The organism is Enterobacter sp. SA197 (assembly GCF_054131575.1).
Map to the genome: position 1 here is coordinate 1960834 of NZ_CP096393.1, position 57671 is coordinate 2018504.

57 protein-coding genes (2 of these 57 only partly in view) are annotated in these 57671 nt (G+C 53.6%); 43 read left to right on the forward strand and 14 right to left on the reverse strand.

The window, feature by feature from the left end; translation table 11 throughout:
• From M1D91_RS08960 to mdtH, 3 genes are all read right to left on the reverse strand, one after another.
• On the reverse strand, positions 1-393 hold the 5' portion of the coding sequence (locus M1D91_RS08960; RefSeq protein WP_437430258.1) for a lipoprotein. It extends 168 nt beyond the left edge of the window; only the first 393 of its 561 coding nucleotides appear in the window; it begins with the start codon at positions 391-393; its stop codon lies beyond the left edge, outside the window.
• Positions 394-506: 113 nt separating this feature from the next.
• Positions 507-1154, reverse strand: coding sequence for a glutaredoxin 2 (gene grxB / locus M1D91_RS08965; RefSeq protein WP_437430259.1), 648 nt, complete (start codon positions 1152-1154; stop codon positions 507-509).
• A gap of 64 nt (positions 1155-1218) precedes the next feature.
• Positions 1219-2427, reverse strand: a complete 1209-nt coding sequence (gene mdtH, locus M1D91_RS08970) for a multidrug efflux MFS transporter MdtH (RefSeq protein ID WP_437430260.1) — start codon at positions 2425-2427, stop codon at positions 1219-1221.
• Positions 2428-2661: 234 nt separating this feature from the next.
• Between mdtH and rimJ the strand changes: the two genes are divergently transcribed.
• The 4 genes from rimJ to murJ all read left to right on the forward strand — a co-directional run bounded on the left by rimJ (position 2662) and on the right by murJ (position 6470).
• On the forward strand, positions 2662-3246 hold the full coding sequence (gene rimJ, locus M1D91_RS08975; protein ID WP_437430261.1) for a ribosomal protein S5-alanine N-acetyltransferase: 585 nt from the start codon (positions 2662-2664) through the stop codon (positions 3244-3246).
• 9 nt (positions 3247-3255) lie between these two features.
• Positions 3256-3903, forward strand: coding sequence for a YceH family protein (locus tag M1D91_RS08980; protein ID WP_437430262.1), 648 nt, complete (start codon positions 3256-3258; stop codon positions 3901-3903).
• 2 nt (positions 3904-3905) lie between these two features.
• Positions 3906-4829, forward strand: a complete 924-nt coding sequence (locus M1D91_RS08985) for a Gfo/Idh/MocA family protein (RefSeq protein WP_437430263.1) — start codon at positions 3906-3908, stop codon at positions 4827-4829.
• Between the two features lie 105 nt (positions 4830-4934).
• Positions 4935-6470, forward strand: a complete 1536-nt coding sequence (gene murJ, locus M1D91_RS08990; protein WP_437430264.1) for a murein biosynthesis integral membrane protein MurJ — start codon at positions 4935-4937, stop codon at positions 6468-6470.
• A gap of 62 nt (positions 6471-6532) precedes the next feature.
• On the opposite strand, the gene flgN is transcribed toward murJ, so the two are convergent.
• The 3 genes from flgN to flgA all read right to left on the reverse strand — a co-directional run bounded on the left by flgN (position 6533) and on the right by flgA (position 8007).
• The gene (gene flgN, locus M1D91_RS08995) at positions 6533-6955 is read right to left on the reverse strand and encodes a flagella biosynthesis chaperone FlgN (RefSeq protein WP_437430265.1); all 423 of its coding nucleotides are present in this window, start codon (positions 6953-6955) and stop codon (positions 6533-6535) included.
• A 4-nt stretch (positions 6956-6959) separates the two neighbouring features.
• Entirely contained in the window at positions 6960-7253 is a 294-nt protein-coding gene (flgM, locus tag M1D91_RS09000; RefSeq protein WP_437430266.1) for a flagellar biosynthesis anti-sigma factor FlgM, read from the reverse strand.
• 94 nt (positions 7254-7347) lie between these two features.
• Entirely contained in the window at positions 7348-8007 is a 660-nt protein-coding gene (gene flgA, locus M1D91_RS09005) for a flagellar basal body P-ring formation chaperone FlgA (protein ID WP_437430267.1), read from the reverse strand.
• Between the two features lie 158 nt (positions 8008-8165).
• On the opposite strand from flgA, the gene flgB reads away from it, so the two are divergent.
• The 11 genes from flgB to flgL all read left to right on the forward strand — a co-directional run bounded on the left by flgB (position 8166) and on the right by flgL (position 18062).
• A complete protein-coding gene (gene flgB, locus M1D91_RS09010) occupies positions 8166-8579 on the forward strand; it encodes a flagellar basal body rod protein FlgB (RefSeq protein WP_437430268.1) in 414 nt (137 codons plus the stop codon).
• Positions 8580-8582: 3 nt separating this feature from the next.
• Positions 8583-8987: a flagellar basal body rod protein FlgC gene (flgC, locus tag M1D91_RS09015; protein WP_437430269.1), complete on the forward strand. Its 405-nt coding sequence runs from the start codon at positions 8583-8585 to the stop codon at positions 8985-8987.
• An 11-nt stretch (positions 8988-8998) separates the two neighbouring features.
• On the forward strand, positions 8999-9685 hold the full coding sequence (flgD, locus tag M1D91_RS09020) for a flagellar hook assembly protein FlgD (RefSeq protein WP_437430270.1): 687 nt from the start codon (positions 8999-9001) through the stop codon (positions 9683-9685).
• A 26-nt stretch (positions 9686-9711) separates the two neighbouring features.
• Positions 9712-10983: a flagellar hook protein FlgE gene (gene flgE, locus M1D91_RS09025; RefSeq protein WP_437430271.1), complete on the forward strand. Its 1272-nt coding sequence runs from the start codon at positions 9712-9714 to the stop codon at positions 10981-10983.
• 20 nt (positions 10984-11003) lie between these two features.
• Complete coding sequence (locus M1D91_RS09030; protein ID WP_437430272.1) at positions 11004-11759, forward strand: flagellar basal body rod protein FlgF; 756 nt, start codon at positions 11004-11006, stop codon at positions 11757-11759.
• Positions 11760-11774: 15 nt separating this feature from the next.
• Positions 11775-12557, forward strand: coding sequence for a flagellar basal-body rod protein FlgG (flgG, locus tag M1D91_RS09035; protein WP_437430273.1), 783 nt, complete (start codon positions 11775-11777; stop codon positions 12555-12557).
• 61 nt (positions 12558-12618) lie between these two features.
• On the forward strand, positions 12619-13317 hold the full coding sequence (locus M1D91_RS09040; RefSeq protein ID WP_437430274.1) for a flagellar basal body L-ring protein FlgH: 699 nt from the start codon (positions 12619-12621) through the stop codon (positions 13315-13317).
• 12 nt (positions 13318-13329) lie between these two features.
• Positions 13330-14424: a flagellar basal body P-ring protein FlgI gene (locus tag M1D91_RS09045; RefSeq protein ID WP_437430275.1), complete on the forward strand. Its 1095-nt coding sequence runs from the start codon at positions 13330-13332 to the stop codon at positions 14422-14424.
• Complete coding sequence (gene flgJ, locus M1D91_RS09050) at positions 14424-15380, forward strand: flagellar assembly peptidoglycan hydrolase FlgJ (RefSeq protein WP_437430276.1); 957 nt, start codon at positions 14424-14426, stop codon at positions 15378-15380. The genes M1D91_RS09045 and flgJ overlap by 1 nt, the downstream gene beginning before the upstream one ends.
• Positions 15381-15456: 76 nt before the next feature.
• Positions 15457-17094 carry a flagellar hook-associated protein FlgK gene (flgK, locus tag M1D91_RS09055; RefSeq protein WP_437430277.1) on the forward strand — a complete coding sequence of 546 codons (1638 nt, stop codon included), beginning with the start codon at positions 15457-15459 and terminating at the stop codon, positions 17092-17094.
• A 14-nt stretch (positions 17095-17108) separates the two neighbouring features.
• Positions 17109-18062, forward strand: coding sequence for a flagellar hook-associated protein FlgL (flgL, locus tag M1D91_RS09060; RefSeq protein WP_437430278.1), 954 nt, complete (start codon positions 17109-17111; stop codon positions 18060-18062).
• Positions 18063-18134: 72 nt separating this feature from the next.
• Here the strand turns inward: flgL and M1D91_RS09065 are convergent, their stop codons facing one another.
• A complete protein-coding gene (locus M1D91_RS09065) occupies positions 18135-19349 on the reverse strand; it encodes an MFS transporter (protein WP_437430279.1) in 1215 nt (404 codons plus the stop codon).
• A gap of 113 nt (positions 19350-19462) precedes the next feature.
• Between M1D91_RS09065 and M1D91_RS09070 the strand changes: the two genes are divergently transcribed.
• Entirely contained in the window at positions 19463-20398 is a 936-nt protein-coding gene (locus tag M1D91_RS09070; protein ID WP_437430280.1) for a LysR family transcriptional regulator, read from the forward strand.
• A gap of 42 nt (positions 20399-20440) precedes the next feature.
• On the opposite strand, the gene rne is transcribed toward M1D91_RS09070, so the two are convergent.
• The gene (rne, locus tag M1D91_RS09075) at positions 20441-23662 is read right to left on the reverse strand and encodes a ribonuclease E (RefSeq protein ID WP_437430281.1); all 3222 of its coding nucleotides are present in this window, start codon (positions 23660-23662) and stop codon (positions 20441-20443) included.
• Between the two features lie 572 nt (positions 23663-24234).
• On the opposite strand from rne, the gene rluC reads away from it, so the two are divergent.
• On the forward strand, positions 24235-25188 hold the full coding sequence (rluC, locus tag M1D91_RS09080) for a 23S rRNA pseudouridine(955/2504/2580) synthase RluC (protein WP_437430282.1): 954 nt from the start codon (positions 24235-24237) through the stop codon (positions 25186-25188).
• A gap of 53 nt (positions 25189-25241) precedes the next feature.
• On the opposite strand, the gene M1D91_RS09085 is transcribed toward rluC, so the two are convergent.
• Entirely contained in the window at positions 25242-25826 is a 585-nt protein-coding gene (locus M1D91_RS09085; protein ID WP_437430283.1) for a Maf family protein, read from the reverse strand.
• A gap of 141 nt (positions 25827-25967) precedes the next feature.
• Between M1D91_RS09085 and yceD the strand changes: the two genes are divergently transcribed.
• The 14 genes from yceD to ptsG all read left to right on the forward strand — a co-directional run bounded on the left by yceD (position 25968) and on the right by ptsG (position 38310).
• Positions 25968-26489: a 23S rRNA accumulation protein YceD gene (gene yceD / locus M1D91_RS09090; protein WP_437430284.1), complete on the forward strand. Its 522-nt coding sequence runs from the start codon at positions 25968-25970 to the stop codon at positions 26487-26489.
• A 50-nt stretch (positions 26490-26539) separates the two neighbouring features.
• Positions 26540-26713, forward strand: coding sequence for a 50S ribosomal protein L32 (rpmF, locus tag M1D91_RS09095; RefSeq protein ID WP_003857964.1), 174 nt, complete (start codon positions 26540-26542; stop codon positions 26711-26713).
• Positions 26714-26777: 64 nt separating this feature from the next.
• The gene (gene plsX / locus M1D91_RS09100) at positions 26778-27812 is read left to right on the forward strand and encodes a phosphate acyltransferase PlsX (RefSeq protein ID WP_437430285.1); all 1035 of its coding nucleotides are present in this window, start codon (positions 26778-26780) and stop codon (positions 27810-27812) included.
• Between the two features lie 6 nt (positions 27813-27818).
• Complete coding sequence (locus M1D91_RS09105) at positions 27819-28772, forward strand: beta-ketoacyl-ACP synthase III (RefSeq protein WP_437430286.1); 954 nt, start codon at positions 27819-27821, stop codon at positions 28770-28772.
• 16 nt (positions 28773-28788) lie between these two features.
• A complete protein-coding gene (fabD, locus tag M1D91_RS09110) occupies positions 28789-29718 on the forward strand; it encodes an ACP S-malonyltransferase (protein ID WP_437430287.1) in 930 nt (309 codons plus the stop codon).
• A gap of 12 nt (positions 29719-29730) precedes the next feature.
• Entirely contained in the window at positions 29731-30465 is a 735-nt protein-coding gene (gene fabG, locus M1D91_RS09115; RefSeq protein WP_437430288.1) for a 3-oxoacyl-ACP reductase FabG, read from the forward strand.
• 154 nt (positions 30466-30619) lie between these two features.
• On the forward strand, positions 30620-30856 hold the full coding sequence (gene acpP, locus M1D91_RS09120; RefSeq protein WP_000103754.1) for an acyl carrier protein: 237 nt from the start codon (positions 30620-30622) through the stop codon (positions 30854-30856).
• An 85-nt stretch (positions 30857-30941) separates the two neighbouring features.
• A complete protein-coding gene (gene fabF / locus M1D91_RS09125) occupies positions 30942-32183 on the forward strand; it encodes a beta-ketoacyl-ACP synthase II (RefSeq protein ID WP_437430289.1) in 1242 nt (413 codons plus the stop codon).
• 121 nt (positions 32184-32304) lie between these two features.
• Positions 32305-33120, forward strand: a complete 816-nt coding sequence (gene pabC / locus M1D91_RS09130) for an aminodeoxychorismate lyase (RefSeq protein ID WP_437430290.1) — start codon at positions 32305-32307, stop codon at positions 33118-33120.
• Positions 33117-34139 (forward strand): cell division protein YceG, encoded by a 1023-nt coding sequence (yceG, locus tag M1D91_RS09135; RefSeq protein WP_437430291.1) that lies wholly within the window; start codon positions 33117-33119, stop codon positions 34137-34139. The genes pabC and yceG overlap by 4 nt, the downstream gene beginning before the upstream one ends.
• On the forward strand, positions 34129-34770 hold the full coding sequence (gene tmk, locus M1D91_RS09140; protein WP_437430292.1) for a dTMP kinase: 642 nt from the start codon (positions 34129-34131) through the stop codon (positions 34768-34770). The genes yceG and tmk overlap by 11 nt, the downstream gene beginning before the upstream one ends.
• Positions 34767-35771: a DNA polymerase III subunit delta' gene (gene holB / locus M1D91_RS09145; protein WP_437430293.1), complete on the forward strand. Its 1005-nt coding sequence runs from the start codon at positions 34767-34769 to the stop codon at positions 35769-35771. The genes tmk and holB overlap by 4 nt, the downstream gene beginning before the upstream one ends.
• Before the next feature lie 11 nt (positions 35772-35782).
• Entirely contained in the window at positions 35783-36577 is a 795-nt protein-coding gene (locus M1D91_RS09150; protein WP_437430294.1) for a metal-dependent hydrolase, read from the forward strand.
• Positions 36578-36876: 299 nt separating this feature from the next.
• Positions 36877-38310: a PTS glucose transporter subunit IIBC gene (ptsG, locus tag M1D91_RS09155; RefSeq protein ID WP_437430295.1), complete on the forward strand. Its 1434-nt coding sequence runs from the start codon at positions 36877-36879 to the stop codon at positions 38308-38310.
• 213 nt (positions 38311-38523) lie between these two features.
• Here ptsG and fhuE read toward each other — a convergent pair whose 3' ends face one another.
• Positions 38524-40728, reverse strand: a complete 2205-nt coding sequence (gene fhuE, locus M1D91_RS09160) for a ferric-rhodotorulic acid/ferric-coprogen receptor FhuE (RefSeq protein WP_437430296.1) — start codon at positions 40726-40728, stop codon at positions 38524-38526.
• A gap of 344 nt (positions 40729-41072) precedes the next feature.
• Between fhuE and hinT the strand changes: the two genes are divergently transcribed.
• The 8 genes from hinT to M1D91_RS09200 all read left to right on the forward strand — a co-directional run bounded on the left by hinT (position 41073) and on the right by M1D91_RS09200 (position 47191).
• The gene (hinT, locus tag M1D91_RS09165) at positions 41073-41432 is read left to right on the forward strand and encodes a purine nucleoside phosphoramidase (RefSeq protein ID WP_437430297.1); all 360 of its coding nucleotides are present in this window, start codon (positions 41073-41075) and stop codon (positions 41430-41432) included.
• A 1-nt stretch (position 41433) separates the two neighbouring features.
• On the forward strand, positions 41434-41808 hold the full coding sequence (locus M1D91_RS09170; protein WP_437430298.1) for a YcfL family protein: 375 nt from the start codon (positions 41434-41436) through the stop codon (positions 41806-41808).
• Between the two features lie 76 nt (positions 41809-41884).
• Positions 41885-42475: a penicillin-binding protein activator LpoB gene (lpoB, locus tag M1D91_RS09175; RefSeq protein ID WP_437430545.1), complete on the forward strand. Its 591-nt coding sequence runs from the start codon at positions 41885-41887 to the stop codon at positions 42473-42475.
• A gap of 16 nt (positions 42476-42491) precedes the next feature.
• The gene (gene thiK / locus M1D91_RS09180; RefSeq protein WP_437430546.1) at positions 42492-43280 is read left to right on the forward strand and encodes a thiamine kinase; all 789 of its coding nucleotides are present in this window, start codon (positions 42492-42494) and stop codon (positions 43278-43280) included.
• A gap of 2 nt (positions 43281-43282) precedes the next feature.
• A complete protein-coding gene (gene nagZ, locus M1D91_RS09185) occupies positions 43283-44308 on the forward strand; it encodes a beta-N-acetylhexosaminidase (RefSeq protein ID WP_437430547.1) in 1026 nt (341 codons plus the stop codon).
• A 39-nt stretch (positions 44309-44347) separates the two neighbouring features.
• Entirely contained in the window at positions 44348-44890 is a 543-nt protein-coding gene (gene ycfP, locus M1D91_RS09190; protein WP_437430299.1) for an alpha/beta hydrolase YcfP, read from the forward strand.
• A 261-nt stretch (positions 44891-45151) separates the two neighbouring features.
• On the forward strand, positions 45152-46456 hold the full coding sequence (locus M1D91_RS09195) for an NAD(P)/FAD-dependent oxidoreductase (RefSeq protein WP_437430300.1): 1305 nt from the start codon (positions 45152-45154) through the stop codon (positions 46454-46456).
• Positions 46457-46651: 195 nt separating this feature from the next.
• On the forward strand, positions 46652-47191 hold the full coding sequence (locus M1D91_RS09200) for a glycine zipper 2TM domain-containing protein (protein ID WP_437430301.1): 540 nt from the start codon (positions 46652-46654) through the stop codon (positions 47189-47191).
• 487 nt (positions 47192-47678) lie between these two features.
• Here the strand turns inward: M1D91_RS09200 and M1D91_RS09205 are convergent, their stop codons facing one another.
• Positions 47679-48314, reverse strand: a complete 636-nt coding sequence (locus M1D91_RS09205) for a TetR/AcrR family transcriptional regulator (protein ID WP_437430302.1) — start codon at positions 48312-48314, stop codon at positions 47679-47681.
• A gap of 245 nt (positions 48315-48559) precedes the next feature.
• On the opposite strand from M1D91_RS09205, the gene bhsA reads away from it, so the two are divergent.
• Positions 48560-48817, forward strand: coding sequence for a multiple stress resistance protein BhsA (gene bhsA, locus M1D91_RS09210; protein WP_437430303.1), 258 nt, complete (start codon positions 48560-48562; stop codon positions 48815-48817).
• A 65-nt stretch (positions 48818-48882) separates the two neighbouring features.
• Here bhsA and ldtC read toward each other — a convergent pair whose 3' ends face one another.
• The 3 genes from ldtC to M1D91_RS09225 all read right to left on the reverse strand — a co-directional run bounded on the left by ldtC (position 48883) and on the right by M1D91_RS09225 (position 54627).
• Complete coding sequence (gene ldtC / locus M1D91_RS09215; protein WP_437430548.1) at positions 48883-49839, reverse strand: L,D-transpeptidase LdtC; 957 nt, start codon at positions 49837-49839, stop codon at positions 48883-48885.
• A gap of 154 nt (positions 49840-49993) precedes the next feature.
• On the reverse strand, positions 49994-53440 hold the full coding sequence (gene mfd, locus M1D91_RS09220; protein ID WP_437430304.1) for a transcription-repair coupling factor: 3447 nt from the start codon (positions 53438-53440) through the stop codon (positions 49994-49996).
• Between the two features lie 113 nt (positions 53441-53553).
• Complete coding sequence (locus M1D91_RS09225) at positions 53554-54627, reverse strand: acyltransferase family protein (RefSeq protein WP_437430549.1); 1074 nt, start codon at positions 54625-54627, stop codon at positions 53554-53556.
• A gap of 288 nt (positions 54628-54915) precedes the next feature.
• Between M1D91_RS09225 and lolC the strand changes: the two genes are divergently transcribed.
• The 3 genes in view from lolC to lolE are tightly spaced (each overlapping or abutting the next) and all read left to right on the forward strand, a layout consistent with a single transcriptional unit that may run on beyond the window.
• A complete protein-coding gene (gene lolC / locus M1D91_RS09230; RefSeq protein WP_437430305.1) occupies positions 54916-56115 on the forward strand; it encodes a lipoprotein-releasing ABC transporter permease subunit LolC in 1200 nt (399 codons plus the stop codon).
• A complete protein-coding gene (lolD, locus tag M1D91_RS09235) occupies positions 56108-56809 on the forward strand; it encodes a lipoprotein-releasing ABC transporter ATP-binding protein LolD (protein ID WP_437430306.1) in 702 nt (233 codons plus the stop codon). The genes lolC and lolD overlap by 8 nt, the downstream gene beginning before the upstream one ends.
• Positions 56809-57671, forward strand: the 5' portion of a protein-coding gene (gene lolE, locus M1D91_RS09240; protein ID WP_437430307.1) for a lipoprotein-releasing ABC transporter permease subunit LolE. Its footprint extends 379 nt past the window's final position; only the first 863 of its 1242 coding nucleotides appear in the window; the start codon lies at positions 56809-56811; its stop codon lies off the right edge, out of view. The genes lolD and lolE overlap by 1 nt, the downstream gene beginning before the upstream one ends.

Sequence of the window (57671 nt, forward strand, 5' to 3'; positions counted from 1 at the left end):
AATAGACTGCATTTTCTGCGGTTCTACGGTGGCATCAACCACCTCCATCTCATGAAGATAAATGGCACCCTTTTCTTTATCGAAAACCGGCAGTGCCTTCATTTTCAGTTTCATGGTGGCTTTTTGACTGCCAAACAGTGAATTCATATCGAGACTGGCATCACCGGTTAAGGTGATTTTATTCGGCTCTTCGCGACCAATCTCACTGGCCAGATTGCGCAACACAATGTGTGCATCAGCCACGCCCGGCAGACCGACATCCTTTGCAAAATCATTACGTTTTTGCAGTGCCTGGTTGATCTCCTGTTCGCTGATGCTGTACTGGGTAAGCTGATTGCATCCCACCAGGACGCCGCTCAAAATCAGTGCGGCGGCAAAAATGACTTTCTTCATTGCGTTCCTCAAATGACACCGGGTTTTCATCCCTGCCCGTAGCATTGAACCAAAGCTCAGGATACTCCAGCAGATAAAACTGAAAGCGGAAGCCGTAGCTTCCGCGGGTGGGATTATATCGCCATTGATGAGAGCAGGTTAATTTGTGTCTGTTTCGCCATGTTATCGCGGTAATCGGCAACGCGTGTCGGCCAGACGATACCCGCGACCAGTGTCAAATTACGCAGCAGCGGAAAAAGATGAATATCATCTTCAGAGAGTTCACCGTTTACCGCGTTCGGCTTAACGATGAGTTTATCCAGTGCGCGTAAGTCATCACTGATGTTTTTAACAAGGCCGGCGGAGTGAGCCATATGCTCGTCAAAGCTGCCAAGCGTTGCTTCTTTCTTATTAACGAAGTACGTCCTGGCTTGCGGAGTGGCAAATTCATCGAAACGGGAACGGGCAAAACGGGGGATAAGCAAGCGATTTGCATAACCGTTAACTTTACGTAGCCAGGTTTCCAGGGCCGGATTTGTCGCCCCGGTGAGCAGCGGCTTGCCATCAAGATTATCGACATAATGCACGATATCCATGCTTTCCGGCATATAGCGGCTGTCATCTTTTTGCAGGATGGGCGCCATTTTCTGCCCAATCATCCGCGTGGGTGTGGCTTCGTCATCGCTGAGTAACACATTGAGTTCGACAGGGATGTTCTTGAGGCCGAAAATCATGCGGGCTTTGATGCAGTACGGGCAGTGATCGTAAATGTAGAGTTTCACGCTTCTCCTCCATAGTGGTGGGTCATCACCAAAAAGTATGGAGGAGAATAAAAGTGCTGGCAAATCAGGCTTCGCGTTCCAGTACTGGCGGGTGCATTCGGCGAGAGCCAAACTGCCAGAGCAGGGCAAAGAAGGTCATAAGCCCGATAAGCGCAAGCATGACCCAGGGCAGCTCTGGCTGGTTAGCGGCTTTTCCGGCATCGAAAAGCCAGCCACCGCCGGCATAACCGAGCGCACCACCCAGCGCCAGACCCAGGCGGCTAAAGCCCATATAGCTGCCACGGGCACGGGCATCAGCAAGAGCCGCGCTGAGTGTTTCACGCGCCGGTTCCGCAATGATTGAACCGACATAGAACGTACAAATGAGGGTAAACAACTGTTGCAGGTTGCTGACCATACCAACCGGCAATAAGCTGAAGGTCATCAGCAGCAGCCCGGCCATCAGACGGTGTTCAAGTCGAAAGCGTTTTTCACTCCAGCGCGCAACAGGATAAAGCAACGTCAGAGAAAGGCAGGCCTCAATGGCATACATCCATTTTACCGGGGCAGGGGAGCCGGCAATATCATTCACCATGATGGGCAGCATCAGCATCACCTGCACGGCCAGCATGTAATAGCCCGTGAGCGTCAAAACATATGTGACGAAGTGCTTATCCCGCCACACACGCCCTAAACCCTCACGCATCGGGATTTTTGTGGTTGATAATTTCCAGGCCGGTAGCCACCAGGCGTTAAACGCCGCGCAGAGTACGAAGACGGCTGCGCCGACGGCGCAGACCAGGCGAAAATCATATTGCAGCAACCAGCTGCCGAGCAGTGCCCCGATAACCGCACCGGCGCTGTCCTGCATCATTAATAGCGAAAAGAAGCGCCCGCGCTGGGAAGGGCGGATAAGTTTCACCACCAGCGCCGACCGCGGCGGGTCGAACAGCGTGCCGCCAAGGCCAGAGAGAATACAGGAACACCATAAAACCCAGGGGTCCTGAGCGACACCCATGGTAGCGAACCCTGCCGCACGCATCAGCATACCGGTCACAATCAGCGGCCGGGCACCAAAGCGATCGGCGATCGCGCCGCCAAATACGCCGAGCCCTTGCTGAATAAACTGGCGCAGGCCAAGGGCAATCCCGACCATTAACGCTGCCCAGCCCAGTTGATCAACAAAGCAAATAGAGATAAGCGGGAAAACGACGAAAAAACCCAGTACAACCAGCATATTATCGACAAGCAGGAAATATTTACCCAGGCTCCTGGCCTGTGAGACGCGCGCCATTTCCCCTCCCGGGAAAGTAACAAAAAATGTCATCTCTATGATGCCGTTGCGCCGGTGCTTTTCCCATCGCTGAGATGACAATATTTTTTTATCAAAACCGAGCTTTAATTCAGACTTCTCATCGAAAACATCTATGGCGAGCGAAAATGCAGGTTGTTGTTTTCACAGACTCTCTGCGCAAAGGTATAGTAAAGAGAAAGGGTATAGAGACGTAAACCAAAAGAGAGGGAAAACATGTTTGGCTACCGCAGTAATGTGCCCAAAGTACGGTTGGTGACAGACCGAATGGTGGTTCGGCTAGTGCATGAGCGTGATGCCTGGCGGCTGGCGGACTATTACGCGGAAAATCGCCAGTTTTTAAAGCCCTGGGAACCCGTACGGGACGAAAGCCATTGTTACCCTTCAGGCTGGCAGGCCCGGCTTGGCATGATCAACGAATTTCACAAGCAGGGGACGGCGTTTTATTTTGCTCTGCTCGACCCCGATGAAAAAGAAATTATTGGTGTGGCGAATTTCTCCAATGTGGTGCGGGGATCGTTTCACGCCTGTTATCTCGGCTACTCCATCGGCCAAAAATGGCAGGGCCAGGGTCTGATGTTCGAAGCCCTGACCAGCGCCATCCGCTACATGCAAAGAACGCAGCATCTGCATCGCATTATGGCGAACTACATGCCGCACAATAAACGCAGCGGTGATTTACTTGCCCGTCTGGGCTTTGAAAAAGAAGGCTACGCGAAAGCGTACCTGTTGATTGATGGTCAGTGGCGCGATCATGTGCTGACAGCGCTGACGACGGAAAACTGGACTGCGGGTCGTTAAGGAGAAAACATGAAGTATCAACTCAGCGCGCCAGAAGCGCGTGTTATTGGTTGTCTGCTGGAAAAACAGGTTACTACGCCCGAGCAGTATCCTTTATCGGTGAATGCGGTGGTGACCGCCTGTAACCAGAAGACCAACCGCGAACCGGTGATGAACCTCAGCGAGCATGAGGTGCAGGATCTGCTGGATGCCCTGGTAAAACGTCATTACTTGCGTACCGTCAGCGGTTTTGGCAACCGCGTCACTAAGTATGAACAGCGTTTTTGTAACTCCGAATTCGGCGATCTAAAACTGACCAGCGCCGAGGTTGCGCTTGTCACCACGCTGCTGCTGCGTGGGCCGCAGACGCCGGGTGAACTGCGTGGACGCGCTGAGCGCATGCATAAATTTACCGATGTGAGTGATGTCGAAAGCGTGCTGGAGAATCTGGCTCAACGTGAAGATGGCCCTTACGTGGTGCGTTTGCCCAGAGAGCCTGGCAAACGTGAAAGCCGTTATATGCACCGTTTTAGCGGTGATGTTGAAACCCTCATCAATGTCGTGGAAGCGGTCAGTCCCTCTGCAGACGATCTGAGCGCGCGTGTTGAGGCACTGGAAATCGAAGTGGCAGAGCTTAAACAGCGTCTGAATGCTCTGCTCGAACATCTGGGAGACTGAGCGTGACAACACTACGAATTGGGGTGGTTGGATTAGGCGGTATTGCACAAAAAGCGTGGCTGCCGGTGCTGGGGGCAGCTACTGACTGGACCTTAGCCGGAGCCTGGTCACCGACCCGCGAAAAGGCGTTGCCGGTATGTGAAACCTGGCGCATCCCTTATGCCGCTTCGCTGGCCGATCTGGCAGCGCAGTGTGATGCTGTCTTTGTGCACACCTCTACCTCCTCCCATTACGCGGTGGTAAGCGCGCTGCTCAATGCGGGGGTGCACGTTTGTGTGGACAAGCCGCTGGCGGATAATCTTGCTGACGCCGAGAAGCTGGTCGACCTTGCGGCCAGAAAAAAACTGACGCTGATGGTGGGTTTTAATCGCCGTTTTGCGCCCTTGTATCAGGATCTCAAATCCCGGCTGACGATGGCCGCTTCGGTGCGAATGGATAAACACCGCACCAATAGCGTAGGCCCTCATGATTTGCGCTTTACCTTGCTGGACGACTATCTGCACGTCGTGGATACCGCCCTCTGGCTAGGGGGCAGCAACGGGCATCCGGTCAGTGGCACCTTAGTGACCAGTGCTGATGGCGAGATGGTCTATGCCGAGCACCATTTTTCGGCGTCAGGGGTACAAATTACAACCAGCATGCACCGCCGGGCGGGCAGTCAGCGCGAATGGGTTCAGGCCGTCACGGACGGGGCGTTATACGATGTGACCGATATGCGGCAATGGCGTGAGGAGGCAGGGCAGGGGGTGATTGAACGGCCGGTGGCTGGCTGGCAGACCACCCTTGAGCAACGAGGTTTTGTCGGGTGCGCGCGTCATTTCATGGAATGTGTGCAAAATCAGACGGTTCCTGAGACCGCCGGGGAGCAGGCCATCGCCGCACAGCGGGTTATCGAGAGACTCTGGCGCGATGCTATCCGGGAATAATCCGCTGTAACATCTGCCGGTAGTAATTCGCATTATTCCCGGTAGACTAAGCGCTTCGCATTACCAACGCCTGCATTGCAGGCGTTGTGCCTTATGGGATCCTAAATGAATTTATTAAAATCACTGGCTGCGGTCAGTTCAATGACTATGTTTTCTCGCGTGCTGGGATTTGCGCGCGATGCCATCGTGGCAAGAATATTTGGTGCAGGTGTGGCGACAGACGCCTTTTTTGTCGCTTTTAAATTACCGAACCTTCTGCGTCGTATATTTGCAGAGGGGGCGTTTTCTCAGGCATTCGTGCCTATTCTTGCGGAGTATAAAAGTAAACAGGGCGACGATGCCACGCGCGTCTTTGTGGCCTATGTTTCCGGGTTACTGACCCTGGCGCTGGCGCTGGTCACCGTTGTCGGGATGCTGGCGGCACCCTGGGTGATTCTGGTCACGGCACCGGGCTTTGCCAACACGGCGGATAAGTTCGCCCTGACATCACAACTGCTGCAAATTACGTTTCCTTATATTCTGCTTATCTCCCTGGCATCGCTGGCGGGGGCCATTCTGAATACCTGGAACCGCTTTTCGGTGCCGGCATTTGCGCCGACCTTCCTTAATATCAGCATGATTGGTTTCGCCCTGTTTGGCGCACCCTATTTTCACCCGCCGGTACTGGCCCTGGCATGGGCGGTGACCGTTGGCGGTGTGCTGCAGTTGCTTTATCAGCTGCCACATCTGAAAAAAATCGGCATGCTGGTGTTGCCCCGGGTGAACTTCCGTGATGCTGGCGCAATGCGCGTGGTAAAACAGATGGGACCGGCCATTCTCGGGGTATCGGTGAGTCAGATTTCCCTCATTATCAACACCATCTTTGCCTCTTTTCTGGTCTCAGGCTCCGTCTCATGGATGTACTACGCCGACCGTTTAATGGAGTTCCCGTCAGGTGTATTAGGCGTAGCGCTCGGAACCATATTATTACCCTCGCTGTCTCGCAGTTTTGCCAGTGGAAACCATGACCAGTACTGCCGATTGATGGACTGGGGGCTGCGTTTATGCTTTTTACTGGCGTTACCCAGTGCGGTGGCGTTGGGCATTCTGGCCAAACCCTTAACCATTTCGTTATTCCAGTATGGAAAATTTTCAGCCTTTGACGCGCAGATGACCCAGCAGGCGCTCATTGCCTACTCGGTGGGTCTCATCGGCATCATCGTGGTAAAAGTGCTGGCACCGGGTTTCTACTCCCGTCAGGACATCAAGACACCCGTAAAGATAGCCATTATTACGCTTATCATGACCCAGTTGATGAACCTCGCCTTTATCGGACCGCTCAGGCATGCGGGGCTGTCATTATCCATCGGTCTTGCCGCCTGCCTGAACGCCGGGCTGCTCTACTGGCAACTGCGTAAGCAGAACATTTTTACGCCGCAGCCAGGTTGGCGCAGTTTCCTGGTACGTCTGTTGGTGGCGGTACTGGTGATGTCCGCAGCGCTGGTGGGAATGCTTTTCATCATGCCCGAGTGGGCGGACGGCAACATGGCGCATCGCCTGATGCGCCTCTCTGCCGTAGTAATTGCGGGCGTAGTGGCTTACTTCGCAACGCTAGCCCTGCTCGGATTCAGGGTTAGCGAGTTCGCGCGTCGGGTAGGGTAAACACAAAAGGGAGTCTGCCAGAATGGCGACTCCCGTTCAGAGACCGACAGGCGTGCTGAGCGTCAGATGGAAATCTTTTTGCCGCCGCGGCTGCCGGAGAAGGTCTGGCCATTTGCACCATAGAGACCTGGCTCCTGGTGAGGCTTGAGCACCTCGAGCGCTTTCTGATTCAGCGCGATTTGCCCTTCAAGTAACCAGCCATTGTGTTGGTTCAGATCGCGCAAATGCTGCGTTTTTTTGGTAATAAGCTGCCAGCGATCTGCGACATCATCATTCGCACTGCTTTGCAGGTTCTGCGCTGCGCGGCGCTGCTGTTCAAGATAATCCAGGGTAGCGAGCAAGGAACTTTTCTCTTCCGTAATACGCTGTAACGTACTGCCATTCACATGGCCCACGGAAAGCTGTTTCTGCTCAGCATCCATCACGTCTTTCAACGCATTCAGGATAACTGTCATTTGATCAAGGATATCTGACAGTCCATTCATACCGTTATTTACTCTGTAAGTAGCTCTGTGCGTCGCTGATCAGGGCATCGGCAATTTTGCCGGTATCCATTTTCAGTTCGCCATTGCGGATCGCGGTTTTGAGTTTCTCAACGCGTTCCATATTGATATCGTTACTACCAGGCTTCATCAATTTTGCCTGCGCGTCACTCAGGGTAACGTTAGTGCTGTTCGCAGTGGCTGATTTTTCCTGACGTACTTTTTGCGCCTGTGTTTCGCTTGCTTCGCGCGGTTGTACAGTACTAACAGGCTTCAGGGGCGATGTACGATCAATGCTCATAGTGTTTCCTCATTGAGGTTTCCCGGCGTTTGGGAGCGGCCAGTCTTCAGTCGTTGCTTATTTATCGGCAGAAGCCGAGGAATCTTTAAAAAGATTATAGATTAATAAGAATATTCCCATCAGCCCCCACCGTGCCACTCACAATCTGGCCGGATGCCATTCGAACCCTGGCGTTTTGCGCCACTGCTGCATTATTCAGAGCCTGACCCTCACCATTTACACTAAAGCCGTCACCGTTAGCAATCACCTGAACGCGTTGCCCTGCTTTTATCCGCCAGGCCTGACGGAGGAGAGAGAGCTGGACCGGCTGCCCTGGCGCGAGATCGCGCAGACTGACGGCGTCCTGCGCCTGAGTAATATCAAGCATAGTCTTCGGCGGTAATTGATCGAGTCGTCCTCGGGCGAGCTTCACGCTACCCGGTTCAAGCGCGCTGCCACGAGTAATGGCCTGCGCTGCAACAACATAATTCCCCGTTACCTGGACGTTGACCTGCAGATACCGTTTTTCGTTACCGCACCGTGCCAGCACATTTACATTTCCCCACAGCTTCGCGTTGCCGGTCATGCTCAGCGCGGGCTGCTCACAGGCCGGGAGCAAATTTTTCGGTGTGCGAAGCGTCACAACAACCTCATCACTAAAACCTGCCAGACGTGTGGCAAAGAATGAGGTCAGTTGCGCATTCAGGTCCTGAGCCAGCAAAGCAGGGCTTAACAACAGTAAGGCCGCGGCTAAACCGATTTTAAGTATGTTCATCGCAGACTCCTGCCTGTGGAAAGGATGAGAGAATTCTAACCGGGGAGCAAATCTATCAACGCAATAAATAGCGACGCATTTTGCTCTTATTCTGACGATAAGGCGTACGTAATGAGATTTAAGCTATTGACTAAATAATTCTCATCAGCGGTGAAGCCATGCTCGATAAACTTGATGCCGCGTTACGGTTCCAGCAAGAAGCGCTGAACCTGAGCGCAAAGCGCCAGGAAATCCTGGCCGCGAATATCGCCAACGCTGATACCCCAGGGTATCAGGCACGTGATCTGGATTTTTCCAGTGAGCTGAAAAAAGTGATGGAGCGTGGTCGTCCTGAAACCAATGGCGTTGCTCTGGCCTTAACGTCCAGCCGCCATATTCCGGCTCAGGCAACCTCCACAGCGTCCACCGAATTGTTATACCGCATCCCTGACCAGCCTTCGCTGGATGGTAACACCGTCGATATGGACCGCGAGCGGACGCAGTTTGCTGACAATGGCGTCAAATATCAAATGGGTCTGACCGTCCTGGGCGGGCAGATTAAGAGCATGCAAAGCGTGCTACAGGGGAACTGATAGATGGCATTACTGAATATTTTTGATGTCGCCGGCTCGGCACTGACCGCGCAGTCCAAGCGCCTGAACGTGGCGGCCAGTAACCTGGCAAACGCCGACAGCGTAACCGGGCCAGATGGCCAGCCTTACCGGGCAAAACAGGTCGTCTTCCAGGTAGACGCGGCCCCGGGTCAGGCTACTGGTGGGGTAAAAGTGGCTGAGGTTGTGGAAAGTCAGGCTCCTGAAAAACTGGTTTATCAACCGGGCAACCCGCTCGCGGATAACAATGGCTACGTCAAAATGCCGAACGTGGATGTGGTGGGCGAGATGGTGAACACCATGTCCGCTTCCCGCAGCTACCAGGCGAACGTAGAAGTGCTCAATACCGTTAAGAGCATGATGCTCAAGACGCTCACTCTCGGCCAGTAAAGGAGACGCTCATGTCCTTCGCCGTAAATGTGAATGACACCACCACCAGCGGTGCCAGTTCCACAAGCAGCAGTAGCAGTGCTTCTTCGCTGACCACAAGTAGTGCATCAGACCTGCAAAGTAGCTTCCTGACCCTGCTGGTAGCCCAGTTGAAAAACCAGGACCCGACGAATCCGTTGCAGAACAATGAACTGACCTCGCAACTTGCGCAGATCAGTACCCTTAACGGTATCGAAAAACTCAACACCACGCTGGGATCGATTTCCGGTCAGATTAATAACAACGAATCAGTACAGGCCAGTACGTTGATTGGTCATGGCGTCATGGTCCCTGGCACCACGGTACTGGCGGGTAGTTCCACCACCACGCCGTTTGGGGTCGAGCTGGAGCAGGCGGCAGATAAAGCCACCGCGACCATCACGAATAAAGACGGCACCGTTGTACAGACCATTGAGCTTGGCGCACTGAAAGCGGGCGTCCATACGTTCAGTTGGGACGGGAAGCTGCTGGATGGCACTACCGCAATTGACGGCTCTTATAAAGTTTCTATCGCCGCCAGCTCTGGCGCAACGCAGCTGGTTGCTCAACCGTTGCAGTATGCGCTGGTACAGGCAGTAACGCGTACCTCTAATGGTAGCACCTTAGATCTTGGTACTTACGGTAATACCACGCTCGACGAAGTTCGGCAGATTATTTAAGCCTTAACACTTATCAGGAGTAAGTCATGGCCTTTTCACAAGCGGTCAGCGGTTTGAATGCTGCTGCAACTAACCTCGATCTCATTGGTAACAACATCGCCAACTCCGCCACCTATGGCTTCAAATCCAGCACCGCGTCCTTCGCTGACATGTTTGCAGGATCTAAAGTCGGTCTGGGTGTGAAAGTAGCGGGTATTACTCAGGACTTCAACGACGGTACTACTACCAACACCGGTCGTGGCCTGGACGTGGCAATCAGCCAGAACGGCTTTTTCCGCCTCACCGATACAAACGGTTCCGTTTACTACAGCCGTAACGGCCAGTTCACGCTGGATGCAAACCGTAACCTGGTAAACATGCAGGGTCTGGCCGTCACGGGCTATGCAGCGGTAGGTTCTCCGCCGGAAATTCAGACTGGTGGTAACCCGGCCGGGATTAATATTCCAAACGATCTGATGTCCGCGAAAACGACCACCACCGCAGCAATGCAGATGAACCTGAACTCATCCGACGCCGTGCCGACGGTCGCTGTTTTCGACCCGGCGAATGCAAACAGCTATAACAAAAAAGGGCCGGTTACCGTTTATGACACTCAGGGTAACTCCCATGACATGAACGTCTACTACGTCAAAACCACCAATAACAAATGGGACGTTTACACCCAGGACACCAGCGTGGCCGGTTCCGCAGCGGTGAAATCTGCCCAGATGAGTTTTGATGCCAACGGTAATATCGAAGGTGTTCGCAACTATATCGCGCAAAACACCACGCCGCAGACCTATGTACTGAACGCTACTGCCAACGCCACGCCGTCAATCACGGTGAGGACCGGTGCCCTGAACGGCGCGACTCCGTCAACCTTCTCTTTGAGCTTCCAGGGCTCAATGCAGCAGAACGTCGGCACCAGCGCCATTGTTTCCACCTCACAGAACGGTTACAAGCCGGGCACGATGGTGAGCTACACCATCAATGACGACGGCACCGTAGTCGGGACTTACTCCAACGAACAAACACAGCTGCTCGGCCAAATCGTACTGGCAAACTTTGCCAATAACGAAGGGCTGAAATCTGAGGGCGATAACGTCTGGTCTGCGACTAATGCCTCCGGTGTTGCGCTGCTGGGTACGGCAGGTACCGGTAACTTCGGTACGCTGACCAATGGCGCGCTTGAAGCATCAAACGTGGATCTGAGTAAAGAACTGGTCAACATGATTGTCGCGCAGCGTAACTATCAGTCGAATGCGCAGACCATCAAAACCCAGGATCAGATCCTTAACACGCTGGTTAACCTGCGTTAATCGCCTGACGGGATAGCCTAATGGATCACGCAATATACACCGCGATGGGTGCCGCCAGCCAGACGCTGAACCAGCAGGCTGTGACCGCCAGCAACCTCGCAAACGCTTCAACACCGGGCTTTCGTGCTCAGCTCAATGCGCTGCGTGCGGTACCGGTACAAGGTATGTCAGTGCCGACCCGTACGCTGGTGGTTGAGTCAACGCCGGGCGCGGATATGACCCCAGGTCAGATGGACTACACGTCGCGTCCGCTGGACGTGGCGCTGCAGCAGGACGGTTGGCTCGTCGTACAGGGTAAAGATGGCACCGAGGGGTATACCCGTAACGGTAACATCCAGGTGAGCCCGACCGGTCAGCTGACCATTGGCGGAAACCCGGTCATTGGTGAAGCAGGACCTATCGCCGTACCGGAAGGCTCTCAGGTCACTATCGCTGCTGACGGTACTATCTCCGCCCTGACGGCCGGGGATGCGCCAAATACGGTTTCGCCGGTCGGCAAGCTTAAGCTTGTGAAAGCGCAGGGCAACGAAGTAGCACGCGGTGATGACGGTCTTTTCCGCCTGACTCCGGCAGCCCAGGCTACACGTGGCCCTGTTCTCCAGGCTGACCCGACCATCACCGTTATGTCTGGTGTGCTGGAAGGCAGTAACGTTAAAGCGGTGGAAGCTATGGCTGACATGATAGCCAGTGCCCGCCGATTTGAGATGCAAATGAAAGTGATTGGCAACGTTGATGAAAATGCGCAGCGCGCCAATCAGTTGCTGTCTCTGAGCTAATAAACAGGATTACCTATGATCAGTTCATTATGGATCGCTAAAACCGGCCTTGATGCGCAGCAAACCAATATGGACGTTATCGCCAACAACCTGGCGAACGTCAGTACTAACGGTTTTAAACGCCAGCGTGCGGTATTTGAAGATTTGCTCTACCAGACTATTCGCCAGCCAGGCGCCCAGTCTTCTGAACAGACAACACTGCCTTCTGGCCTGCAGGTCGGTACCGGTGTGCGTCCTGTGGCGACCGAGCGTCTGCACAGCCAGGGTAACTTGTCTCAGACCAATAACAGCAAAGATGTAGCCATTAAAGGTCAGGGCTTCTTCCAGGTGCTGCTGCCGGATGGGACTTCTGCTTACACCCGTGACGGTTCGTTCCAGGTGGATCAGAATGGCCAGCTGGTGACGGCGGGCGGCTTCCAGGTTCAGCCTGCAATTACCATCCCGGCAAACACCCTTAGCATTACCATTGGGCGTGATGGTGTGGTCAGTGCGACCCAGCAGGGTGCGGCAGCTGCGGTGCAGGTGGGGCAGTTAAACCTCACTACCTTTATGAATGACACCGGCCTCGAAAGTATTGGTGAAAACCTCTACATCGAAACCCAGTCTTCAGGCGCACCAAATGATACGACGCCAGGCCTGAATGGTGCAGGGCTGCTCTACCAGGGCTATGTGGAAACGTCGAACGTTAACGTGGCTGAAGAACTGGTCAATATGATCCAGGTTCAGCGTGCGTATGAAATTAACAGCAAAGCGGTCTCCACAACCGATCAGATGCTGCAGAAACTGTCGCAACTCTAAGGCGTATTCCGGTGTGGCTGTAAAAGGCGGCACCGGAACCCTGATTTTGAAGATGAATGTAATGCAAAAATTCACCACCGGCCGTTACCCTGTTTTGGCTTTACTGGCTGTCACCCTCAGCGGGTGTGCATGGGTTCCTTCAACTCCGCTGGTGCAGGGCGCCACCACCGCCCAACCAATGCCAGGCCCCGTTCCTGTGGTCAATGGTTCTATTTATCAAACCGCGCAGCCGATTAACTATGGTTATCAGCCACTGTTTGAAGACAGACGTCCGCGTAATGTGGGCGACACGCTGACGTTAGTGCTGCAGGAAAACGTCAGCGCCAGTAAAAGCTCATCCGCCAACGCCAGCCGTGATGGCAAAAGCAGTTTTGGCATGGAAACCACGCCCCGTTATCTTGAAGGGCTGTTTGGTAATGCCCGTGCGGATCTTTCGAGCTCAGGCAGCAACTCCTTTAATGGAAAGGGTGGCGCCAATGCCAGCAACACGTTTAGCGGTACGTTGACCGTCACCGTCGATCAGGTACTGATCAATGGCAATTTACATGTCGTGGGTGAAAAACAGATTGCCATCAACCAGGGCACTGAATTCATCCGCTTCTCAGGTGTGGTTAATCCACGCACCATCAGCGGCAGCAACACGGTTCCGTCCACCCAGGTGGCGGATGCGCGTATCGAATATGTGGGCAATGGCTACATCAACGAAGCGCAGAACATGGGCTGGCTGCAACGTTTCTTCCTCAACTTATCGCCGATGTAACCGGGGTGCATTATGTTTAGATATCTGACTGGACTGGCGTTAATCCTGCTGGCAACTTTTGCCCAGGCTGAGCGTATCCGGGATCTCACCAGTGTACAGGGCGTACGTGAAAACTCACTTATTGGCTATGGCCTGGTGGTAGGCCTTGACGGAACGGGTGACCAGACGACCCAGACGCCGTTCACCACGCAAAGTATCAATAACATGCTGTCCCAGATGGGGATTACCGTCCCTGCGGGCACCAACATGCAGTTAAAAAACGTCGCCTCGGTAATGGTCACCGCGCAACTGCCAGCGTTTGGCCGTCAGGGCCAGACAATTGACGTTGTTGTCTCCTCTATGGGTAACGCCAAAAGCCTTCGCGGCGGTACGCTGCTGATGACGCCGCTCAAAGGCGTTGACAGCCAGGTTTACGCGCTGGCGCAGGGGAATATTCTGGTCGGCGGTGCGGGTGCATCAGCCGGTGGTAGCAGCGTGGCGGTAAACCAGCTTAATGGTGGCCGCATTACCGGTGGTGCGGTGATTGAACGTGAACTGCCGTCGCAGTTCGGTAACGGCAATACCCTCAACCTGCAGCTCAATCAGGATGATTTTACGATGGCGCAGCAGATTGCTGACACCATTAACCGCCGTGGTATGGGCGGGGCGACCGCACTGGATGCCCGTACCGTTCAGGTTCGGGTGCCGCAGGGCGGCAGCTCTCAGGTACGCATGCTGGCGGACATTCAGAATCTTGAAGTCGGCGCCGCGCCGCAGGATGCCAAAATTGTAATTAACTCCCGTACCGGCTCGGTGGTGATGAACCGCGAAGTAACCCTGGATAACTGTGCGGTGGCTCAGGGTAACCTTTCGGTCACGGTGAATCAGTCTGCTAACGTAAGCCAGCCTAATACGCCGTTTGGTGGTGGACAGACCGTGGTGACGCCGCAGACGCAGATCGACTTGCGTCAAAGTGGCGGTTCGCTGCAGAGCATTCGTTCCAGCGCCAACCTCAACAACGTGGTGCGTGCGCTTAACGCGCTGGGCGCAACACCTATTGATCTCATGTCCATCCTGCAGTCGATGCAAAGCGCAGGCTGCCTGCGTGCGAAGCTGGAGATCATCTGATGCTGACTGACAACCGCCTGAACGCAAGCGCTGCATGGGATGCGCAATCCCTGAATGAGCTGAAAATCAAAGCCGGACAGGATCCGCAGGCCAACATCCGGCCGGTGGCCCGTCAGGTCGAAGGGATGTTCGTGCAGATGATGCTGAAAAGCATGCGCGAAGCTCTGCCGAAAGACGGTCTGTTCAGTAGCGACTCCACGCGGTTGTATACCAGCATGTATGACCAGCAAATCGCCCAGCAGATGACGGCCGGGAAGGGACTGGGGCTGGCAGAGATGATGGTTAAGCAGATGACCGGGGAACAGGCTCCCGTTGAGGCTGGCGATCGTATGCAACAGGTGCCAATGAAATTTGACCTGGAAACGATCAATACCCTGCAAAACCAAACCCTGGCGCAAATGGTTCGTAAAGCCGTACCAAAAGCGCCAGAAACCACTGATGAACCGATGAGTGGCGACAGCAAAGACTTCCTGGCGCAACTCTCGCTACCCGCTCGTCTGGCCAGCCAGCAGAGCGGGGTGCCGCACCATCTGATTCTGGCCCAGGCTGCCCTTGAGTCAGGCTGGGGACAACGGCAGATTAAACGCGAAAACGGTGAACCGAGCTTTAACCTGTTTGGTGTGAAAGCCACCTCAAGCTGGAAAGGCCCGGTCACTGAAATCACCACCACGGAATTTGAAAACGGTGAAGCGAAGAAGGTCAAAGCGAAGTTCCGCGTTTATGGCTCATACCTCGAAGCCTTGTCCGATTACGTGGGTATGTTAACCCGTAATCCGCGCTACGCCGCCGTCACCACCGCCGCCACGGCGGAGCAGGGTGCGCAGGCACTGCAGAATGCCGGGTATGCGACCGATCCTAAGTATGCACAAAAATTAACCTCCATGATTCAGCAGCTCAAATCGATGGGGGAGAAGGTCAGCAAAGCCTACAGTAATGATATTGAAAATCTGTTCTGAAACGGCTCAAGTTCAGCTCAAGGTTGCCGATAATCGTTAACAGGACTTATGTCTTAAAAGTTAATAAGGAACCTCCATGTCCAGCTTGATTAACAGCGCCATGAGCGGCCTCAGTGCAGCCCAGGCTGCACTGAATACCACCAGTAATAACATCTCAAGTTATAACGTGGCGGGCTATACCCGTCAGACAACCGTCATCTCTGCTGCCAACAGTACCCTGGGCGCAGGCGGTTGGGTGGGTAATGGGGCCTTTGTCTCCGGCGTGCAGCGCGAATATGACGCTTTCATCTCGAACCAGCTTCGCGGTGCCCAAACGCAGAGTAGCGGTCTGACGACGCGCTACCAGCAGATGTCTAAAATCAACGACATGGTGTCGAGTACCACCAACTCGTTGTCGACGTCCCTGCAGGGGTTCTTCTCAAGCCTGCAAACCCTGGTGAGCAACGCCGAAGATCCGGCGTCACGTCAGAGTTTGCTCGGTAAGGCGGATGCATTAGTCAACCAGTTCCAGGTTACCGATCAGTACCTGCGCGATCAGGACAAACAGATCAATATTTCGATCTCGTCGAGTGTCGATCAGATCAACAGCTTTACCAAGCAGATTGCCAACCTCAACGATCAGATCTCACGTCTGACCGGCGTTGGCGCGGGCGCATCGCCAAACAATCTGCTCGATCAGCGTGACCAGTTGGTCAGTGAGCTGAATAAAATTGTTGGGGTTGAAGTCAGTGTTCAGGACAGCAACACCTATAACGTGACCATGGCAAATGGTTATACCCTGGTGCAGGGGAGTACAGCGCGTCAGCTGGCGGCAGTAGCCTCCAGTGACGATTCGGCGCGTACTACCGTGGCCTATGTGGATAACACCGCAGGTAATGTTGAGATCCCGGAAAAGCTGCTGAACAGTGGTTCACTCGGTGGGCTGTTAACCTTCCGTTCGCAGGATCTTGATCAGACCCGTAATACCCTTGGCCAACTGGCGCTCTCCTTTGCTGATGCGTTTAATAAACAGCATAAAGCTGGCTATGACGTCGATGGCGAACAAGGCAAAAATTTCTTCAAAATTGGTAGTCCCACCACCTTCAGCAATGCGAAAAATACGGGCAATGCGACAATGACTGCCGTCGTGACCGACAGCAGCAGCGTGAAGGCGACGGATTATAAAATTACCAAAACCACTGCTGGCTGGACCGTCACACGCCTTGCGGATAACACCTCATTTGCGGCAACGCAATCCGGTGGAGCCCTTAATTTCGATGGCCTGAAAATTAACGTCTCTGGTGCGGCTGTGAAAAACGACAGCTTTACCGTCAAGCCGGTCGCCAACGCCATCATCAATATGGATGTGGCGATCACCGATGAGTCGAAAATCGCTATGGCTGCGGGCGCGGATACGGGTGCCAGTGACAACAAAAATGGTCAGGCGCTGCTGGATTTGCAAAGTGCGAAAAAAGTGGGTGGAGCCAAGAGCTTCAACGATGCCTATGCGTCGCTGATAAGCACCATTGGTACCACGACCGCCACACTTAAAACCAGCAGCACGACGCAGGAGAACGTGGTGACGCAGCTGAGTAATCAGCAGCAGTCCATCTCCGGGGTTAACCTGGATGAAGAGTACGGTAATCTGCAGCGCTACCAGCAGTATTATCTCGCCAACGCACAGGTTCTGCAGACTGCAAGCAGCCTGTTTGATGCGTTACTGAACATACGCTAAGTAAGAGGTGATTGATGCGTATCAGTACCCAGATGATGTATGAACAAAACATGCGTGGTATCACCAACTCACAAAGTAAGTGGTTGGGATACGGCGAGCAAATGTCTACCGGCCTGCGCGTTAACCGTCCTTCAGATGACCCTATTGCTGCATCGCAGGCGGTAGTGGTTTCTCAGGCGCAGGCACAGAACGAGCAATATAAAACGGCGCGTACTTTTGCCAACCAGAAAATTTCGCTGGAAGAGAATGTACTAAGCCAGGTCACCACGGCGGTGACGGCGGCTCAAACCAGTGTCGTTAAAGCCGGCAACGGCTCCCTGAGTGACGATGACCGTGCCTCAATGGCTACCGAACTTCAGGGGATTCGCGATCAGCTGATGAACCTGGCGAACAGCACTGATGGCAATGGCCGCTACATTTTTGGTGGTTATAAAACCAGCGAGCCCCCGTTCAATAAAACGTCTGGCGCTTACAGCGGTGGTCCTGAAGCCATTACGCAGCAGGTTGATTCCGCACGTACCATGGTAATAGCCCATACCGGCACGCAGGTCTTCGATAACATCAGCAGCAATGCGGTGAAAGAGCCAGACGGTACGGATTCCCAGACTAACGTCTTTGACATGCTGGATGACGTCATTGCCGCACTGAAAGTGCCGGTAGGGGATGACGAAACGGCGAAGGAGACGTCTCAGGCCGCACTGGACAAAGCAAACCGTGGTTTGCGTAACTCCCTGAACAATGTGCTGACCGTGCGTGCAGAGCTGGGAACCCAGCTTGACGAGCTGGATAAGCTGGACTCATTAGGTGATGACCGTGCGTTGGGGTTAACGCAGCAGATGAGCGATCTGGTCAACGTGGACTGGAACGCAGCCATCTCCTCGTACACCATGCAGCAAGCGGCATTACAGGCATCCTATAAAGCATTTAGCGACATGCAGGGCATGTCGCTGTTCCAGCTCAATAAGTAATTTTCGTTTTGACCATATCTTGAAACTGGGTATGGTTTGTGTGCCCGCACCGCAAACCGGTGCGGGTTTTTTTTATCCTGCATTCCTCGCCGCCGCCTGTAACCGACGGCTGTCAACGAGGCGAATAACCAGCGCGATAAGCCCGGTCACTGTCGCCAGCGCCACCACGCCAGACCAGCCTGCAAAGGTGTAAACTTTACTGCCCAGCGCAGACCCCAGAGCCATGCCGATAAATACGACGGTAAAGAGTAAGGCATTCAGTCGGCCACGCGCCTGAGGTTCAAGCCCATAGACCAGATTCTGATGAGCAACCAGACTGGACTGCAAGCCCAGGTCAAAGCCAACCGCTGCAAGGGCGATAATCACCAGCTGTGCCTGCGGGGAGACCAGCGGCAGAACAAACATCAGCGCGAAGGAGGCGGAGACAAGCGCCGCACCAAGCTGGGTTACTTTTTCAGCACCGACTTTATCGGCAAGACCACCTGCAAGCGGGGCGGCCAGCGCGCCTGCGGCACCTGCTATTCCGAATGTCCCAGCGACGGCGCTGCCCAGGTGATACTTTTCAAGCAACATGACGGCAAGGGTAGACCAGAAGGCACTAAAGGCAATGGATAAAAAGCCCTGCGCAAACGCAGCACGGCGCAGCGCAGGGTAGCGCTGCCAGAGATGCGCCATAGACTTCAACAGCTGGGGGTAACTCAGCGTAGAGTGAATGGCGAAGCGTGGCAGCACAAACCACATTAACGTGCCGATGAACGCGATGCTCACCGCCGCTAACTGAAACATGATGCGCCAGCCAAAGGCGGCACCCACAAAACCACTGACGGTTCGCGAAAGCAGAATACCCAATAACAAACCGGTCATTACGGTACCCACCGTTTTGCCCTGTTTACCCTCCGGGGCCAGTATGGCGGCGGCCGGTACGATATCCTGCGCCATCGTGGCGGCCATGCCCAGTAGCAGACTGACTACCAGCAGCGTAGAGAGGGTGGTTGTAAAACTACAGGCCAGCAGCAAAAGGGCAAGCGCGGTACATTTTGTAAGGATCAGGCGGCGGCGATCGTAACGGTCACCCAGCGGCAGTAAAAAAAGGATCCCCAGCGCATAGCCAGCCTGAGTAAGCGTCGGCACAAGCCCCATGCCGTTAATGGTCAAATGCAGGTCGCTACCCATCAGCGGGAGCAGTGGCTGGGCATAATAAATCGCTGCCACACTAAACCCCGCGCCCATTGCCAGCACGAAGATTATCCAGCGCGCAACAAGTAACGGTTGAGAATGACGGTTCATAAGGTTTTCCTCATATTGGGTGTGAGAACATTTTTTATGAATTCCGCATAGCGTGGTAGATAGCGAGATGGTAAAACGGTTATACGCATAACGTATAACCAGGAGGGAATAAAATGCGCACAGAGCGTATAGATAGAGTGGATTTAATGCGTACCCTGGTGCGTATTGTCGAAGCGGGATCCCTTTCTGCAGCAGCACGGCAGCTTGATACCACCCAGGCCACCGTGAGCCGACGGTTACAGTCACTGGAAACGCTGCTGGGTGTGAAACTGCTCCTGCGTAGCACGCATGCAATGAAACTTACCGATGATGGCGAGCGCTGTTATCAGCATGCGAAACGGGTTATTGATGCCTGGGTGAGTCTGGAAGACGCGCTCAGTCAGGCCGGGGATGAACCGGTAGGCATGCTCAGAGTACGCGCACCCCACGCATTTGGTCAGGAACAGCTTCTTTCGCCCCTCACCCGGTTTCTGCAACGCTATCCTCAGCTGAACGTAGAGTGGATGCTCAATGATAAAAATGTCAACTTCCTCAGTGACAATATCGACTGCGCTATCCGCGTGGGGGCGGAGGTGGATCCGGCAACGGTATCGGTACTGTTAGCAGAAGTCCCTCGTTGCCTGGTGGCCTCCCCGGAATTACTGGCCCGTTATCAGCCGCTGACGCAACCCTCGCAACTGAGTGAACTGCCGTGGATAGCATTGAGTACCTTTTATCAGCATGATATTTCGCTTAATCATTCACAGCATGCTGAGCCAGAAAGGATCGTCCTCGCGCCGCGGTTATACACCGACAGCCTTTATGTGGCACGTAATACTGCGCTGGCAGGCTTAGGCGTGGCAGCGGTATCAAGCTGGACGGTGGAGGAGGATATCCGACACGGCAGGCTGGTGGCGGTGCTGCCGGAGTGGATGCCAGCCCCACTGCCGGTTCATCTGGTGTACCCCTGGGCTCGCTACTATCCTGCGAGACTGCGCATGTTTTTGCAGTTGATGCGTGAAGTGATGCCGGAAATGAGCGGGATGCGCCAGCCCGGTGCGCAGGCATAAAAAAGCCGACCCGAAGGTCGGCTTGTCAGGGTTTGTCAGAACTTATTCCGCTGACTGAGGGCGGGTTGCTGGCGCAGTGGCCGTATGTGTAGCGCTATGGCCACCGGCAGACCCTTTACCTTCAAAGTCGAACTGAGGACGTACCCAGTCGCTGTGACGAGGCGCTTCCGGAACGTAGTCCGGGGCCGGGGCTTTGGTCATCGGCGCGGTAGCATGACTGACTACTGCATGGGTTTCGTGCGAAGCTGCAACCGGAGTGCGTTCTGCCACTGCCGTGACTTTCGCATCAGCGGCGTGGGCGACAGGCGCGGCAGGTTCCTGCTCATCGCTCGCGCGCTCAGCGACAACCGGCGTCACTTCCACCGGCGTTGCAATGGCTGCTTCGCGGTTATTCACCTCTGGCTCGGCGGCGCTAACCACCTCGTCAACCACGGTGTCAGCTACCGCCTTGTCAGCGTCAGAGATGAGCTGCGGCTGTGCCTCAACCGGTGTGTTGATCACTTCCGGGTGCGACGTTTCCACGTCCACCTGTTGTGGCTGGTCAACAGGGGTGACTGGTTCAACGACCACCGCGGCTGGCGCTTCAACCACCTCGACAGGCTGCTGTTCGGCTTCTGCGGTGACCAGCTGAACTTCAGCGACCAATGGAGATGCCTCCTGCGCAGTCTGCTCGTCTTGCACGGAAGGTTGCTCAGTAACCTGGGTTTCCTGCACTTCATCCTGAGGACGAACCACCGGATAGGTGATCCACACTTTGCCAGAGGCCATTTCAGGGGACGCACAGGCTACAGCCAACGGCATCGCAGAGTGCGTCGGATAACGCTCATCACGATAGCGACGACGGCGCTGACCGCTCACACGCAGATGGCGCGGCGAACGACGTGAACGGCGCGGCATACCCGCATTATCACGCGCTTCTGTAGACTCTTCCTGCTCAGCGACAGCATCGACAACGGCAGGCAGGTCACGTTTAGCAAGCTCAGTACGCTCTGCGGGAGCATCTTTTGCGATGGCGTCCGGCTCAACACTCTGCACATCACTCTGCACTTCGCCGGAACGAACTTTTTGTGTCAGCTGGCGCTGCTTACGGCGCGGCATAACCTGAACCCGCTCTTCCTGGGCTGTTTCCTGCTCAGGCTGCTCTTCGCGCTCCTGCGCTTTGACATCCGGCTGGGGCTGACGCTTGTCATCGTTATTCCGACGACGGTTGCGCTCACGGCGTGGCTGATGCTCAGATTTGGTTTTTTCACCCTCATCGGCCACGACGGTCTGGCGAAGCTCGCGATCCTCGTTACTCTGCTGAGGTTTCTCGCGGCGGTTACGGCGATTGTCCTCACGGCCTTCGCGTGCTTCATTACCTTCTGCACGGTTGTCACGACGCTCGTTGCGCTCGCCACGTTCCCCGCGATCGTTGCGGTCACGGCGATTGTTCTGACGCGGCTTGCGACGCTCCTGGGTGCGCTCCGGCTTCTCTTCTTTCTTCTCTTGTATCTCCTCAGCAGGGGCTACGGGCTCGTTGCCTGCAAAGAGATTTTTCAGGGCTGTGAAGAGACGACTCAGGAAGCCAGGCGCTGCAGGTGTTGCAGCCTTAGGTGCTGGCGACGCAGGTTGAGGTTGTGTAACCGGCGTTGCAGGGGCCTGAGGAACCGGCGGGATGTCAGGCATGACAAAGGCAGCCAGTGCCGGCTGCTCAGGGCGTTTTCGCTCAGCAGCTTCTTCTTCGGACGGGAGTGCCATCTCTTCTTCATGCAGCTTAGGCAGCATGTAGCTAAGGGTGGCTGTCTCTTCGCCTTTACGCACGCGCAGCACGGAATAGTGCGGCGTTTCCATCTGATCGTTCGGCACAATCACACAACGAACACCGTTCTGGCGGGTTTCAATCGCGTTAACGGCCGTACGCTTCTCGTTCAGCAGGTAAGAGGCAATAGGCACCGGTACGATGGCATGCACTTCCTGCGTATTTTCTTTCAGCGCCTCTTCTTCGATAAGACGCAGAATCGACAGAGAGAGGGATTCATTGTCACGAATCGTACCCGTACCCGTACAACGCGGGCAGACGTGGTGGCTCGATTCGCCCAGAGAAGGACTCAGGCGCTGACGGGACATCTCCAGCAGACCAAAGCGGGAGATGTGACTAATCTGAATACGTGCACGATCCTGGCGAACGGCTTCGCGCAGGCGGTTTTCGACCGCGCGCTGGTGACGCACTGGTGTCATATCGATAAAGTCGATAACAATCAGGCCGCCGAGGTCGCGTAAACGAAGCTGACGCGCGATTTCATCGGCGGCTTCAAGGTTGGTATTAAACGCGGTTTCTTCGATATCACCACCACGGGTTGCGCGGGCGGAGTTGATATCGATAGCGGTCAGTGCTTCGGTGGAGTCAATAACGATGGAGCCACCGGACGGCAGGCGGACTTCACGCTGGAAAGCGGATTCTATCTGGGATTCAATCTGATAGTGGCTGAACAGCGGAATCTCACCGGTGTAGAGTTTGATTTTACTGCTGAAATCCGGACGACCCAGAGCAGCAATGTGCTGGCGTGCCAGCTCAAGCACTTTCGGGTTATCAATCAGGATTTCACCAATGTCCTGACGCAGATAATCACGGAAAGCGCGAACGATGACGTTGCTTTCCTGATGGATCAGGAACGGGGCGGGGCGGCTCTCAGCGGCTTTCTGGATAGCTTCCCAGTGCTTAAGACGGAAACTTAAATCCCACTGTAACGCTTCGGCTGACTTGCCAACCCCTGCGGTACGAACGATAAGGCCCATGCCATCCGGAAGTTCCAGACTGGCGAGCGCTTCTTTTAACTCGGTGCGATCGTCGCCTTCAATACGGCGGGAGATACCACCCGCACGCGGGTTGTTTGGCATCAGCACCAGGTAACTGCCGGCAAGGCTGATAAAGGTAGTCAGCGCAGCGCCTTTATTGCCGCGTTCTTCTTTATCAATCTGAACAATGACTTCCTGGCCTTCGCGCAGCACATCTTTGATGTTCGGACGACCATGAGAATTGTAACTGGCAGGGAAGTATTCGCGGGCAATCTCTTTGAGAGGCAGGAAACCGTGTCGTTCAGCACCGTAATCCACAAATGCGGCTTCAAGACTTGGCTCAATGCGCGTGATTTTACCTTTGTAGATGTTCGCTTTTTTCTGCTCGTGTCCTGGGCTTTCGATATCCAGATCGTACAGACGCTGCCCATCCACAAGGGCAACACGCAACTCTTCTTGCTGAGTTGCGTTGATTAACATTCTTTTCATCGTAACTTACTCATTATTCTTACATTGACGACTAAGCTGCGGGCATAATAACGCCTTTCCGGGGGAGAACCGATGGCCTCGTGTCTGTTCACGTCGCCAACCTCACGGTTGTCGCTCGCTTAAGAGGCGCAGTGTGTCGGTTGCCTGTATTTCCTGTGGAAAACACAGCGCAATTATCAGGGGAACAGCCTGGGAAAAACTCTCCAGAGAAGATTCCATCTACCGGTAAGGACTGCAACCCGCAGCCCGCTAAGTGCCTGAAAGTCCAATACGTCTTACGCCATTGCTGCGTGTATGGTCGGACAGGCAAAACTGGTCATTCCGCATAATTGCTTGTATTAACAAGAGTCAACGCGGAAAACTGCAACATTATTCCTTGCGAACCCTGTTATAGCAAGCTGACTTTTACCTTTTATCACCCGGTTACTCACAGTTTTTTCACTTTTGACTGGCGATTGACTTAATAACCGCCAAATCATCTGTGGAGAACAACGTTATCCGGGATCACGTCTAAATATAAGCATAGAAAAATGAGTGGCGCTAATCATCCGCGATAATTAGAATCGCCACCCATGAAAACTGAGAACCCATCCGTAAAATTTGTTGTTATCGCTGATGACGAAGCGGGGCAACGTATCGATAATTTTTTGCGCACCCAGCTCAAAGGTGTGCCAAAAAGCATGATTTACCGCATCATTCGTAAGGGTGAAGTCCGTGTCAATAAAGGCCGTACTAAACCTGAATATAAGCTGGAAGCCGGGGACGAAATACGTATCCCGCCGGTACGCGTTTCCGAAAAAGAAGAGGAAGCCGTTTCACCGCATTTGCAAAAAGTTGCCGCACTGAACAATGTCATCCTGTATGAGGATGACCATATCCTGGTGTTGAATAAACCTTCAGGCACGGCCGTGCACGGGGGAAGCGGTCTGAGCTTTGGTGTTATCGAAGGTTTGCGTGCGTTACGCCCGGAGGCCCGCTTCCTTGAACTGGTCCACCGTCTTGATCGTGATACTTCCGGTGTGCTGCTGGTGGCGAAGAAGCGTTCTGCCTTGCGTTCGCTCCATGAGCAATTACGCGACAAGGGAATGCAGAAGGACTATCTCGCGCTGGTGCGCGGACAGTGGCAATCCCACGTGAAAGTCGTCCAGGCACCCTTACTGAAGAATATTCTGCAAAGTGGTGAACGTATCGTGCGGGTAAACCAGGAAGGAAAACCTTCCGAAACCCGCTTTAAGGTGGAAGAGCGTTATGAAGTGGCGACGCTTGTGCGTTGCAGCCCGGTAACGGGACGCACCCATCAGATTCGCGTTCACACACAGCATGCCGGTCATCCTATTGCGTTTGACGACCGATACGGGGACCGTGAGTTTGATAAGGAACTGGCAGGAACGGGATTATCACGCCTTTTTCTGCACGCCGCCGCGCTGAAATTCACTCACCCGAACAGCGGCGAAACCATCCGTATTGAAGCGCCGCTCGACGATGAGCTTAAGCGTTGCCTTCAGACGCTGCGCCAGCAGAAGTAAGCAGAGGGTAGCCAGCGGCTACCCTTTTTTACAGACTTACAGACAACCATCACTCAACTCAACAGCGGATTACGATCTTCACGACGTAGCATCTGGCAAAGCGCAATAAGCGGTAAACCTACAAGGGTGTTGGGGTCACGACCTTCAAGCCTATCGAAAAGGGTAATCCCCAGCCCTTCGCTTTTGAAGCTGCCTGCACACTGTAGCGGGCGCTCTTTACGAATGTAATCGTCAATTTCCTTATCACTTAAATGGCGAAAATGAACATCGAAAGGCTCACATTCGGTCTGTAAGTGACCCGTTGCTGAATTAAACAACGCCAGTCCGGTATAGAAGGTGACAATATTTCCGCTGGCTTTACGCAGCTGCGCGCGCGCATTTTCCTCAGTATGTGGTTTGCCGGTTATTTCGCCCTCCAGCACGCACACCTGATCGGAGCCAATAATAAGATGATGCGGGTAAAAGTGAGTGAGGGACTGGGCTTTATTTTGGGCAAGACGCAGTACCAGATGGCGAGGGGATTCCCCAGGCAGCGGCGTTTCATCGGTATCGGGTGCCGCGCATTCAAAGGGCATACCCAGCTTTTCAAGCAGCGCACGTCGCCAGGGTGAAGTGGAAGCAAGAATAATATCTGACATATTTTTTTCACCAAATATGGCTTAACCATGACAGGCATTTTAAACTGTAGGCCGCAATGTGTGCGAATTATTGGCAAAAGGCAACCTGAGGCTGCCTTTTTCTTTGACTCTATGACATTACAAAGTTAATATGCGCGCCCTATGCAAAAGGTAAAATTACCCCTGACTCTCGACCCGGTTCGCACGGCTCAAAAGCGCCTTGATTATGAGGGTGTCTATCTGCCCGATCAGGTCAGCCGTGTTGTCGAGTCTGTAGTCAGTGTGGACAGTGATGTGGAATGCTCCATCTCCTTTGCCATTGATAATCAACGCCTCGCGGTTATTACCGGCGATGCGAAGGTCACGGTGTCTCTGGAATGTCAGCGTTGCGGTAAGCCGTTTACGCATCAGGTTCACACAACATATTGTTTCAGCCCTGTCCGTTCAGACGAGCAGGCCGAAGCACTGCCGGAAGCGTATGAACCGATTGAGGTTGACGAATTCGGTGAAATCGATCTGCGGGCTTTAGTTGAGGACGAAATAATCCTCTCTTTGCCTGTAGTTCCGGTGCATGATTCTGAACACTGTGAAGTGTCCGAGGCGGACATGGTCTTTGGGGAACTGCCTGATGAAGCGCAAAAACCAAACCCATTTGCCGTATTAGCCAGCTTAAAGCGTAAGTAATAGGTTTTCCCCGCAAACACGGGGTTAATCGTAATTGAGGAGTAAGGTCCATGGCCGTACAACAGAATAAACCAACCCGTTCCAAACGTGGCATGCGTCGTTCTCATGACGCGCTGACCGCAGTCACCAGCCTGTCTGTAGACAAAACTTCTGGTGAAAAACACCTGCGTCACCACATCACTGCCGACGGTTTCTACCGTGGCCGCAAGGTAATCACTAAGTAATCACGCGCAAGCGTGATCCATCTTAGTGAGGATTTCCCCGTGAAAACGGGGATTTACCGATACCTTGACACGTCTAACCCTGGCGTTAGATGTCATGGGGGGCGACTTCGGTCCCTCCGTGACAGTGCCTGCAGCTTTGCAGGCACTGGATTCTAATTCGCACCTCAATCTTCTTTTAGTCGGCGATCCCGATACAATCACACCATTGCTCGCAAAAGCTGATTTTGAGCAACGCTCACGCCTGCTTGTCGTACCGGCGCAATCAGTTATTGCCAGCGATGCCCGACCGTCACACGCTATCCGCAACAGTCGGGGTAGTTCAATGCGTGTGGCGCTGGAGCTGGTAAAAGAGGGTCGTGCCGAGGCCTGTATCAGCGCCGGGAATACCGGCGCGCTGATGGGCCTGGCAAAAATGTTACTTAAGCCAATTGAAGGTATTGAACGACCTGCTCTGGTGACCGTATTGCCGCATCAGCAAAAAGGGAAAACGGTGGTGCTGGATTTGGGCGCCAACGTCGATTGCGATGGCAAAATGCTCGCACAATTTGCAGTGATGGGTGCCGTGATGGCTGAAGAGGTCGTCGGGATAGAAAATCCCCGCGTGGCGCTGCTGAATATTGGTGAAGAAGAGAACAAAGGTCATGAAAGCATTCATGACGCTGCAGCCATCTTAAAAGCGGTTCCTACCATTAACTATATTGGTTATCTGGAAGCGAACGAATTACTCACTGGTAAAACGGATGTGCTGGTATGTGACGGTTTTACAGGAAACGTTACATTAAAAACCATGGAAGGTGTTGTCAGAATGTTCCTTTCACTGCTGAAATCTCAGGGTGAAGGCAAAAAACGGTCGTGGTGGCTGATTTTATTAAAGCGTTGGTTACAAAAAAGCCTGACCAGGCGATTCAGTCACCTCAACCCCGACCAGTATAATGGCGCCTGTCTGTTAGGATTGCGCGGCACGGTGATTAAGAGTCATGGTGCGGCCAATCAGCGAGCATTTAGCGTCGCGATTGAGCAGGCAGTGCAGGCGGTGCAGCGGCAAGTTCCCGGGAGAATTGCCGCTCGCCTGGAATCTGTGTTACCGGAAAAAAACTGAGCGTACATGTATACGAAGATTATGGGTACCGGCAGCTATCTGCCTGAACAAGTTCGAACTAACGCCGATCTGGAAAAAATGGTGGATACCTCTGACGAGTGGATTGTCACCCGTACAGGTATTCGTGAACGCCGTATCGCCGCGCCGGACGAAACCGTCTCTACGATGGGTTTCGAAGCGGCTAAGCGGGCGATGGAAATGGCGGGCGTGACGGCTGAGGAGATTGGCCTGATTATTGTTGCGACAACGTCTGCAACACACGCATTCCCGAGCGCAGCATGCCAGGTACAGAGTATGCTCGGCGTCAAAGGGTGCCCGGCATTTGATGTGGCGGCGGCATGTGCAGGTTTCACCTATGCATTAAGCATTGCCGATCAGTACGTTAAATCCGGAGCGGTCAAACATGCCCTGGTTATCGGTTCTGATGTACTTGCCCGCACCTGTGATCCAGACGATCGTGGCACTATCATCATCTTCGGTGACGGCGCCGGGGCCGTGGTTTTAGGCGCATCGGAAGAGGCAGGCATTATTTCAACCCACCTGCATGCGGATGGCAGCTATGGTGAGCTACTGACGCTGCCTAATGCAGACCGTGTGAATGCCGATAGCCCGATTTTCCTGACGATGGCCGGGAATGAAGTCTTCAAAGTCGCTGTGACTGAACTTTCTCGCATTGTCGATGAAACCCTGGATGCCAATAATCTGCAGCGTAGTGAACTGGACTGGCTGGTGCCGCACCAGGCTAACCTGCGGATTATCAGTGCGACCGCCAAAAAGCTGGGGATGTCGATGGACAATGTCGTGGTGACGCTTGATCGTCACGGCAACACGTCTGCGGCCTCTGTCCCTTGCGCCCTGGATGAAGCCGTCCGCGACGGGCGTATTCAACGAGGACAGTTGATCCTTCTTGAAGCATTTGGTGGTGGCTTTACCTGGGGTTCGGCGCTGGTCCGTTTCTAGTATTAAGGATATCAACATGACGCAATTTGCTTTTGTGTTTCCGGGACAAGGTTCCCAGGCAGTGGGGATGCTTGCTGAGATGGCAGCCAGCCATCCGGTTGTGGAAGAGACTTTTCGCGAAGCGTCTGCCGCGCTGGGCTATGACCTGTGGGCGTTGGTTCAGCAAGGTCCGGCAGAAGAATTAAACAAAACCTGGCAGACTCAGCCGGCGCTGTTGACCGCTTCGGTAGCGCTCTGGCGCGTCTGGCAGCAACAGGGTGGCAAAAACCCGGTGCTGATGGCGGGCCATAGCTTAGGTGAATATTCTGCATTAGTGTGTGCAGGCGTCATTCCATTTGAAGATGCCGTACGACTGGTGGAGTTGCGTGGTAAATTCATGCAAGAGGCGGTTCCGGAAGGAACCGGCGCGATGTCTGCCATCATTGGTCTGGATGATGCTGCTATTGCCAAAGCATGTGAAGAAGCCGCAGAAGGGCAGGTTGTGTCGCCGGTGAACTACAACTCACCAGGCCAGGTTGTGATCGCCGGGCACAAAGACGCTGTTGAGCGTGCTGGTGCCGCTTGTAAAGCTGCGGGGGCAAAACGTGCGCTGCCTCTGCCGGTAAGCGTTCCATCGCACTGTGCGCTGATGAAACCTGCTGCTGAGAAACTGGCTGTTGAACTCGAAAAAATCGTCTTCAGCGCGCCTCTGATTCCGGTTGTGAATAACGTCGATGTACAGTGTGAAACCTCTCCGGAGGCTATCCGTGACGCGCTTGTTCGCCAGCTTTTCAGCCCGGTGCAGTGGACCAAAATCGTTGAATTTATCGCTTCGCAGGGCGTTGAACACTTGTATGAAGTGGGGCCGGGTAAGGTACTCACCGGACTGACTAAACGTATTGTTGATACCCTGACGGCGTCAGCGCTCAATGAGCCTGCTGCGATGTCAGAGGCAGTGGCGCAATAAAAGAGGAAAACCATGAGTTTTGAAGGAAAAATCGCCCTGGTAACAGGTGCGAGTCGTGGCATCGGCCGCGCAATCGCGGAAACGCTTGTCGCTCGTGGCGCAAAAGTTATTGGTACAGCGACCAGCGAAAGCGGTGCGCAGGCCATTAGCGATTATTTGGGTGCAAATGGTAAAGGTCTGATGTTGAATGTGACCGATCCTGCATCCATCGATTCTGTTCTGGAAAACATTCGTGCCGAGTTTGGCGAAGTTGATATTCTGGTGAATAACGCCGGTATCACGCGCGACAACCTGCTGATGCGAATGAAAGATGATGAGTGGAACGATATTCTCGAAACCAACTTATCCTCTGTTTTCCGTCTGTCAAAAGCGGTGATGCGAGCTATGATGAAAAAGCGTCATGGGCGTATCATCACTATCGGTTCTGTGGTTGGTACCATGGGAAATGCTGGTCAGGCCAACTACGCTGCGGCGAAAGCAGGTCTGATTGGTTTCAGTAAATCACTGGCACGAGAAATCGCATCACGTGGTATTACTGTAAACGTTGTTGCTCCGGGCTTTATTGAAACGGACATGACGCGTGCGCTGTCTGAAGATCAGCGTGCGGGTATTCTGGCGCAGGTTCCGGCGGGTCGACTTGGCGGTGCAGAAGAGATCGCCAGTGCGGTTGCATTTTTAGCCTCTGACGAGGCAGGTTACATCACTGGTGAGACCCTGCACGTCAATGGCGGAATGTACATGGTTTAATCACGATTAAAATTATTTGCGTTATTAGGGTGAAAGGCCTCAAAATAGCGTAAAATCGTGGTACGAACTGCCGGGATTTAGTTGCAAATTTTTCAACATTTTATACACTACGAAAACCATCGCGAAAGCGAGTTTTGATAGGAAATTTAAGAGTATGAGCACTATCGAAGAACGCGTTAAGAAAATTATCGGCGAACAGCTGGGCGTTAAGCAGGAAGAAGTTACCAACAATGCTTCCTTCGTTGAAGACCTGGGCGCTGATTCTCTTGACACCGTTGAGCTGGTAATGGCTCTGGAAGAAGAGTTTGATACTGAGATTCCGGACGAAGAAGCTGAGAAAATCACCACCGTTCAGGCTGCCATTGATTACATCAACGGTCACCAGGCGTAAGTGAACATCTCCAGGCGGTCATTCGACCGCCTGAGTTTTATCTTTTATCCCACGAATCCCAATTTTCCCTCCCTGGAGGACAAACGTGTCTAAGCGTCGTGTAGTTGTGACCGGACTGGGCATGTTGTCTCCTGTCGGCAATACCGTAGAGTCTACATGGACCTCTCTGCTTGCCGGTCAGAGTGGCATCAGCCTGATCGACCATTTCGATACTAGCGCCTACGCAACGAAATTTGCTGGCTTAGTAAAGGATTTTAACTGTGATGACATCATCTCGCGTAAAGAACAGCGCAAGATGGATGACTTCATTCAATATGGAATTGTCGCTGGCGCCCAGGCCATGATTGATTCTGGTCTGGAAGTGACGGAAGAAAACGCAACCCGCATCGGCGCCGCTATTGGTTCCGGTATTGGCGGTTTGGGTTTAATCGAAGAAAACCACACCTCCCTGGTGAACGGTGGTCCGCGCAAAATTAGCCCGTTCTTCGTACCGTCGACAATTGTTAATATGGTGGCCGGTCACCTGACCATCATGTTTGGCCTGCAGGGGCCGAGTATTTCAATCGCAACGGCGTGCACCTCTGGTGTGCACAACATTGGCCATGCTGCGCGTATTATCGCGTATGGCGATGCAGATGCGATGCTTGCCGGTGGTGCAGAAAAAGCCAGTACACCTCTTGGTGTGGGTGGTTTTGGTGCCGCGCGTGCGCTCTCTACCCGCAATGATAACCCGCAGGCTGCAAGCCGCCCCTGGGACAAAGACCGTGATGGCTTCGTTCTCGGCGATGGCGCGGGCATCATCATGCTGGAAGAGTATGAGCATGCGAAAAAACGTGGTGCCAAAATTTATGCTGAAATTATCGGCTTTGGCATGAGCAGCGATGCTTACCACATGACCTCTCCGCCAGAAAATGGTGCGGGTGCCGCGGCTGCAATGGCGAATGCACTGCGCGATGCGGGTCTTGAGGCGAGCCAGATTGGCTACATTAACGCCCACGGCACCTCTACGCCAGCTGGCGATAAGGCTGAAACGCAGGCCGTTAAGTCAATCTTTGGTGACGCTGCAAGCCGTGTGCTGGTGAGCTCTACCAAATCCATGACCGGTCACCTTCTGGGTGCGGCAGGTGCAGTAGAGTCTATTTTCTCTATCCTGGCACTGCGCGATCAGGCTGTTCCACCTACCATCAACCTGGATAACCCGGATGAAGGTTGTGATCTGGACTTCGTACCACACGAAGCCCGTCAGGTCAGTGGTCTGGAGTACACGCTGTGTAACTCCTTCGGCTTCGGTGGCACTAACGGCTCTCTGATCTTTAAAAAGGTCTGAGTAACGCTTTACCCGGTTAAGCACTAAAGGCCCGCATGTCGGGCCTTTTTTATTCGGTTTACTCCGCTTGTCCTCAGTATGCTCTCCTGCGAAACTACCCGACCGTCCATAAGGAGCCACTATGTTTTTAATTAATGGCCTGGAACAAGATGTTCTCTCTGCCCGGGACAGGGCTGTCCAGTTTGGTGATGGCTGTTTTACCACCGCGCGCGTTGAAAAAGGATGTATTCATTTACTGAATGAACATCTGGCGCGGTTGCAGCAAGCCTGTGATGCATTATTCATCACATTTACGGACTGGGACGTGCTCGAACAGGAGATGCGGCATCTTGCCACGCGGCAAGGCGTCGGTGTCTTGAAGGTCATTCTCAGCCGGGGAAGCGGCGGACGTGGTTACTCGGCCAGAACATGCCTTTCGCCATCACGCATACTCAGTGTTTCACCCGCGCCAGCGCAGTACGCGCGCTGGCGCGAAGAGGGCATTACGCTGTCATTAAGCCCGGTACGGCTGGGGCGAAACCCTCTGCTGGCAGGAGTCAAGCATCTGAACCGGCTCGAACAGGTGTTGATTCGTCGCTATCTTGAGCAAACTGACCGTGACGAGGCGCTGGTTCTTGACAGTGACGGGTGGGTTACGGAATGCTGTGCCGCTAATATTTTTTGGCGCAAAGGCTGCGAGATTTTTACGCCCCGCGTTGACCAGGCCGGTGTGAATGGCATTATGCGCCAGCATTGTTTACAACAACTTGCCTCTTCCGGTTATGGCGTTAATGAAGTGAATATGCGAGCCGATGCGCTTAAATCCGCTGATGAAGTAATGGTGTGTAACGCCTTAATGCCGATCGTCCCGGTTCGCCAGTGGGATGAAAAGGTCTGGACCTCCCGCGAGATGTACAATTTTTTAGCCCCTCTTTGTGAGCATCCGATATCGTCATGAAAAAAATGCTGCGTTTTGTATTACTCCTGCTGGTGGTGATGGGCATTGCCGCTGGTGCTGGATTGTGGAAAGTTCGCCAGCTGGCGGACAGCCGCTTATTAATCAAAGAAGAGACCATTTTTGCTCTGGAAGCAGGCACGGGACGTACGGCTTTAGGCACTCAGCTCTACAACGATAAAATCATCAACCGACCGCGCGTCTTTCAGTGGTTACTCCGGGTCGAGCCCGATCTTTCTCATTTCAAGGCCGGGACCTATCGGCTTACGCCGGATATGACGGTCCGCCAGATGCTTCAGTTACTGGAGAGTGGCAAAGAGGCGCAATTCCCGCTGCGGTTCGTTGAAGGCATGCGCGTCAGCGATTATCTGCAACAGCTGCGCACCGCGCCCTGGATCAAACATACGCTTAAAAATGATGACTATGCGACCGTCGCAGCCACGCTTGATTTTGAACGCGCCGACTGGGTTGAAGGATGGTTCTGGCCCGATACCTGGATGTACACCGCGAATACTACCGACGTGGCGCTGCTGAAGCGTGCTCATCAGAAAATGGTCAGTGCCGTCGACCAGGCCTGGGAGGGGCGTATCGACGGATTGCCTTATAAAGACAAGAACGAAATGGTCACGATGGCCTCCATTATCGAAAAAGAGACTGCTGTCGCCAGCGAGCGCGATCAGGTTGCCTCCGTATTTATCAATCGTCTGCGAATCGGGATGCGCCTGCAAACCGATCCTACCGTGATTTACGGTATGGGTGCGCGTTATAATGGGAAGTTAACACGCGCGGATCTCGAAACCCCGACGGCTTACAACACTTACGTGATTAACGGGTTACCGCCAGGACCCATTGCCACTCCCGGCGAAGCCTCGCTCCGAGCCGCAGCGCATCCTGCGAAAACCCCTTATCTCTACTTTGTGGCGGATGGTAAAGGAGGGCACACCTTTAATACCAATCTCAACAGCCATAACAAATCAGTGCAGGAGTACCTGAAAGTACTTAAGGAAAAAAATGGACAGTAAATATATTGTCATTGAGGGTCTGGAAGGTGCAGGTAAAACCACCGCACGCGATGTGATTGTTGAAACGCTGCGTGAACTTGGTGTCCAGGATATCGTTTTTACCCGTGAGCCGGGGGGAACGACGCTTGCCGAAAAACTTCGCAGCCTGGTACTGGATATCCGTTCCGTAGGAGATGAAATCATCATCGATAAAGCGGAAGTGCTGATGTTCTATGCGGCCCGCGTACAGCTGGTGGAGACGGTCATTAAGCCTGCGCTCGCCCGTGGCTGCTGGGTCATTGGCGATCGTCACGATCTCTCAACCCAGGCCTATCAGGGAGGAGGCCGGGGCATCGATCAGACCCTGCTTACTACGCTTCGCGATGCAGTACTCGGCGATTTCCGCCCGGACCTGACCCTCTATCTGGATGTTACACCGGAGGTGGGGCTTAAGCGCGCCCGGGCTCGGGGCGAGCTTGACCGTATTGAACAGGAATCCCTTGATTTCTTTAACCGTACCCGTACACGTTACCGTGAACTGGCTTCTCAGGATGGACGTATCCGTACTGTCGATGCCACCCGATCACTGGAAGAGGTTATTGCTTCACTTCGCCAGACGGTGACCCAATGGGTTCAGGAGCAGGGCGCATGAAGTGGTATCCGTGGTTGCGTCCGCACTATGACCAACTGGTCGCCAGTTATCAGGCTGGACGTGGGCACCATGCGCTACTGGTTTATGCGTTACCGGGGATGGGTGAGGATGCGCTTATCTATGCGCTTTGCCGCTTCCTGCTCTGCCAGCATCCTGAAAATCAAAAAAGTTGTGGCACGTGCAAAGGCTGTCAGCTAATGCAGGCGGGAACGCATCCCGATTATTACCTGCTGGCGCCTGAGAAGGGGAAAACGTCATTAGGGATTGATGCAGTTCGTGACGTCAGCGAAAAGCTGTATGAACATTCTCGGCTTGGTGGGGCAAAAGTTGTCTGGATCCCGGATGCGGCTTCATTGACGGACGCCGCAGCCAACGCGCTGCTCAAAACCCTGGAAGAGCCGCCCGCGGGCACCTGGTTTTTCCTTGCCTGTCGTGAGCCTGCCCGATTGATGGCCACACTGCGCAGTCGTTGTCGTTTACATCACCTTTCCCCACCTGCGGAACAGTATGCCAGCGCCTGGCTGGAGCGGGAAACGGCCGTTTCTCCAGAGCGTATTCTTACGGCACTCAGGCTTTCGGGAGGGGCGCCCGGCGCAGCAGCGGAGTTGCTACAATCTGACCTTCAGGCTTCCCGTCAGGCGCTTTGCAAGGCAGTAGAGCACTGTCTGAACAGCGGTGAATGGCTGTCGTTACTCAGCGTGTTACATCATGATCAGGTTAACGAGCGCCTACACTGGCTCGGTGCGTTACTGCTGGATGCGCTTAAGGTCCAGCAACAAGCGACGCTTCTGACCAATATGGATGCTGTCGGTCTGGTACAGCAGCTGGCGCAGCAGCTCACCTCCTCGCGTCTTCAGGCTTTCCTCACTGCGCTTGTCGCGTGCCGTGAACAGTTAGTCACGGTTGTGGGGGTTAATCGCGAATTGCTTTTAACCGATCTGCTATTACGCTTTGAACGTTATCTGCACGCGGGAGACCCGATCCCCACATCGCATTTTTAAGAAGAGAAATTATGTTTTTAGTTGATTCACACTGCCATCTTGACGGGCTGGACTATCAGACGCTTCACACTGACGTTACTGACGCCCTGAACAAAGCTGCGGCCCGGGATGTGAAATTTTTCCTTGCCGTTGCAACGACACTCCCTGGCTATCGGACTCTGCGTGAGTTAGTGGGCGAGCGTAACAACGTTGTTTTTTCCTGCGGTGTTCATCCGCTTAATCAGGATGAAACATATGACGTAGAAGATTTACGTAGTCTGGCCGCACAGGCGGGTGTAGTGGCGATGGGGGAGACCGGTCTGGATTACTTCTACACGCCAGAGACCAGGGTCCGTCAGCAGCAATCTTTCCGTGACCACATCCGGATTGGGCGCGAATTAAATAAACCCGTTATCGTGCATACGCGTGACGCACGGGCCGATACACTTGCCATATTGCGGGAAGAACAGGTCACGGAGTGCGGAGGCGTACTACACTGTTTTACTGAGGACAGAGAGACGGCGAAGGCGCTGCTGGATATGGGTTTTTACATCTCCTTTTCCGGTATTGTCACTTTTCGTAACGCAGAACAGCTTCGTGAAGCTGCGCGCTACGTGCCACTGGACCGTATGTTGGTAGAGACGGATTCGCCTTATCTGGCACCGGTTCCGCATCGCGGTAAAGAGAATCAACCAGCATACGTAAGGGATGTAGCTGATTATATGGCGGTTTTAAAAGGCGTTTCGGTAGAACAACTGGCGCAACAAACCACTGAAAACTTCGCTACGTTGTTCCACATTGACCCCCTCCGCCTGCAATCTGCCTGAATTCCCAGCTTATTTTAGTCCTCGTAATTAATAGACATTCGGAGTAAAGTTCACCGCCATTAAACGGGCGGTGACATCACCTTTTGACACATTCCGTCATAGGTTTTGTAAATCTTTGAAAGTTTTAAGATGGACGCTAACTGAAACGTGATAGCCGTCAAACAAACCGAAGCTTATTTATTTTACTCTGTGTAATAAATAAAGGGCACTTAGATGTCCTGTCCACAGCACGGTTCTCCCCCCGTGCCAATGCGCAAAAGCGTAAAAAAAAGCACTAATACTCAGGAGCACTCTCAATTATGTTTAAGAATGCATTTGCTAACCTGCAGAAGGTCGGTAAATCGCTGATGCTGCCAGTATCCGTACTCCCGATCGCAGGTATCCTGCTGGGCGTCGGTTCTGCAAACTTCAGCTGGCTGCCAGAAGTGGTTTCTCATGTGATGGCCGAAGCGGGCGGTTCCGTTTTTGCTAACATGCCACTGATTTTCGCTATCGGTGTTGCACTGGGCTTCACCAATAACGACGGCGTATCCGGTCTTGCTGCCGTTGTAGCCTACGGCATCATGGTGAAAACCATGGCTGTGGTTGCACCGCTGGTGCTGCATTTACCTGCTGAAGAAATCGCGGCGAAACACCTGGCAGATACCGGGGTTCTCGGCGGTATCATCGCGGGTGCGATTGCAGCTTACATGTTCAACCGTTTCTACCGAATTAAGCTGCCTGAGTATCTGGGCTTCTTCGCCGGTAAGCGCTTTGTACCGATTATTTCCGGTCTGACCGCTATCGTCTTCGGCGTTGTGCTGTCCTTTATCTGGCCTCCTATCGGCACTGCTATTCAGACCTTCTCTCAATGGGCTGCTTACCAGAACCCGGTGGTTGCATTCGGTATTTACGGCTTTATCGAGCGTTGCCTGGTACCCTTTGGTCTGCACCATATCTGGAACGTTCCTTTCCAGATGCAGATTGGTGAATTCACCAACGCGGCAGGCCAGGTCTTCCACGGCGATATCCCACGCTATATGGCGGGTGACCCGACTGCAGGTAAACTGTCTGGCGGCTTCCTGTTCAAAATGTACGGTCTGCCGGCTGCAGCGATTGCTATCTGGCACTCTGCTAAACCAGAGAACCGTGCGAAAGTGGGCGGTATCATGATCTCCGCAGCCTTGACCTCGTTCCTGACCGGTATTACCGAGCCGATCGAGTTCTCCTTCATGTTCGTTGCGCCGATTCTGTACGCAATCCATGCGGTGCTTGCAGGTCTTGCTTTCCCGATCTGTATCCTGCTGGGTATGCGTGACGGTACGTCCTTCTCTCATGGTCTCATCGACTTTATCGTACTGAGCGGTAACGGCAGCAAAATCTGGCTGTTCCCGATTGTTGGTCTGTGCTACGCAGCGGTTTACTACATTGTGTTCCGCGTGATGATTAAAGCACTGGATCTGAAAACACCGGGTCGTGAAGAGGCGTCAGAGGATGCCAAAACAGCTGCGACAAGCGAAATGGCACCGGCGCTGGTGGCTGCATTCGGTGGTAAAGAGAACATCACCAACCTTGATGCCTGTATCACTCGTCTGCGCGTAAGCGTTGCCGACGTGGCGAAAGTAGACCAGCCTGGCCTGAAGAAATTGGGTGCGGCAGGTGTGGTTGTTGCAGGCTCAGGTGTTCAGGCCATTTTCGGTACCAAATCCGATAACCTGAAAACCGAAATGGATGACTACATCCGTAGCCACTAATCCATAAAGTCTGGGGAGACTGAGGCAGCCGCAAGGCTGCCTTTTTTATTGCCCTCTTAATACACGCCGTCTCTCTGAGGAGAGGTGTTAGTCGGGATGTGTCGCTGTAAAGCCGTTATGCCACCTGGCAACGCGAACAGAGAAGAGGAGGGGAATAGGTTATTGCAGACAAAAAAAGGGAGCCAGCGGGCTCCCTTGATGATTTGTTGGGCTTTAGAAGGTGTAGTTCGCGCTAACAGAGAAGTTACGTGGCGCACCGTAAACGCCATAGCTACCGAGGTAGTCGTAGTACTCTTTGTCAAACAGGTTGTTGATATTGCCCTGCACCGAGAACGTTTTGGTGACCTGGTAGCGGGTGAAGAGATCAACCACAGTGTAGCCACCCTGACTGATACGCGAAACGCCGGCAGGGCCGTTGTCGAGCGCCTGCCAGGTTTTGTTCTGCCAGCGAACGCCACCGCCCACGGCCAGTTCCGGCAGCATCGGCAACTGATAGCGGGTGAACAGTCTGGCAGTCGTGCGTGGCTGATCGGGATTGAGCGCGGCCCCGTCACCATCCTCGGCAATATAGCGGCTGGCACCGAAGGTTAACTGCCAGTTGTCTGTCAGTGCGCCGTTCAGCTCGAACTCAACCCCTTTACTGACGGTACCGTCGACAGATTTATACGCGGTCTGTCCGCCGGAGTTCGGAATAGCGACGCCAGTGTTGACCGCAACATTATCCTGCTCGGTGCGAAAGACGGCCAGGCTTGCTGTCAGACGGGTATTGAACCAGTCACCTTTTACGCCCGCCTCGTAGCTCTTACCGGTTGTCGGATCGAGGAATACGCTGTTAACGTCGCGCTGCCCGGCAGGCTGGAAGATGGAGGTATAGCTTGCGTAGGCAGACCAGGCGTCATCGATGTCGTAAACCAGCCCCGCATACGGGGTAACCTTATCGAAACTGGCGTTACGGATTTCATCAGGTTTACGCTCAAGATTGTACTTTGCGCTCCACTCGGTCCAGCGCGCGCCCAGGATCAGGTGCAGCGGGTCGGCCAGCGACAGGCGGGTGGCAGTGTAAACAGACTTCTGGCGAATAATATCGCGCTGATACAGCGCCCAGTCGGACCACTGCGGGTCGGCCAGAGTATTGCCGTTGTACTGATGAATATTGCCCACATCCATCAGCCCGAAGTTATCATTTACCGGGTAAGCGTTGTCGTAATTGTTGCGCTGACGGCTATAGCTGCCGCCAAACATAATTTCATGCTGTCGGCCGAACAGATCGTAGCCACCACGCACGAAAGCATCCACCGAATCCTGCTTACGCTCACCACGGTTCCATCCGCCCCAGGCGCCCTTGAATGCCGCAGAATCGTACAGACCGGTGGTTTTATCCGGGTAGCCATCGATATACATCAGTTTGCTATCGAAGTTGGTGTCTGCATGCATGGCGTTGATTTTAGCTTCCCAACCATTATCGAAACGTTGCGTCAGGTTAGCGAAGAGTTTTGTTGAGTCGGTGTTAGACCAGGCCCAGTCCGCCGCGGTGTTGAAGCCGCGACGGAAATGGGTTTTGCTGCCATCGCTATAGAGAGAAGGGAAACCGCCCCATGTCGGGCTGTCTTCTTCACTCTCCTGGTAATCATAGCCCAGGGAGAGGGTGGTCGAATCGGTAAGGTCCGTGTCAATGATGCCAGAGACGAATTTCTTACGGTAATGGTTACGTTCAAGCCAGCTGTCATTATCCTGATAACCCGCAATAACGCGCCCGCGCACGTTACCGGACTCGTTCAGCGGTGCCTGCAGATCGAGAACGTAGCGCTGTTTGTCCCAGCTACCATAAGTGGCGGAAACATTGCCTTTGAACTCTTTGCTGTCAGCATGCTTACGGACCATGTTGACATAAGCAGAAGGGTTACCTGTGCCACTCATCAGGCCCGCTGCGCCACGTACCACTTCGATTTTATCGAAAATCGCGGTATCACCTGCGGTGTCGTTAAAGTTCCAGCGGTTGTCGAGGAAGGTTGGCATATCCTCATAAGCAAAGTTGCTGATGAAGAAACCACGGGCAAAGAAGTTAGTTCGCGCGCTGTCAATACGTGAGGCGGTGACACCCGTGGTATTAGCCAGAACGTCTTCAATGGTATTCAGCTCCTGGTCCTGCATGCGCTGCTGGCTGATGACGCTTACCGACTGCGGAATGTCGCGAGGAACCAGCAGCAGCTTCGTTCCCGTGGTGGTGGTTTTTACGCTGTAATCCTGGTCCTGACTGCTGTCGGCCTGAACCGTACTCCCTTCAACGACCACGGTATCATCAGCGCCTGCGGCAAAACCTGTCGCCGGTACTAATGCAAATGCAATGGATATCGCCAGCAGGGACGGTGCGCCCGCAAATTTTCGTGACTCATCTCCGGCGTGAGTGGTGAAAGACATTATCAACCCTTAATGGTGTTTGAGCGGAAAGGGGCCTGCGGCGATACGTTCGTTGTCGCTACCGGACCTGATCTCTTTTTAATTAATAAATGCGCATGGAAATGCAAATGCGAAATATACGCATTCGAAATCACAATGTAAACAAAGGTCATAGTCCACATTGAAAAGCTGTTTTATTCGCTCAGCGCCTGGCGACAGGGCAGTGCGTAACCTGCGGCTGGGAAATAATGAAGAAAAAGAGTGTTATAGTTGAAAGAGCTGAATAATCTCGCTCATACTTAGCCCGGTGCGGGGTGCATGAAGCATAAAAATGCATAGCCCTTACGACTATAAAGGAAACCGTCATGGCCGAAGAAACCATTTTCAGTAAAATTATCCGTCGCGAAATTCCGTCGGATATTGTCTATCAGGATGAACTCGTCACTGCCTTTCGCGATATCTCCCCTCAGGCACCTGTTCATGTTCTGATTGTGCCCAATATCCTCATTCCTACTGCGAACGATGTCACTGAGGCACATGAACAGGCGCTGGGTCGTATGATGACCGTGGCGGCTAAAATTGCGCGTGCTGAAGGCATCGCGGAAGACGGCTATCGTTTGATAATGAACTGTAACCGTCACGGCGGACAGGAAGTGTGGCATATCCACATGCATCTGGTGGGAGGTCGTCCACTTGGCCCAATGCTGGCACATAAAGGCCCATAATATGGTAAACGGTCGCGTGATGTTGATGCTGGTGGCATTGTCAGCCGTAGGGTGTTCTTCGCGCCCGGCTATTCCGGTGGCGAACGATCAGAGTCTGGTCATGGAGTCAACCGTGCTGGCTGCGGGCATTTCAGCAGAGGAGCCCAACCTCAACACGCAGGATATTCAGCCCTCGGCGTCATCCCGTCTCTACAACGAGCGTGCACAACCGGTCACCGTTAACTATCGATTCTACTGGTATGACGTGCGGGGTCTGGAGATGCATCCGCTGGAAACACCACGCCGCGTTACCATTCCGGCACATTCCTCAGTCACGCTTTACGGCAGCGCTAACTATCTTGGCGCGCATAAGGTCAGACTTTATCTCTATTTGTAAGGGGTGAAAATTGATTAAAACAGCAGGACGTTACGCGCTGCTCACGGCGGTAGCCTTCATTCTTTCAGGTTGTATTATGCGTGGTGAGCAGGAGCCTGCCCCGGTGGATCAGGCGAATCCTCCGCAGCAGCAACCGGTACCGGAGCAGCCTCAACAGCCGATTACGCCAGTACCCACGGTGCCGACTTTCCCTCAGCAACCAGGTCCTATTGAGCATCAGGAAGAGACGACGCCGCCACCGCCTCGTGAACGTCACTACGACTGGAACAGCGCCATTTCGCCTATGGTTAGCAAAATGCTTCAGGCCAACGGCGTAACAGCAGGCAGTGTGCTGTTGGTGGACAGCGTCAACAACCGTACCAACGGGTCAATTAACACCAGTGAGGCGACAGAGTCGCTGCGTGGTGCGCTGGGGAACAATGGCAAATTTACACTGGTTACCCCTCAGCAGCTGAGTATGGCGAAGCAGCAACTTGGGCTTTCTCCGCAGGACAGCCTGGGTACGCGCAGTAAAGCCATCGGCATTGCCCGTAACGTCGGCGCTCAGTACGTGCTTTACTCCAGCGCCAACGGTAGTGCGAACGCGCCCGGGCTTCAAATGCAGTTGATGCTGGTGCAGACCGGCGAAATTATTTGGTCAGGTAAAGGTGCCGTTCAACAGCAATAACCTTCTGCGTGACGCAATGCTGTCACGCTTTTTTCCCGACTATGCTCCCGTCGCGGGCCAGCCTGCTGGCCTTAGCGGTGGGAGTTGTCTTATCCACAACGGGCATCATTTCCTGGTGCTCCGTCAGCGACATCCGGCGACCTCTTCTCCATTCAGGCGGCAGTATCGGGCGTTAAAAAAACTGGCCCCCGGAATTGCGCCGAGGCCCTGTTGCTGGCTGGGAGAGTGGATGGCCATTGAGTATCTACCCGGTGAAGTGGACGAAACGTTACCTGAGCCCCAGGTGCTTGCGGCATTACTTAACGCGTTACACCACCAGCCCCGGTTTGGATGGCGTATTTTGCTCCTTCCCCTGCTGGAAGATTACTGGATGAGGTCGTCACCATCGCGCCGCACGCTGTTCTGGTTAAGGACGCTGCAAAAGATGCGTCGGCAAGGGGAGCCCCGACCGCTACGGGTCGCCCCTTTGCATATGGATGTTCATGCAGGCAATCTTGTCAGACAAGAGCAGGGCCTCAGGCTTATCGACTGGGAGTATGCCGGGGATGGTGATGTGGCGATGGAACTTGCCAGTGTCTGGCTGGAGACGGAAAATCAGCGCACTGCGCTGGTAGAGGCGTATGCCAGGCGGGCGGCAATCGACACTGAAATGCTCCACCGGCAGGTGCGCCGCTGGCGACCCTGGACAGGTATGTTGATGGCCGGCTGGTATGAGTCCCGCTGGCAGCAAACGGGCGATCGTCAGTTTATTACCCTGGCCGATGCCGCCTGGCATCAGTTAAGAACCAATATGAAAGAGAGGTGAGTGTGGGTCCGGTGATGTTAGATGTGCAAGGATATGAGCTGGATGCGGAAGAGCGTGAAATTCTGGCGCACCCGCTGGTCGGTGGATTAATCCTTTTTACCCGTAATTATCACGATCCAGAGCAGTTACGTGAACTGGTGCGTCAGATTCGTGCTGCCTCTCATCATCGGCTGGTGGTGGCGGTCGATCAGGAAGGCGGGCGTGTTCAACGTTTCCGTGAAGGTTTTACCCGTCTGCCTGCCGCTCAATCCTTTGCGGCGGTGCTGGGTATGGAAGCAGGTGAAAGAGCGGCGCGGGATGCAGGCTGGTTAATGGCAAGTGAAATGATCGCCATGGACATCGACATCAGTTTTGCGCCCGTTCTCGATGTAGGCCACATCAGCGCTGCGATTGGCGAGCGTGCGTACCATGACGATCCGACGAAGGCACTGGCTATAGCCACCCAGTTTATAGATGGTATGCATAGCGCTGGTATGAAAACCACGGGTAAACATTTTCCGGGACATGGTGCCGTTTCTGCCGATTCACATAAAGAGACGCCCCGCGATCCCCGCCCGCTGGCAGACATCCGCAGCAAAGATATGGCGGTGTTCCGACTGCTGATTGAGCAGGGCAAACTGGATGCAATCATGCCTGCCCATGTGATTTACAGCGAGGCCGACCCGCGTCCGGCAAGCGGTTCTCCCTGGTGGCTGAAAACCGTGTTGCGCGCTGAGCTGGGCTTTGATGGCGTGATCTTCTCGGACGATCTCTCTATGGAGGGGGCAGCTATAATGGGCAGTTATGCTGAACGTGGTCAGGCTGCCCTGGACGCCGGTTGCGATATGATCCTGGTCTGCAACAATCGCAAAGGTGCTATCAGTGTGCTGGATAACCTGTCGCCGATCAAAGCTGAACGTGTTACGAAATTGTATCATAAAGGTTCATTTTCTCGTCAGGAACTGCTGAGCTCTTCACGCTGGAAGGTTGTCAGTCGCGAAATGGAACAGCTTCATGAGCGCTGGCAGACCATTAAAGCTGCTCAGTAAGCGTTAACGGACGGGGCGTTAGAGTAAGGGTGAGGAATAATGATCATCTATTTACACGGTTTTGACTCAAACAGTCCGGGCAACCACGAAAAGGTGCTGCAACTGCAATTTATCGATTCGGACGTTCGGCTCATCAGTTACAGTACGCGGCATCCTAAGCATGACATGCAGCATTTGCTCAAAGAAGTGGACAAGATGCTACAGCTGAACGTTGACGATCGGCCACTGATTTGCGGTGTCGGGCTGGGAGGGTACTGGGCGGAACGTATCGGCTTTTTATGTGACATTCGTCAGGTGATGTTCAACCCCAATCTGTTTCCTTTTGAAAATATGGAAGGCAGGATCGACAGGCCGGAAGAGTATGTGGACATCGCAACGAAGTGCGTCAGTAATTTTCGTGAAAAGAACCGCGATCGTTGCCTGGCCATTCTCTCACGCCATGATGAAGCGCTGGACAGCCAGCGTTCAGCAGAGGTGCTGCATCCCTTTTATGAAGTGGTCTGGGATGAAGCGCAGTCACATAAATTCAAAAGCATATCGCCGCATCTTCAACGCATAAAAGCGTTTAAGTCACTCGGTTAAGTAACAGCCCGGTCAACCCGGGCTTTTTTATCGCCTTATCTCCCGCAATGGGATTTCTTCCTCCTCATCGCGCGCCAGCAGCTACACTTGTTCATCTTTTATGCATGAAAACTTGATGTATATCAATTTTGGTATGACCAATGCACCGAACATGGTATTCTCATTGCAGTAACGAAGTATTTGTTGTGTAACTTGTTGTTAATTAAGTGTTATTTCCATAACCTTTAGTTAACAATTGGTTAATAATTTGAGGGGGTCACGTTGACTACACCATTGAAAAAAATTGTGATTGTTGGCGGTGGTGCTGGCGGGCTTGAACTGGCAACCCAGCTGGGTAAAAAACTCGGTCGCGGCAAGAAAGCAAAGATTACGCTTGTTGATCGTAATCACAGCCATCTGTGGAAGCCGTTACTGCATGAAGTGGCGACCGGTTCACTGGATGAGGGCGTCGACGCGCTGAGCTACCTTGCTCATGCGCGTAATCATCACTTCCAGTTCCAGCTCGGTTCGGTTGTCGACATTAACCGCGAAACCAAAACCATTACCCTTGCCGAATTGCGTGATGAAAAGGGTGAGTTACTGGTGCCCGAACGCAAACTGGCGTATGACACCCTGGTGATGGCGCTGGGCAGCACCTCTAACGACTTCAACACGCCGGGCGTGAAAGAGCACTGTATTTTCCTGGATAACCCCCACCAGGCACGTCGTTTCCACCAGGAAATGTTGAATCTGTTCCTGAAGTATTCCGCCAATCTTGGTGCCAACGGCAAGGTCAATATTGCTATTGTTGGCGGTGGCGCGACGGGTGTAGAGCTCTCTGCTGAGCTGCATAATGCAGTGAAACAGTTGCACAGCTATGGATACAAGGGCCTGACAAACGAAGCACTGAATGTCACGCTGGTCGAGGCCGGAGAACGCATTCTACCTGCGCTGCCGCCGCGTATTTCTGGCGCAGCACATAGCGAATTGACCAAAATGGGCGTGCGCGTCCTGACGCAAACTATGGTCACCAGCGCAGATGAAGGCGGCCTGCACACCAAAGATGGCGAGTACATCAAAGCCGATCTGATGGTCTGGGCTGCGGGCATCAAAGCGCCGGACTTCATGAAAGAGATCGGTGGGCTGGAAACCAATCGTATCAACCAGTTGGTGGTGGAGCAGACTCTTCAGACCACGCGCGATCCGGATATTTATGCCATCGGCGACTGCGCGTCGTGCACGCGTCCTGAAGGGGGCTTTGTGCCGCCGCGCGCGCAGGCAGCGCACCAGATGGCAAGTCTGGCACTGCACAATATTTTGGCGCAAACCAAAGGCAAGCCGCTGAAGGCTTATGTCTATAAGGATCATGGCTCGCTGGTCTCTCTTTCAAACTTCTCCACGGTGGGAAGCCTGATGGGTAACCTGATGCGTGGCTCAATGATGGTCGAGGGGCGTATTGCACGCTTCGTCTACATCTCCCTGTACCGCATGCATCAGGTAGCGCTGCACGGCTATTTCAAAACCGGCCTGATGATGGTGGTTGGCAGTATCAACCGCGTGATTCGCCCGCGCCTTAAGCTGCATTAATCCTGTACGCTGCTCCTCCGTTTAGTGATAGGGGAGAGCAGCGCTTTTTCACTTTCGCAAGTTACCCGTTGCTCGGATAACTCTGAATCCCCTTTATTTCCTTACCCTTCTCCCTTTTTTCCGCTCTTTCCGATTGGCGTCGTAGTAGCCTGGTTGCAGAATTGTTACCAATTGCAAACCAGGGGAGGAAATCCTGTGAATAAATCAATGTTAGCGGGTATCGGTATTGGCGTGGCCGCTGCGCTGGGTGTCGCTGCGGTAGCAGGCATGAACGTGTTTGACCGTGGTCCTCAGTATGCGCAGGTAATCTCCGCCACGCCAATTAAAGAATCGATTAAAACGCCGCGTCAGGAGTGTCGCAACGTAACCGTAACCCATCGTCGTCCGGTGCAGGATGAAAACCGCATCACTGGCTCAGTGCTGGGGGCGGTGGCAGGGGGTGTCCTGGGTCACCAGTTTGGTGGCGGTCGCGGGAAGGACGTGGCCACAGTGGTAGGGGCGTTAGGCGGCGGGTATGCAGGTAATCAGGTGCAGGGTGAAATGCAGGCGCGTGATACCTACACCACGACTCAACAACGTTGCCGGACGGTCTATGATAAATCCGAGAAAATGCTGGGCTACGACGTGACGTATAAAATTGGCGATCAGCAGGGTAAAATTCGTATGAATAACGATCCTGGAACTCAGATCCCACTGGATGGTAATGGTCAGCTTGTTTTGAATAACAAAGCGTAAAATAGCAGTACTGTACCTGTTGGCTCCTCAATTGCTCAGGCTGAGGGGCCTTTTTTATTATCAAGGCCTTATGATTAAGGCCTTGATATAGTCAGATGAGCTCCTGCTGAAACCTGAGCAGAAACCCGGTGATAAGAACAGCGATAAAAGCAAAGAGTACGGAACCACCACATAAAACCCAGAGGCCAGATAATAATGTAATTACTATTAGCACTTTGATGAATGGTAATAGCAAAATCATCGTCGTTTTCCTTCTGCATGTGTCCAGTCAGTATGTGCGCAACGTTATCGAAGAGCCAAAATGCGCAAATAAGTAAACCCACCAATTCTTTAATAACGTCATCATAACGTTGCTTTTATTTGCGCAGGTAAATCGTTAGCAGCGCAATAATTACTGTTTAATCTTAGCAAAGCGGTAAAAACGACTTTACGTTTTCACCTATTGTTTAAATAGGTGAAAACGATAATGAGAGGCACGCATACAGGTTCAGCGGGTTATCAGGGTTGGCCACAGACGAAGCGTCGTGCGCACTACCTGCAGCAGCTTGTCGCAACTCGCTCCTTCACGCGCACTAATGGACATGCCCTGTAAAATACAGCTCAGGAATTCAGCCACCTCCGTTAACGGTGTGTCCCCGGGAATTTCACCTCGCTGCTGGCGGAGAGCAAGAAATTGCAGCAATAACTGTTCCTGACGTGCGTGGCGCGCCTTAATGGTTTGTGCAATGGTCTGTGAAGAGGCTGCCAGTGTGGCTGACGTATTAATCAGAAAACAACCTGCAGGCGTCTCTTTACTGGTAAAGCAAGTTGCAACGGCGGTGAAGTAATCTTCGAGTGCCTGTGTCACGGGTTTTCCTTCGCCAAGCAGTTGCGCCTCATGCTGCGCTGCAAAGCGGGCAATATACCGGTCAAGGACCGCACGGAATAACCCCTCTTTATTAGTAAACTCTGCATACAACGTTGGCGCTTTTGCGCCGGTAGCTTCTACAAGATCGGATAATGATGTGGCTTCATAACCATGCTGCCAAAAGAGCGTCATGGCTTTGTCGAGCGCCGCTTCCCTGTCGAACACTTTCGGTCGGCCACGGCTTTTTTTAATACTACTGCTGACGTCATCGGTCATGTGCCGTTCCACCTTGTTGGTTTGTTGAACAATCATTATAAAAATAAATGTTCATTGATGCCAGCAGCAAATAGCACAAATTATTAAATTATATCTATCTGATAATTAACGATTTATCAAATTAAATAACATTCATTATAAAAATGGATTGACGAGTGATATAGATCACATTTATCATTTGATTATCGATCGTTAATTAATTAAATTTTAACGACCTCCTCAATCATCTGCCCGGAGTCATGAACATGAAAAACGTTAAAACACTGTTTGCTGCTGCTATCCTGAGTTCCCTCTCGTTTGCAAGTTTTGCTGCTGTACAGGTTCAGGCCACTCCTACTGGTCAACAGGAAGTGGGGACCGTTGCTGTTTCTGCAGGTACTAACCTCTCGTCAGTTGAAAACCAGCTGGCACAAAAAGCCGAAGCGTCTGGCGCAACGTCTTACCGTATCACCTCTGTGACCGGTTCTGACAAACTGCACGGTACAGCGGTTCTCTACAAATAATTGTTGAGTTAAGCGACGTAAGTACCACAAAAAAGGCCCCGCATGTTCGGGGCCTTTTTTTATGCTTAAAGCGATTGGGATGGTGGGGGGGCATGACGAGTGACGTCGACTGGCATGCCGGAACGGATCTCAATGGCGTGGTCGAAAACATCGGCTTCGCTTTCAGGCGCGTTTCTAAAACGCTGCATCGTCTGATTAAGGGTAACTGGCAGCAGCCGTGGATCGTCATCAATGGATTTTGACAGCGGCTGGTGTACCTCCACAAGACGTCGGCCATCCGGTTCCGCTGACACCTTGATTGGAGTATTGATGATATTGACGCGAGTACCTGGTGTAATGGCATTAAACAACGCCTGAATGTCATCGTCTCTCAGGCGAATACACCCTGAACTGACGCGCATGCCAATGCCAAAATCAGCATTGGTGCCGTGAATTAAATACACGCCGCCGTAGGCCGCCAGGCGAATAGCATGATGACCCATCGGGTTATCAGGACCTGCCGGAACGACAGCAGGCAACTCAATGCCCTGCGCTTTATAGCGGGCGCGGATATTGGCGGTTGGCGTCCAGGTAGGGTTCGCACGCTTATCCGATACCGTGGTCACCATCGTAGGCGTAAGCGTGTCGCTGTCCAGTTGCCCGATACCGATAGGGTAGACCGTGACCTCGTTGGTGCCGGGCGGATAGTAATAGAGTCGCAGCTCAGCAAGATTTATCACAATCCCCTGGCGTGGCGCGTCGGGCAGCAGAGTCTGCAAAGGTATCGTCAGTACACTACCCGCTCGCGGCACGTATGGATCAACGCCTGGGTTGGCCTGCAATAGGGCGAGAAAACCGACATTATATTTTTTTGCGATAGCCTCCAGCGATCCCCCATCATTTTCCACAACATGATAGCGATTTTCACCTACCATCCGCCCGCCTGCCGGGGGGAGGGGCCAGGTATTGGCTCTTGCGGGTAGTACAAGCACCACGGCAATCAGCACCGCCCAGAGTGCAATGCGCGCATCTTTTATCATCATCATAATCCATGTGAATAATAAGGTTATTTTTATAAAAACAGCCAATGGAATTATGGTGGGCTGAAGCGTCGGGAAGTCCTGGGGAGTGCAAAGTGTTTGTAAATATGGCAGGAAAACCGGATCGGGAGCGTGCCGATCCGGTCTGGAGGTGCTATCAGGCGACGGCGTTCTGCTCCAGTTGCAGCATAAAGTTACGAACCCATTCCATACGGGTTTTACGCTCGCTCAAATCCTGGAAGAACTTCAGTCGCGTCGGGCCATCGAGCCGGAAGTGCTGCGGCTGTTTTTGCAGCAGACCAATGAGCCAGGCCGGGTTAACGTGATTCTTCTCGCTAAATTCAATACTCCCTCCTTTTTCATTACCCTCAAGCTTACGAATCCCCAGTTTCTGCGCCTGCTGCCGCAGTCGGGCAATATCCAGCAGGGTGCGGGCAGCATCCGGCAGCAGGCCAAAGCGATCGATCAGCTCCACTTTGATCTCATCCAGCTCGTTTTCATTTCTCGCACTGGCGATGCGCTTGTAAAACGAAAGGCGGGTATTCACATCAGGAATATAATCATCCGGCAACAGGGAGGGCATGCGGAGCTCGACTTCGGTCTGCTGACTGGTGAGATCTTCCAGTGACGGTTCACGGCCAGCCTTGAGGGCATCAACTGCGCTCTCCAGCAGATCCATATAGAGAGAGAAGCCGATCGTTTCCATTGAACCACTCTGGTCCTCACCTAGCAGCTCGCCAGCGCCACGAATCTCAAGATCATGCGTAGCCAGTGCAAAACCGGCCCCTAAATCTTCCAGCGAGGCGATAGCTTCAAGACGTTTTTGCGCATCGGTAGACATCGCTTTTGGATGTGGCGTTAACAACCAGGCATAAGCCTGATGGTGCGAACGGCCAACACGACCACGGAGCTGGTGCAGTTGCGCAAGACCAAAGTGGTCGGCGCGTTCGATAATAATGGTATTGGCAGTAGGGATATCAATGCCGGTTTCAATAATGGTGGTACATACCAGAACGTTAAAACGCTGATGATGGAAATCATTCATCACCCGTTCCAGCTCGCGCTCACGCATCTGGCCGTGGCCGATGGCGATACGCGCTTCGGGCACCAGCTCCGCCAGCCGGTCGGCGGCTTTCTGGATATTCTCGACATCATTATAGAGATAGTAGACCTGACCGCCGCGCAGAACTTCACGCAGGATAGCTTCGCGAACCACCAGATTGTCGAACTGTCGGACAAAGGTTTTCACTGCCAGTCGGCGGGCAGGTGGGGTTGCAATAATCGACAGATCCCGCATACCGCTCATCGCCATGTTCAGCGTGCGCGGAATGGGCGTTGCGGTAAGCGTCAGGATATCCACATCGGCGCGCATCGCTTTGATCCGCTCTTTGTGGCGCACGCCAAAGCGGTGCTCCTCATCGACGACCAGCAGGCCTAAATCTTTGAGTTTTACATCACTTTGCAGCAATTTATGCGTACCAATCAGGATGTCGATTTTTCCCTGGGCGGCCTGCTCCAGAATCTGCGCCTGCTCTTTAGCGCTGCGAAAGCGAGAGAGCATCTCAATGCGTACCGGCCAGTTGGCGAAACGATCGCGGAAATTCTCAAAGTGCTGCTGCGCCAGCAGGGTCGTTGGCACCAGCACTGCAACCTGCTTGTTATTCTCAACGGCGAGGAAGGCGGCGCGCATCGCCACCTCCGTCTTGCCAAATCCAACATCACCGCATACCAGACGGTCCATTGCCAGTGGCTGGCACATGTCACTCAGTACAGCATTGATGGCCTGAGCCTGATCCACGGTGGTTTCAAAGGGGAAGCTGTCACAAAAGAGCTGATACTGTTCTTTATCATGCCGGAAGGCAAAACCAGCTTTTGCTGCCCGCTGGGCGTAGATATCAAGAAGTTCAGCTGCCACATCACGCACTTTTTCTGCGGCTTTCTGCCGCGCTCGCGACCAGGCATCGCTGCCAAGTTTATGCAGCGGGGCGTTCTCTTCCGCGCCACCCGCATAGCGGCTGATAAGATGCAATGATGAGACGGGCACATAAAGTTTGGCGTCGCCAGCATAGGTAAGCATCAGGTATTCGCCTTTGATGCCGCCCGCTTCCAGGGTTGTCATGCCCGCATAGCGCCCCACGCCGTGCTCCAGGTGAACCACGGGCTGACCGATGTGCAGCTCCGCGAGATTGCGAATCAGAGTATCGGGGTTAATGGTGCGCCGACTGTCCTGACGACGACGGGCAACCCGTTCGCCTAACAGATCGCTTTCGCAAATCAGCGCCCGGTTACGCAGAGTATCAACGAAGCCATGTTCAGCTGCGCCTATCATCAGATAGCGCCCGCTAGCGCCAGCATCATCAAGTTGCGCAATGGGTTTTGGTGACACCTTAATACGTGCCAGCAGTTCACCCAGAGCTTCGCGTCTCCCTTCACTTTCTACAGAAAAAATCACCGGGCCGGTGAAAGATTCAAGGAACTTACGCAGGTTATCCAGCGGGGATTTATTCTGTGCCTGCACCGACAGATCCACGAGCGTCTGATAGCCGAGGTTTGTATGACCCGCTTTTTCCGTCAGATGTTCCGTTTTTAACTGGATGCGAGGCCAGTGTTTAAGCTGGCTGAACAACTCTTCCACACGTAACCAGAGCTGCTCAGGCGGCAGCAACGGGCGCATCGGGTCAACGCCACGGTTTTCAAAACGTGCCTGTATTTCCTGGCTGAAACGTTCCGCACTTGCTTCAAGGTTACCGGTGTTGATTAGCAGAGTACCGGCCGGGAAATAACTGAAGAGTGCGGGCAGGGGTTCATTGAAGAAAAGTGGCTGCCAGTACTCGATCCCAGCGGGCAGGGTCCCTTTGCTGACCTGCTGATAGATGTGTTCGGCATCGCGTTTGACATCGAACCGATCGCGCCACTGGCTTCTGAAGAGTTCAATAGCGCTTTTATCCGTCGGGAACTCATGAGCCGGAAGCAGGTTGATGGCCTCGACTTCCTCAAGCGTCCGCTGCGTGTCGGCGTCAAACAGGCGCAGGCTGTCAATTTCGTCATCAAAGAAGTCGAGACGATAAGGCTGGGGACTGCCCATTGGGAAAAGATCGAGGAGTGCGCCACGGGTGGCGTACTCGCCATGTTCCATGACCTGATCCACATGGCGATAACCTGCGCTGTCGAGCTGAGCGCGCAGCGCATCGCGGGACAGACGCTGCCCTTTTTTCATGACCAGCGCATGACCGTGCAGGTAGTTATGCGGGCAGACCCGTTGCATCAGCGTATTGACCGACACAATCAAAATACCCTGCTTTAAGGCCGGTAGTTGATACAGTGTCGAAAGGCGCGAAGAGATGATTTCCTGATGCGGTGAAAAGCTGTCATAAGGCAGCGTTTCCCAGTCCGCGAGGTTTATCACTTTAACCTGGGTAAACTGCGCAACTTCATCCTGCAAACGCAGGGCGTTCTGCATATCGGGGGCAATCAGGACCACAGGGCCTGGGTGACGTGCGGCAATTTCAGCGACTTCTGTTGCACACGCAGAGCCAGTCAGTTCGCCAAGCTGACGGTGATCGCCAGCCTTCACGGGCAGAGAATAACGATAGTCTTCAGGCATAGGTAGAATCAGGATCTCATGTATGTATGCCCCTGTTATGGGGGCATATTACTGATACGCAATCCCTTTATTATCCGCGATTGTGATTTATTCGCCAACCCTAACGCATCGCCCTAGCGCAGCGACGGGACGAGGCGCAATTTTGCCGGCGGTGTGAAAAAAAGATCGCCGAAGATCCACGCCGAAAGTTTGCGCACCCCCAGCCCTACCGTGACACAGACCACCAGGCTCAGGAACGGGTAGGTCAGGATAAGCGCCAGTTCAGCAACCGCAGGCCATTTCCCGGCATTCAACGGCGCCAGTAATCCCAGGCTTGTGGCTTCAATAATGATGCGATGGGTGGTGTAAATAGCCAGTGTATTAGTGCCAACGACGTTAAACAGCGAAGTTTCACTGGCTCCGAAGCGAGACTCGATGGCATAGAACAGGCGCAGAATAGCGACAATGGAAAAAAGGCTGAGCAGCAAGGAAACATTCAGGAACCACAGCGCAACGGCGGCAAGCAGACAGGGAAAGATGACCAGAAGAGACCGACGAATGGGAAAGGTTTTAATCGCTTCCATCAGGGCCGCGCCGTACCAGGCACCCAGGCTGTAATAGATCATATTGCGCAGCACGCTGTTCATTCCCCACCACGGCAGAGGGGCAAAATTAATGGCCACGCTTAACAGCGCCATGACAATAAGGGCCGCCCGTGCCTGACGGTGAACCAGCTTACAAATAATGAAATAGACCACCAGCGCATAGAGGTACCAGAGGCTGGTACTGGCGGTAAGCATGCCGTGCAGGAATTCGGTCAGGCTGTCGGCGTAAGCGGCGTTGGCCGCATTACTGAGATCGCGCTCGGGGGCGAGCCACGCATTAATCTGACTCAGAGCCAGCCATTGCAGGAAGCCCCAGAGTGCCAGCACATAAAAGATTTGCCAGATGCGTTTGTCGAGCGTCTCTTTCCAGGGCACATCAGCGATGTATCGGCGTATAAGAAAGCCTGAGATAAAAAAGAATACCGGCATCCGAAAGGGTGCCAGATAAAGATTGAAGTAGATCCAGCATTTCGACAGCGTCTGTGACCAGGGCGTCGCAAACGTAACAAGGTGCGGGTAAAAGGTGATAACTGAATGGTAAATAACCACCAGACAGATGCATAACCCTTTTATCTGATTAATCCATAAAGCCTTTTTTTTCATCATTGCGTGCCATTTTGTTGCCAGAGTTCAGGCCGGTTATCCTGGTTGCCTGGCAACTCGAAGTAATGGGAAACAGTCTGCATTTCACTTTTTTCAGATTAAGATCAGGGTGAGCTGCAGAAAATCCCGGCTGCGGTTACCCTTCAGGGGGAAGTCGAAAACAATAGCAATTTGATTTCTCGGATTTTTTCCCTCTGTTCAGGCCCTTTGCTTTCGGTTTCACTCATTTACGCTCTGTGCTTTCGCTTATATACTCCTGAGTCTGCTACCTGCAACCAGACGGATTTCATGTACCAACCTGTCACTCTCTTTATCGGACTGCGCTATATGCGTGGGCGTGCAGCCGACCGCTTCGGTCGATTCGTATCCTGGCTGTCTACTATCGGCATTACGCTTGGCGTGATGGCGCTGGTGACCGTGTTGTCGGTCATGAATGGCTTTGAGCGTGAGCTGCAAAACAACATTCTGGGGCTGATGCCGCAGGCCGTTATCTCTGCCAAAACGGGCTCCATCAATCCACATGAGCTTCCCGCCACTGCGCTGAAACTACAGGGCGTCAACCGTGTTGCGCCGCTGAGTACCGGTGATGTCGTGCTGCAAAGCGCGCGCAGTGTCGCGGTGGGCGTGATGCTCGGTATCGATCCGGCGCAAAACGATCCGCTCACGCCATACCTGGTCAATGTGCAGCAATCCGTTCTGGCGGCCGGTCAGTACAACGTCATTATCGGTGAGGGATTGGCCGGGCAGCTTGGCGTGAACCGGGGCGATCAGATCCGCGTGATGGTCCCCTCTGCCAGTCAGTTTACCCCGATGGGGCGTCTGCCGAGCCAGCGCTTGTTTACCGTGGCGGGCACCTTTGCCGCCAGCAGCGAAGTTGATGATTATCAGATGCTGGTCAATATCCAGGATGCCTCACGTCTGCTTCGCTACCCGGCGGGAAACATTACCGGCTGGCGTCTGTGGCTTGATGCGCCGCTGCAGGTTGATGTATTAAGCCAGCAAACATTGCCGCAGGGCACCAAATGGCAGGACTGGCGCGACCGTAAGGGCGAACTCTTCCAGGCCGTGCGCATGGAAAAAAATATGATGGGGCTGTTGTTGAGCCTGATTGTTGCCGTTGCGGCGTTTAATATCATTACCTCGCTTGGTCTGATGGTCATGGAGAAGCAGGGCGAAGTTGCGATTTTGCAAACCCAGGGGCTCACCCCGCGCCAGATCATGGCCGTCTTTATGGTGCAAGGCGCCAGTGCCGGTGTTATCGGTGCACTGCTGGGTGCGGTGCTCGGTGCACTATTGGCCAGCCAGTTGAATAATTTGATGCCGATAATCGGCGCGCTGCTTGATGGCGCGGCGTTACCGGTCGCCATCGACCCGCTCCAGGTCGTGGTAATTGCGCTGGTGGCGATGGCCATCGCGTTGCTTTCTACGCTTTATCCTTCCTGGCGCGCTGCCGCCACTCAACCCGCTGAGGCTTTACGTTATGAATAAAATCCTGTTGCAATGCGACAACCTGTGCAAACGCTATCAGGAAGGCAATGTGCAGACTGATGTGCTGCATGATGTCACGTTCAGCGTAGGGCAGGGTGAGATGCTGGCGATTGTCGGCACGTCCGGTTCGGGTAAAAGTACGCTGCTGCATTTGCTGGGCGGCCTCGACACGCCAACGTCCGGTGATGTTATCTTTGATAACCAGTCAATGCGCAAACTCTCCTCTGCGGCAAAAGCCGATCTGCGCAACCGGGAGCTGGGTTTTATCTATCAGTTTCATCACTTGCTGCCGGACTTCTCAGCGCTGGAAAACGTGGCTATGCCGCTGTTGATAGGCAAACAGAAACCGGCGGAGATTGATGCCCGCGCGCGTGAAATGCTGCGTTCCGTGGGGCTTGAACACCGTGCCAGTCATCGTCCGTCAGAACTTTCCGGGGGGGAGCGCCAGCGTGTGGCGATTGCCCGTGCGCTGGTAAACAATCCGCGTCTGGTGCTGGCGGATGAACCGACGGGTAACCTGGACGCCCGTAACGCAGACAGCATTTTCCAGCTGCTCGGAGAGCTGAACCAGTCGCAGGGCACCGCGTTTCTGGTTGTTACCCACGATCTGCAGCTGGCAAAACGCATGAGTCGCCAGCTTGAGATGCGCGATGGGCGCCTGACCACTGACCTGACCCTGATGGGGGCGGAGTAATGTCATCGCTCTCTTTACGGATTGCTCTGCGCTTTAGCCGGGGGCGCCGCCGTAGCGGCATGGTTTCGCTGATTTCTATTATTTCGACGATTGGCATCGCACTGGGTGTGGCGGTGCTGATAATGGGTCTGAGCGCGATGAATGGCTTTGAGCGGGAGCTGAACAACCGCATCCTGGCCGTGGTGCCTCACGGCGAAATTGAGCCCGTTAACCAGCCCTGGGCCAACTGGAATGAGGCTCTCGCGAATGTCGAAAAAGTGCCAGGCATCGTTGCCGCCGCACCCTACATTAATTTCACGGGGCTGGTGGAGAGCGGCAGTAATCTGCGCGCCATTCAGGTGAAAGGGGTAAACCCTGAGCAGGAGTCGCGCCTTAGCGCTCTACCGCGCTTTATTCAGGCTGATGCCTGGCGCGCATTTAAGGCGGGTGAACAACAGATCATTCTCGGCAAAGGCGTTGCAGATGCGCTGAACGTAAAGCAGGGCGACTGGGTGTCCATCATGATCCCGAATTCCGACACCGATCATAAATTACTGCAACCCAGGCGTGTCAGACTGCACGTTACCGGCGTTCTGCAGTTGAGCGGCCAGCTCGATCATGCGTTTGCGATGGTGCCAATGGCCGATGCGCAGCAATATCTGGATATGGGTAGCAGCGTGACCGGTATCGCCATTAAAGTGAGCGATGTCTTTAATGCCAACCAGCTGGTACGTAATGCCGGTGAAGTCACCAACAGCTACGTTTACATTAAGAGCTGGATTGGCAAGTACGGCTACATGTACCGCGATATCCAGATGATCCGCGCCATCATGTATCTGGCGATGGTGCTGGTGATTGGCGTGGCCTGCTTTAACATCGTCTC

Coding starts and splice junctions, on each gene's coding strand:
- mdtH (WP_437430260.1), bottom strand. CDS start 2,427: ATGGCGCGCGTCTCACAGGCCAGGAGCCTGGGTAAATATTTCCTGCTT.
- rimJ (WP_437430261.1), top strand. CDS start 2,662: ATGTTTGGCTACCGCAGTAATGTGCCCAAAGTACGGTTGGTGACAGAC.
- M1D91_RS08980 (WP_437430262.1), top strand. CDS start 3,256: ATGAAGTATCAACTCAGCGCGCCAGAAGCGCGTGTTATTGGTTGTCTG.
- murJ (WP_437430264.1), top strand. CDS start 4,935: ATGAATTTATTAAAATCACTGGCTGCGGTCAGTTCAATGACTATGTTT.
- flgN (WP_437430265.1), bottom strand. CDS start 6,955: ATGAATGGACTGTCAGATATCCTTGATCAAATGACAGTTATCCTGAAT.
- flgM (WP_437430266.1), bottom strand. CDS start 7,253: ATGAGCATTGATCGTACATCGCCCCTGAAGCCTGTTAGTACTGTACAA.
- flgA (WP_437430267.1), bottom strand. CDS start 8,007: ATGAACATACTTAAAATCGGTTTAGCCGCGGCCTTACTGTTGTTAAGC.
- flgB (WP_437430268.1), top strand. CDS start 8,166: ATGCTCGATAAACTTGATGCCGCGTTACGGTTCCAGCAAGAAGCGCTG.
- flgC (WP_437430269.1), top strand. CDS start 8,583: ATGGCATTACTGAATATTTTTGATGTCGCCGGCTCGGCACTGACCGCG.
- flgD (WP_437430270.1), top strand. CDS start 8,999: ATGTCCTTCGCCGTAAATGTGAATGACACCACCACCAGCGGTGCCAGT.
- flgE (WP_437430271.1), top strand. CDS start 9,712: ATGGCCTTTTCACAAGCGGTCAGCGGTTTGAATGCTGCTGCAACTAAC.
- M1D91_RS09030 (WP_437430272.1), top strand. CDS start 11,004: ATGGATCACGCAATATACACCGCGATGGGTGCCGCCAGCCAGACGCTG.
- flgG (WP_437430273.1), top strand. CDS start 11,775: ATGATCAGTTCATTATGGATCGCTAAAACCGGCCTTGATGCGCAGCAA.
- M1D91_RS09040 (WP_437430274.1), top strand. CDS start 12,619: ATGCAAAAATTCACCACCGGCCGTTACCCTGTTTTGGCTTTACTGGCT.
- M1D91_RS09045 (WP_437430275.1), top strand. CDS start 13,330: ATGTTTAGATATCTGACTGGACTGGCGTTAATCCTGCTGGCAACTTTT.
- flgJ (WP_437430276.1), top strand. CDS start 14,424: ATGCTGACTGACAACCGCCTGAACGCAAGCGCTGCATGGGATGCGCAA.
- flgK (WP_437430277.1), top strand. CDS start 15,457: ATGTCCAGCTTGATTAACAGCGCCATGAGCGGCCTCAGTGCAGCCCAG.
- flgL (WP_437430278.1), top strand. CDS start 17,109: ATGCGTATCAGTACCCAGATGATGTATGAACAAAACATGCGTGGTATC.
- M1D91_RS09065 (WP_437430279.1), bottom strand. CDS start 19,349: ATGAACCGTCATTCTCAACCGTTACTTGTTGCGCGCTGGATAATCTTC.
- M1D91_RS09070 (WP_437430280.1), top strand. CDS start 19,463: ATGCGCACAGAGCGTATAGATAGAGTGGATTTAATGCGTACCCTGGTG.
- rne (WP_437430281.1), bottom strand. CDS start 23,662: ATGAAAAGAATGTTAATCAACGCAACTCAGCAAGAAGAGTTGCGTGTT.
- rluC (WP_437430282.1), top strand. CDS start 24,235: ATGAAAACTGAGAACCCATCCGTAAAATTTGTTGTTATCGCTGATGAC.
- M1D91_RS09085 (WP_437430283.1), bottom strand. CDS start 25,826: ATGTCAGATATTATTCTTGCTTCCACTTCACCCTGGCGACGTGCGCTG.
- yceD (WP_437430284.1), top strand. CDS start 25,968: ATGCAAAAGGTAAAATTACCCCTGACTCTCGACCCGGTTCGCACGGCT.
- rpmF (WP_003857964.1), top strand. CDS start 26,540: ATGGCCGTACAACAGAATAAACCAACCCGTTCCAAACGTGGCATGCGT.
- M1D91_RS09105 (WP_437430286.1), top strand. CDS start 27,819: ATGTATACGAAGATTATGGGTACCGGCAGCTATCTGCCTGAACAAGTT.
- fabD (WP_437430287.1), top strand. CDS start 28,789: ATGACGCAATTTGCTTTTGTGTTTCCGGGACAAGGTTCCCAGGCAGTG.
- fabG (WP_437430288.1), top strand. CDS start 29,731: ATGAGTTTTGAAGGAAAAATCGCCCTGGTAACAGGTGCGAGTCGTGGC.
- acpP (WP_000103754.1), top strand. CDS start 30,620: ATGAGCACTATCGAAGAACGCGTTAAGAAAATTATCGGCGAACAGCTG.
- pabC (WP_437430290.1), top strand. CDS start 32,305: ATGTTTTTAATTAATGGCCTGGAACAAGATGTTCTCTCTGCCCGGGAC.
- yceG (WP_437430291.1), top strand. CDS start 33,117: ATGAAAAAAATGCTGCGTTTTGTATTACTCCTGCTGGTGGTGATGGGC.
- tmk (WP_437430292.1), top strand. CDS start 34,129: ATGGACAGTAAATATATTGTCATTGAGGGTCTGGAAGGTGCAGGTAAA.
- holB (WP_437430293.1), top strand. CDS start 34,767: ATGAAGTGGTATCCGTGGTTGCGTCCGCACTATGACCAACTGGTCGCC.
- M1D91_RS09150 (WP_437430294.1), top strand. CDS start 35,783: ATGTTTTTAGTTGATTCACACTGCCATCTTGACGGGCTGGACTATCAG.
- ptsG (WP_437430295.1), top strand. CDS start 36,877: ATGTTTAAGAATGCATTTGCTAACCTGCAGAAGGTCGGTAAATCGCTG.
- fhuE (WP_437430296.1), bottom strand. CDS start 40,728: ATGTCTTTCACCACTCACGCCGGAGATGAGTCACGAAAATTTGCGGGC.
- hinT (WP_437430297.1), top strand. CDS start 41,073: ATGGCCGAAGAAACCATTTTCAGTAAAATTATCCGTCGCGAAATTCCG.
- M1D91_RS09170 (WP_437430298.1), top strand. CDS start 41,434: ATGGTAAACGGTCGCGTGATGTTGATGCTGGTGGCATTGTCAGCCGTA.
- lpoB (WP_437430545.1), top strand. CDS start 41,885: ATGCGTGGTGAGCAGGAGCCTGCCCCGGTGGATCAGGCGAATCCTCCG.
- thiK (WP_437430546.1), top strand. CDS start 42,492: ATGCTGTCACGCTTTTTTCCCGACTATGCTCCCGTCGCGGGCCAGCCT.
- ycfP (WP_437430299.1), top strand. CDS start 44,348: ATGATCATCTATTTACACGGTTTTGACTCAAACAGTCCGGGCAACCAC.
- M1D91_RS09205 (WP_437430302.1), bottom strand. CDS start 48,314: ATGACCGATGACGTCAGCAGTAGTATTAAAAAAAGCCGTGGCCGACCG.
- bhsA (WP_437430303.1), top strand. CDS start 48,560: ATGAAAAACGTTAAAACACTGTTTGCTGCTGCTATCCTGAGTTCCCTC.
- ldtC (WP_437430548.1), bottom strand. CDS start 49,839: ATGATGATAAAAGATGCGCGCATTGCACTCTGGGCGGTGCTGATTGCC.
- mfd (WP_437430304.1), bottom strand. CDS start 53,440: ATGCCTGAAGACTATCGTTATTCTCTGCCCGTGAAGGCTGGCGATCAC.
- M1D91_RS09225 (WP_437430549.1), bottom strand. CDS start 54,627: ATGAAAAAAAAGGCTTTATGGATTAATCAGATAAAAGGGTTATGCATC.
- lolC (WP_437430305.1), top strand. CDS start 54,916: ATGTACCAACCTGTCACTCTCTTTATCGGACTGCGCTATATGCGTGGG.
- lolD (WP_437430306.1), top strand. CDS start 56,108: ATGAATAAAATCCTGTTGCAATGCGACAACCTGTGCAAACGCTATCAG.